Below are 55079 nucleotides of genomic sequence, written 5' to 3'. Positions count from 1 at the left end.
CCGGTCTCCGCGGTCGGGCTCGCGGTTCAGAACATGGCCAACGAGAAGAAGCGGCTGTTCATCACCCACTCGACCGGCACCGCCGATTTCCACGGCAAGTTCTGCTCGCCCTATGCGATCCAGTGGGTGTTCGACACCCGCGCGCTCGCGGTCGGCACCGCGGACGCGGTGGTCAAGCGCGGCGGCGACAGCTGGTTCTTCATCACCGACGATTATGCCTTCGGTCATTCGCTGGAGCGCGACGCCTCGGCCATCGTGACCGCCAATGGCGGCAAGGTGCTGGGCTCGGTGAAGCCGCCGCTGGCAACGCCCGACCTCTCTTCGTTCGTGCTGCAGGCGCAGGCCTCCAAGGCCAAGATCATCGGCATCGCGGCGGGTCCGCCGAACAACATGAACGAGATCAAGACCGGCTCCGAGTTCGGCGTGTTCAAGGGCGGCCAGCAGATGGCGGCACTGCTGGCGCTGATCACCGACATCCACGGCCTCGGCCTGCAGGCGGCCCAGGGGCTGTTGCTGACGACGTCGTTCTATTGGGACCTGGACGACAAGACCCGCGAATGGTCGAAGCGCTACTTCGCCAAGATGAACAAGATGCCGTCGATGTGGCAGGCCGGCGTCTATTCGAGCGTGATGCACTATCTCAACGCCATCAAGGACGCCGGCACCGACGATCCGCTCAAGGTCGCAGCCAAGATGCGGGAAAAGCCGATCGAGGATTTCTTCGCCCGCAACGGCAAACTGCGCGAAGACAATCTGATGGTGCACGACCTCTGGCTGGTGCAGGTGAAGACGCCGCAGGAAAGCAAATATCCGTGGGACTATTACAAGATCCTCACGACCATCTCCGGCGACAAGGCGTTCGGTCCGCCGGACCCGGCCTGTGCGATGGTGAAGAAGTGACCGCGTAGCGGTCATCCCGGGATGGTCCGAAGGACCAGACCCGGGATCTCGAGATTCCGGGCTCGATGCTCTGCATCGCCCCGGAATGACGGTCCCTTGTTGCGACCGTCACTTCACCACCCCGATCTCGCGAAAATACTTCATCACGCCTGGATGGATCAGCTCCGGCTTCGGCGCGGCGGCGACGGTGTTTGCGGCCGTGGTCTCGCAGGCTTGCGCGAGCTGCTTGCAGAATGTCGGCTCGACGACGTGAAGCGTCTTCGCAAGACGATAGGCGACATCGTCGGGCAGATCTTCGCGCGTCAGCACAAAACTCCAGGACCCGAGCGAGGCGATCGGTTCGGACTGGTTCGGGTAGCTGCCGGCCGGCACGGTGAGCGGCTTCAGGAACGCGTGCTTGGCGCGGATGCGCGTGATCTCCTCGCCGCTGGGCGCGATGAAGCGCGCGCCTGAGGCGCTCGAGGCGACCGCCGCGAAGCCGGGCCAGCCGATGCCGGCGCCCCAGAGGGCGGCGACACGGCCGTCCTCGACCATCGCGGGGCCGTCGCCGGCGCGGTCGAGATAGATCGCCTTGAAATCCTCGTCCTGCTTCAACCCGAGACCATCGAGCACGTAGCGCGCCAGGATCGGCAGGCCCGAGCCCTTGGCGCCGAATGCGACGGGCTGGCCGACGAGATCGCGGATGGTCTTGTACGGACTGTCCGCGCGCACCACGAACATGCCGGGGTTGGAATAGATCGCCGTGAGAATTTTCAGCCGTACCGGCGCGCGGCCGATGCCGGCGAAGGCTTCATAGGCCGGCTCGCCCGCCACCAGAGCGAGATCGAGCTCGCCCTTCTCCAAGAGCGGAATGTTCTCGTTGCTGCCCTTGGTGTTGCGCGGGGCGATGATCACTTGCGGATCGGCCGCGTTCATCGCTTGCGCAAAGGCGTTGCCATAGAGAGGAAAGCCGCCGCCGGGCGTCGCGGTGCCCAAGCTGATCGTCAGGCCGGGTGTCGTGGTCGGAATGGCGTTGCCTCCGGTTTGAGCGGCGGCGGGGCTGACCAGCAGCGCCGCGCCGAGAAGAAGGGTGGTCGCGAATCTCATGGTCGGTCCCGGCGGGGGCGCGTCAACATCGACTTGCGGCGATGTAGGCAGCGCCCCGATTTTGTGAAAGCATGCGGCCCAACGACAATAGAACAATGGGAGGCGTCATGTTGCGAATTTTGCGTAACAGTGTTTTCGGGCTGGTTTTCCTTTCAACGCTTTTGGGCGCCGCACCTCCCGCCTCCGCCGCTTATCCCGACCGTCCCGTGCACTGGCTGATCGGCTTTTCCGCCGGCGGCCCGGTCGACATCGTGGCGCGGATCATGGCGCAGTGGCTGACCGACCGCCTCGGCCAGCAGTTCATCGTCGAGAACCGCACCGGCTCCGGCGGCAACATCGCGGCCGCGGCCGCGATCACCTCACCGCCGGACGGCTACACGCTGCTGTTCGTCGCGCCCAACAACGCGATCTCCACCTCGCTCTACAAGAAGCTGCCGTTCGACTTCCTGCGCGACACCGTGCCGGTCGCCAGCATCATGCAGCTCACCAACATGCTGGTCGTCTCCAACGCGTTCCCGGCGAAGACGGTTCAGGAGTTCATCGACTACTGCAAGGCCAATCCCGGAAAGATCTCCTTTGCCTCGTCCGGCAACGGCACCTCGGTGCACATGTCGGCGGAGCTGTTCAAGGTGATGACCAAGTGCGACATGGTGCACGTGCCCTATCGGGGATCTGCGATCGCCTTCCCCGACATCATCTCCAACAAGGTGCAGCTGATCTTCGACAACCTCCCCTCCGCGATGGAGCAGGCCAAGGGCGGCAACGTCCGCGCGCTCGGCGTCACCTCGCCGCAGCGCTGGCCGAGCGTGCCTGACGTGCCGGCGATCGCCGAGACCTTGCCGGGCTTCGAATCGGTCGGCTTCTACGGCATCTCCGCGCCGAAGGGCACGCCGCAGGACGTGATCGAGATCCTCAACAAGGCCGTCAACGAGGCGCTGAAGGACCCGAAGCTGGTCGCGCGCCTCACCGAGACCGGCGGCATCCCCAAGCCGATGACGCCGGCCGAGTTCGGCAAGCTGGTCACCGACGAGACCGAGAAGTGGCGCAAGGTGGTGGAGTTCGCCGGCGTGTCGGTGGACTAGGCCTGTGGAACTGCCCCGCGCCCGCAGCGCGCCGACGCGACATCGGAGGGGACCGGAAGACCCCTCCCAACAAATGTGCGAAAACAACCCCATGCACAGTAGAAACATTGAGGGATTACAAGAGGTTACGGAATCGAAAAAACGAGCCCCTGGCGCGATTGCCAGGGGCGGCGGGCGAAAGCTCGGCGAGGTGGGCTTGCGCCGTCGGGCAAAACAGGACTATAAGGGCATCATCGCCGATTTCGGTTATTCAAAAATCTTAGACCTCGCCGCCCCGACGTTTCCAACCGCCGGAGCCAGCATTGCACCCCCGCCTCCGTCCCTGTAAACGAACCGCGCACCGTTGCCGGCCGCGCCTCTCGCGGCCCGTCTCGCGGCGGGGCCTGTAGCTCAATGGTTAGAGCCGGCCGCTCATAACGGTCTGGTTGCAGGTTCGAGTCCTGCCGGGCCCACCAGCCTTCGCTCGCTATGCGGACACTTTGAAAACGACTCGATTTGCGCTTTAAGAACGACTCGATTTCGTTTTGAAAACGACTCGATCTCCCAACATCCTGACACGCCTATCGAATTCCGCCTCGATTTTTTCGCCCACTTTTGAGCGCCGAAAAAGTCAGGGGGGTCTGATCAGCTTCGCTGCGTTCTCCGACGCCTCCAAACCCCGCCCAATCACCTAGTGAGCAAAGCATGAAGCAGCCATCAACGAAGTTCGTGTTCCATGAGCAGGAAGTCTCGGGCGTCACGTTTCGGGCCATGGTGGAGACCGGACGCGTCGTGCTGCACATGCAGAACTCGAGCGGTCGCGAGTCCAGCGTGGACCTCATCGGAGAGGCATTCGCGCTGCCCTGCCTTTGCTATGCCGAAGATGGCTGGCAGCGCCGCGGAATGGTTTCAGGACCATCGGGCTGGGCTGTCTGCCACGACTCCGCGCGCGAGCCCCGAATGTTTCTCGGGCATCTGCACCGGGATGACGTGCGGCTTCTGACGCACGAATTCGGCCTCCATAAAAGGGGTAGCGTCCATCGCCAGGTCGAATTCAAGGACTCGATAGCTGGCCAGGCGCTGAAGCAGGTCATGCTTCACGATCCCGCCCGCGCTGCCCTTTTCCGTGAGGCCGATGCATCACTGGATCACTGGGCCGAACAGGTTGTCTCCGAGGAGCCGGCGCGGCCCGGGATGTCTGATTTGATGTTTGGACTTTGAGCCTGAGACAAAGGCCGGCCATAAAGCGAGGTTCAGTTGCGACGGGTTCTGTTCACCGGCGATGAGCGCGAGGTCGGCGGTTGCATTCACTGCGGCGGTCCGGCAGATACGCTTGACCACGTGCCATCCAAGCTGTTCTTGGATGAGCCATTGCCGGCAAATGTTGATGGCTGTGCCGCCTGCCGCTCCTGCAACAACTCGCTCGGGCAGGACGAGGAATACGTAACGTGCATAGTGGAATGCGCAGCAACCGGACATGCGGACCCGGAACACGTAGAGCGGCGCAAGGTGGCGAATATTCTCAAGAATAGCCCGGCACTAGTGCAGCGATTGAAGCGAGCCAAGGCTGGGACCGAAGCTGGCATTGTCTGGTCGGTCGAAGAAGATAGAGTGAAGCGCGTGCTCGTAAAGCTGGCGCGCGGGCACGCGACGTTCGAACTCAACACGCCTAGGTTTGAGGAGCCGGATGTTTATTGGGCGCGTCCGCTTGTGACCCTATCTGCTGACGACCGCGCATACTTTGAGGGGACGGCAAGCGGTCTAGTGGGGCTCTGGCCCGAAGTTGGTTCACGGATGCTCACGAGGCTCGTCGAGCCCGAGCCAGGAGTGTTTCAGGATGGCTGGATAATTGTTCAGGAGAACCGATATCGTTTCCGTCCCTGCTGGGATGATGGGGTTCGCATCTTCATAGAGCTGAGGGGGTATCTCGCCTGTGAGGTAGGCTGGACCGACGACATGCTGGAGTAGACCTGTGGCCACACCCTACGGCAAAATAGACTTCGAAACCGAAGCTCTAAAGATCTACGAAACCGACGAGCGCGAGCGCCTTTTCGCGGGGGCTTACGAGCGGTTTCCCGGCTATCAAGGCGCTCAGATGATCGACGCCCTCGATTATATCATGGACGGCTTCGAGCAGAGCTTTGCCTCCAAATACACTGAAGGGGATTGGCTGGCTATTTCGGAGCAACTCGCCGATCACGTGCACAACGGCTTAACGTGAGAAAGCGCAGCCGACCGCAGCCATCAAGCGAGATGCCAAGCCGAAAGATTCCTTGGAAGGAGGATCCTGCTCATCGCTCATGGACGATGGCCCAAGTTAAGTCCAAGAACACCACTCCCGAAGTGCTGGTCAGGCGAGCGGCGCACGCCATGGGTCTTCGTTTCCGACTGCACCGTAAGGACTTACCTGGCAAGCCAGATCTTGTCTTCCCGAAATGGAGGGTCGCGGTCTTCGTCAACGGCTGCTTCTGGCACTGCCATGTTGGATGCGGCCGCGCTCGCGTGCCGCGATCGAACAAAGCTTACTGGGTCCGCAAGCTAGACAGGAACGTTCAGCGCGACCGCCAAACCACCCGCTCGTTGCGCAAAGCCGGCTGGCGCGTCATCGTTATCTGGGAATGCGAAACGAAAAGGGCCGCTCTCCTGACATCGAAGCTGCGCCGAGTAGCCTTGGCAAGGGCTCATGGCTGAGCCCCGGGAGCGGCACGGCGCATCAATGCGTTGTCTTCGGGACGAGTTGCAGCGAACCTGAGTGCGTTCAGCGGCCGACGCTCCAAGTCGAACGTGTCGACGAAGCACAACGGATTGCCGCTCGGTTCGATTCCGAGCTCCCGGACAGACGTTTGATCGAGCCTCCACAGGGGGTGGACGACCGCGTAGCGCCTTTCCACGCGGCCGTCGACGATCCGCTCTTCGACGCAGGGCAGACGGCCGCCAGAGCCGACACGTTCATACCGCAGCGTCCTGGGCCGCATGGACACTACCGCCTGTGCCAGCGAATGAGCCTTCTCGAGCCAGCCTCGGAGTTCCGGATAAGCTTCGAAGTTTCCATCGAGACCGCATGCGTAATGCGGGTCGATCATTGCTCGCAGGTAGGAAATCGCCAGCCGCCAGTCGAGCAGCGGATGGTATCGCCGGTTCTGATACTGCTGCACGCATCCGTAGCAGGAGGTCGTGCAGCGCGAGGCGTGCTTTTCCTCAAGGAAGTCCCTCAACGGCCACCGCCCGCGGTCGTTTACGACCTCATCGAGCAGCCGCGCGATCTCGGGGCGACCGTCGCTCCCGGCTTCTCCAAGACGCCGGCAGAGGCCGGATCCGTTGATCAGGGTGTCGGCGATCTGAAGCATCGGGCTATCGCCTCGCAGCCGAGGCTCCAACGCCTCGAACTCGTCCGGAGCCACGTCGAGCACGAGCGCGGCCTTCTGCACAAGGAGGTGCGTCGCACTGATCGCCGCGGACCTGGCGCCGATCCTGGACCGCACACCCCGGCGCGCTACGAGATCCAAATTCAGGCGCCGATTGAAGGCAGTAGTCTCGAGGAACAGCGCGTCCGTCTCCTTACGTGCAAGCAGCCCGAACCTCATCGCGACAGGCGCCGTCAACGTCCATCTTCCGTTGCCCGCGATCCTTTCGATGCCCGGGTCGACAGCCTGCTCGGGCAATGTCACGTTCTTCCAGCCTAAGACATCATTGTCGGTGACGACGTCGGCCCCGAAGAACCGGGCTTGGCCGTTCTCGTCCTCGACGCCGCTGTTGAGGTTCATGATCGTCGTGCCGGCTCCGGCGTGCACAGTCAGGCTGCCGACGCTCTTCGGCACGCCATCATGCTGAATCGTGGCGACGGTCCTGATCGCCATCTGACCAGGAGTTTCAACGTCCTTGGACGTCGGCCGGAAGTCGGTCCGAAATGCACTGGGCGAGACATAGTAGTTGAAGGCGTCCTCGGGTACGTCCGCGCCGCAGTCTCCGCAACGAATGGGCGCGCCCGGGCGGTCAACCGTGTGACTTGCCGCGCCACATGCTCCGCACCAGGCGACATGGGTAGCCTCTCCGAACCAGTCGGACTTCGGCGGGTCCACGACGATCTCCTTACCGCGGCGCTCCGGGTCAGAGAGCGGCCCAGTGAATCCGATGACACGATGTCGCGCCTTGTCCTTGACGAGGACTGCGCCGGGCGCGAACTCATAGATCGCCATCTCCAAGTCGCGATCCATGACGCTCCAATCGTACTCCTCAGGAAAGACGCCGGGCTCGCGCCTGGCACCAAGATAGAGATTCCGGACGCGCGTCGGCATGCCATACATCGGAAGCAGCCCCTGTTCCGCCAGGAACTGGGCCAATCCACCGCGTACGCGCGGCTTCTGCGCAGCCAACGCCATGACCTCGCTCATGAGAACCGCCGGCCTGGACATGTCGAGCAGTTGCTGACGCTGCTCAGGCTTCAAGATCGCCGTAGTGATAAAACGTTGCCGGACGTCATCAGTGTCTTCCAGCGCCTTGCGGAGCCTGTCCGGCCAAGCGGATCCCGTGTCATAGAATTCGTCCGTCGGAACGTATTCTCCATGGACGTCCGGTGGCGTAAGCCCGTCCCCGGGGTAGGGAAGACCATGCGAGATGCATTCGTCGCGCACGAGTGCGAACGCGGCTCTCAGCCAAACCTTTCGCAAAAGGCGCAGCGGGATCGGATTGTGATCCACGGCCAGAAAAGGCGCCGGCGGCGGATCTCCGGTGATGGATTCTGGATGACGGAAGTAAAATGCGTCGTGGCTGCGTCCGCGACAAAAAGTGGTGACGAACGAGAACGCCTGCCCTCGGCGGCCAGCACGGCCTACGCGTTGCTGATAGTTGAAACGCTGCGGAGGCATGTTCGCCTGATAAACAGTCTGCAGCGAACCGATATCGATGCCCACCTCCATGGTCGTGGTCACGGACAGCATGTCGATTTCCTGCGCGTGCTGCCCGACCACATTGTCTTGGCCGACGAAAATGTCCTTGTACCGCCTCAGCCGATCCGAAAAGTCGTCAGTCTGACCGCTCAGTTCCTCGCACTTCAACCTGAAACGAGGGGTGTTCTGATCGTGCCCGCGGACGATGCGGCGCCCCAGAAAGTTCGAGTTCCACAGATCTTGGACCGGACCGGTCCGCTCCGCCTGCAGCGGCATATAGCAACGTGTGCATCGGCCGACGCCACGATGCATATGAACGCGTTCGCATGCTGTGCAGCGCCAATAGGGATCGTCCGGCCGGGCAATCTTCAGATAGAGCTTCCCAACCTGAATCGTGCCGCCATACTGGTTTTCGGCGGTCAGACGCTTCAGCACGTCATCGAGGCCAATCTGCCATTGCGTGCCGAAAATATTGTCGGCGAAACGGCGCACCTTATTCGACTCCTGCACCTCCTGAGCCGAATGCCATTGCTTCGTGTCAGTCGGGTCGTAATACTCCCCTTCTTGGACCCTGCCTCCGCTGGCGAAGACGCGCAACCAGGCGTCCATCTCGTCCGCCGCAGCGCCCTCAGCCGCCGAGAGCGACGGATATGCCAAGCCAGTTTCCTCGATCGCGAAGAAGCTGTTCGCAAAGATCACGTCCTCAATGAGCTCCGTCTGGCTCTTCATGATCTCTTGCGACAGTTCGCCCCGCAGAACAGGCGTCAACGCATTCGAGAACGTCACCTCTCCCGCGATCTCGCTGAACGCCTGCCACCAGGGATGCTTGTTGAATCGCTTCCTTCCAAACTCGTCGAAGGGATGGATGCCCAGCCGGACGAGCTCGGAGGTGATGCGGGAGACGTTCGTGCTGTTGACCGAGAATTGCAGCAGATGATCGAGACGAACTTTCCGGGTAGGCACGCTGACCGCGCCGCCGCCGGAGTTCCTATTCCAGGCTTCTATCATAGCGGCGACGCCGCCCGCGTCGGTCTTCGCCCTCTCCTGAATCATCGCGATCTTCTGATCTTCGGTCAGGTACGTGGCTTCCGCCTCTCTCAAGACAGCTCTAGCGACGGAGACGAGGATTTCGCGCCGCAGGTCGCGAAGATGCAGTCGCTCGATCTCGAGCGACTGATTTGCGGCGTCTTGACGGCTGTCGCTAAAAACGATGCTCTTTGGATCTGCGCCAATGGCGTGAAGGAGTTCGAACATCTCCGTCGCGACCATCTGGGATGCTTTTCCGACGCCGGTCCGGAAGGCCCTGATCGGGGAGCGCGACCTGCTCTCCCGTGGCCGGTTCGAGTAGTCGGTCGAGCACTTCGGACAGCAGAACGGCTGGGCAGTCTTCGGAAACGCCACTCGCTTCCTCACCGTCACCGCGGCGTCGGTCTGGAAATAGAGATGACCGCCAATGTGACCCGGAGGCACATTGGCGCCGATTGTCGCCACGCCGGTGTTGGGATCGAGAGAAGCGTGCTCCCAGGAATCGAACTTTTTCTCGGAGCCCTTCCAATCGTTCCGCCGCGGCCAGAAGACCGCGAACTGATCGAATAGCATCCTGTCGTAGTATTCGGACACGCCCTTCTCGGGAATGTTCTCGAGATCCGCCGCGGACGGCAACATTTCGACGACGGCGCGGGAGTCCTTGTCGCCGCGCTGTCCTCCAATGAGAAGCTCCCCGCAAGCTTCGCAATACAGGAGCTCAAACAGTCGACGGCCTCTCGCCTCGTCCCCGACCTTGTCGCCATGCGAGACGCCTCGCTCCATCGTCAAGTCGTCGACCTCGATTCCGCCCTCGACCGGTCGGATCGATCCGAAAAGCCCTTCCACATTTCTGATGAAGCCGTGAAACCTAAAGGAAGGCACACCCTCCGGCAGTCTCGTCCGGAATTCGTCGCTCTTGCTCTCTGGCAGAGCCCGAACCAACATCAGCCCACGGACGGCGTCCGTTTTCGTCTCGTCTCCAAACAGACGCGCCGCCACATCAGCAATGGAAGTCGCGCGCACCCCTCCATCACTCGCGCAGACGGCGGTCAAGTGTCAATCGGCTTGCAACTTTGACCCCTCATCGGCGTCCAATTTTGACCCCTTTGTGCGGCGTTGTTTGCTGGTAGCGCTCGTCTCGTCGGAGCTGGCCGGGATAGCGGAGGCGAGACGAGCGCGGGTGGCGTGATCGTCGTCTCGGCTTTTGAACCGCCAGCTGTCGTTGCCGGTCTCGACGATGTCACAGTGATGGGTCAACCGGTCGAGCAGCGCGGTGGTCATCTTGGCGTCGCCGAACACACTCGGCCATTCGCCGAAGGCGAGATTTGTCGTCACGATGACGGAGGCGCGCTCATAGAGCCGGCTGACGAGGTGGAACAGAAGCTGGCCACCCGACTGGGCGAAGGGCAAATAGCCGAGTTCGTCCAGCACGATGAAGTCCATCCGGGTCAGATGCTCGGCGAGCCGTCCTTGCCGTCCGTTGCGGGTCTCGGTCTCGAGGCGATTGACGAGGTCGACTACGTTGAAGAAGCGGCCGCGAGCACCGGATCGGATGCAGCTTCTGGCGATGGCAATGGCCAGGTGGGTTTTGCCTGTGCCGGTGCCGCCAACCAGTACGACGTTGCGTTGCTGGGCGATGAAGCCGCCGCCGGCTAGGTCATTGACGAGAGTCTGATTGATTGGCGTGCCATCGAACTGGAAGTCCGCGATGTCCTTGGCAAGTGGCAGCTTGGCAATGGTGAGCTGGTATTTGATCGACCTGGCTTGCTTCTCATTGATCTCGGCGTTGAGCAGGTCGCCGACAATGCGCTGAGGTTCGTGCTGGCGTTTGACAGCGGTCGCCATGATCTCGTCGAAGGCCGCCTTCATGCCATAGAGCTTGAGTTCGCCCATGAGGTCGAAGATTTGGGTTCGTTCCATCAGATGGTCCTCCGGAGGTTGTCGTAGCGGGCACAATCGGCGATCGGTGCATGACGGAGCGTCAGTGCGGCCGGCGTCATGATGTTGGCCGGTGGGGCGAGTTCACGTTGACGGGCCAGGATATTGAGAACGACATCTGCGGAATGGACGCTGTGACTGAGCGCTTCGGCACAGGCCGCTTCCACCGCGGGGAGACCGTCAGTCAGCACCGCGTTGAGGATATCGACCATCTGCCGATTGCCATCGTCGGTGCTGGCAAGCTTGCGCCGGATCCGCTCGATCGCGGCCGGCAGCACCCAGTCCTTGAAGGGAGCACCGTTGCGCAAGGCGCCGGGTTTGCGGACGAGCACCGGCACATAATGCCAGGGGTCGTAGACGGTATCGCCGCGACTAAAGGATCGCGGGTGCTCGGCAACGATGCGTCCATCCTGACGGATCACGATGCGATCGGCATAGGCTTGAACCTCGACCGGTCGTCCGACTGCGCTGGCTGCGACCGAGTACTTGTTGTTGTCGAAGCGCACCAGGCAGGTCCTCGAGACCGACGCCGTCACGGCATGGAAGCCGTCGAAGCGGCCGGCATAGGGAACGAGCTTGGGGCGTTCGGCTTCGAACACGTCCCAGATCGTCTGATCAACCAACTCCGGATGGCGATGAGCCTTGGCGTAGGCGATGCATTTGTCGAGCAGCCAGGCGTTTAACTCGTCGAGGTTTTTGAACCGCAGCCGCGGCGTGAAGAAGCGTTCCCTGACCAGCCCAACCTGGTTCTCGACCTGCCCCTTCTCCCAGCCCGACGCTGGCGTGCAGGCGACCGGATCGACCAGATAGTGGCTGCACATCTGCAAGAAGCGGCGATTGTAGAGACGCCCTTTACCGACGAAAATCGTCTCTACCGCGGTCTTCATGTTGTCGTAGATGCCGCGAGTGCAGGTGCCTTTGAACAGGGCGAACGCCCGGTCGTGGGCATCGAACACCATCTCCTGCGTCTCCCGCGGATAGGCTCGCACGAACAGCATGCGGCTGTGACAGAGCCGGACATGGGCGGCCTTCACCATCACCGTGGTGCCGCTCAGCAAGACCACCTCGTGGCTCCAGTCGAACTGGTAGGCTTCGCCTGGGGCAAAGCTCAGCGGAACATAAGCGGCTGCGGTCGGTTGCCCGCGTTCTTTGCTCCAGCGCCTGGCGTAACGCCGCACCGCATCGTAACCGCCGTCATAGCCGCGGCCGCGCAACTCTTCGAAGATCCGGATCAGCGTCAACTGTTCACGAGCGGATTTAGTCACGTTCGACGCAAGCAGCCCGTCAAGTTCGACTGCCCATTGTCCGAGCTTTGGCCGCGGCTGCACCTGCCGTTCGTACTCGAAGGAGGTCTCTCCCGACCTCAGCACCTTCCGAACCGTGTTCCGCGACACCTTCAGGTCACGGGCGATCTCCTTGATCGTCTTGCCCTTGATGAAGTGCTCGCGCCGGATCCGGGCAATCGTCTCCACGATCAGCATCCCCCACCACCTGCTTTGTTACGAAGCAGGCAGCGCAACAGACCAACCTGTAGGGGGTCAATTTTGGACGCCGATCCCCCGGCTTAGGGGGTCAATATTGCAGGCCGAATGACAGTCATGCCGCTGCTGCTGCAGCTGAAGGACGCCGCCAGCGAGAGCGTCGCGGCCGGCCTGCTCGGGCTCCCGCCGACCGTGCTGCCGAGCCTCGCCGAGCGCGGCCTGATCCGTCGACTGGACGGACCGGTCTGCGGCCTGGTCGCCGGCTTCGTCGCCTACAGCAAGTCGTCGATCGACGATCTCATGGAGAAGGTTTGGTCCGCCGCGCGCCCCGCCGGCGACAATTGCCGCTCGATCGCCGTCGCGGCCCGCGCCATCGGCACTGGCGAAACGCCCTGGGCGGCGATCGTCTCGGCCATCGTCGCCGGCGACGCCGGAGTTTTCGACAAAGGCACCAAGCGTCGCAACATCCGCGTCAGTCTCGCGGTGGAGGACATCAATGCCTTCGTGGCAGGCGTCGCCTGCCATCTGCACGAAGATCCCTCCGCCTCCACGCCTCCCGAGTGGATCGCGCAGTCGACCGCCGCAGAGATCCTACACGTCAATGTCGCCTTCCTGTCCCGGCTCGCCGGCTCCAGGCCGGATCTGCTGGCGCAGCGCGGCCCCGGCTACACGCCGTACGCCAGCATCGAGGTCCACGCACTCGCCGGCGTCTACATGTTCGTGGCCGAGATCGCGCGCCGCAGCGGGATGCACGCCCGCCGAGTGCCGACCTGGCTGCGCTCGAACGGCGTCCATCCGGAGATCGCGCTGCAGGCGAACCGCGACTTCGGATACCTGCGCCTTGCCGTCGAGCCGCTGCTCGACAAGCTCCTCGACGATACCGCCGCGAAGAACGCATCGCTCGCCGAAACGCCCGAGACCGTCCGCACCAGGTTCCTCGCAGCCGTCGCGGCCGGTGCCGGCCCCAAGGCCACCGCCGAGGCGATGCGACTGCCCTACCGGAAGGCCAAGCTCTGGGTGGAGGTCTGGCGCAAGACTGGAGCGGTCGCCGAGCGGAAGCACGGCTACCGCTCCAAGCTCGACGCGCAGGAAGACTTCCTCCGGGAGCTCTTCGCCAGGCGCCCGACCATCAAGCTGGCCGAGGTGCACGAAGCGCTCACCAGTCGCGGCGCGAAGACCAGCAAGACGTCGGTCTGGAATGCGCTCGAACGCTTCGGGATCGCGCTCGCCGAGCGCGACGGCCGGCAGGCTGCGTCCAGATGTCATCTCAATCAAAAAGGCAAAGCTGGAGCCACGACATGAACAAGTTCATCAGCATCCGCCAGGCCACGCGGAGAAACCAGGCCTGGGCCATCGATATCGCAATGCTCGACCTGGACGGCCGTCCGATTGTCACGCTGGTGATCGACGTCCACACACGCCGCCCGCTGAGCGCGACCGTTTCATCCGAGCTCTCCGGAGCGGTCACCGACGGATTGGATCAGCTCGTCAGGTCGTTCGACCGTCCCGAGGCTATCTGGCTCGACTATATCCACGACCACGCCTTCTTCCCCTTCCTGACCTGGGCCGACCGCCATGGCATCCCGCTCGTCTACGGCTCGCCGCCCGCTACGAGCGCTCTCGCGAATGCGGTCCTACGCGATCTCGGCGCTCACCTCCAGAACAAGCCGCTCACGACGCTCATGGACCTTGGCCACCAGATCGAGCGCTGGCGCGAGTCCTACTCGCTCGCTGCCCGCACCTTCCCTGACATCGACCAGTAAGAGGAGTACACGATGATCGTCACGATGACCGAAGAGTGCATGAGGGGCATGGCAAAGCGACTGCGTAAGGTGCTGAGCGGGCTCGGCGTCGAGCTCAAGCACACGGTCTGCCTGGAGCTCGCGGCCAAACTGTGCGGGTTCGAGAACTGGCGCCACTTTTGCCTGCGCAATCCCGACGAGCCGCTCATCCTCCTCGACGACGAGGTCTCCGATGACGAGTTCGCCACGCGCGACGCGTTCCAGATGGCGGCGCTGCAGGCGGCGGACCTGGACGCGGTCGCCCGCGAGCTGCTGGACCGCGCGAACCCGACGGGCTCCTGGGCCAGGCAGTCCGAGGAGGCCGTCACCGAGTACGTCGGCGGCAACGACCCAAGCTGAGACCTTCCCGCAGCAGCCGAAAGCTAGTCCTTCAGGGACGTCCGCCAGGTGGCGGACGCCTCCCCTTCGGCCCCCTCACTTCGGTTCCCGGTGTCTTGTCGTCCAGAGGCGCGTTTCCGCCGACGACAGCAGGCTTCTTCCCCACCGCAACAACTTGCCGAACCAGCAAAGGCGCTACCAGTCTCGTCGGTCGGCACCCTGATCCTCGTCATCCGCCTGATCCTTGTAGCTATCGGCGATCCTATTAAGCAGCGCGCGCGTTCTCACGTTGGCGGCGCCCGCCGACTTTGCGTCAGCCCGGTACATCGCCACCAAATCGCGCTCCTGCTCTCCGCCATCGTTCGCCCGTCGCATGGTCGCGCCGCGTCTGTTACGCAGAGCCGAGTAAAAGCCGTCTTCCAAGGCGTCGCTCCTCGAAGTCTCAAGAATCTGCCGGACGGCGGGCGGCGGCCATGGCAAACCATCCCGCCGGGGAGCCGCCGACAGGATAGCTCCGATCTTATCTTCCGTGATCGGTCCAAGGCGCTTCTGTTGGGCGATCTTGCGAACCTCGTCCACCCAGGTTTGCAAACTGCCAACATCGATGTCGCCATTGACCGTTGTGCCGGGAACGGTCGCCCAACTCGACAGCACGCGCCACGCCTGTGTTGCGACCGTCTTGTCCTGCTCAGAAATTTCCGCAGGCGCGACCTCGCCGTCCGGAACGTATGCACGCGCGATCAGGTCCATGAATAGACGCGGCTCCGTCGCCAGGGCCGCCTCGAACACCTTCGCTGGACGTTGCGAATGCTCCAGCAGGGAATAGTAAATCCATTCCAGTCCCGCGAGCTCCTGAGGCGTAGCAGCAGGATCAGCGTCAAGTCGTTCGAACAGTTGCACGACGTAATACTGGAACATCCCGTCACCATCTTGACTCCCCCCAGCGATGGTCGATGGATGGCGCAGGACTGCAACAACGAGAGCAGCAGGCACAGTGAGCGTTTCATGCCCGCCGATCCACGCCAGCGCTGTGCCGCCGCGGTCAACAGCCAGAAGCTTGTCGATCACGAACAACGGATCAGCGCTCTCGGGAATGGAGTGGTCTTCGATCTGCTGCCAGTACGCCCGGGCAACCGCAGGTCCGGCGGCATCGACGGTTTCCCAGGTTTGCTGTCCATCCGAGAGCGAAAGCGCCAGTCGCGCCAGGACGTCCGGCCCCTCCGATCTGCTCACACCTTCCATGAAGCGACCGAGCAGCCACTTCTCTCCTCTGAGCCGAACGAGGCCAAACAAAAAGCCTCGGACGAACTCCCGCAGTTTCGACACCGGCAGCGCGGCTTCCAGCAGGCTGTCCTTGATCGGATCGGACGCAACGGCGGAAGCGAGCGCCTCCCCGAGAATCCGGGGCTGCCGAACCTGACCTGCCATCGCAATCACGGCTTCCGCCGAAGCCGTCGCCAGAATCTGTTCGGCGGCAACGGAACGCTTCGAATTGATCTCCTCTTCCACGTCACGCCAGGACCTGTCGCCGCGAAAAGTGAATGTGGCGCCACCGAACAGGTAAGCATGCCTCACGACCGGATCGGTCGGCTCCAATTGCGCGAGCAATGCCTTCAATGGACGGAGCGCGTCCGATTTGAGCGACCAAGGCGCCTGAACCGCCTGCTCGTGCCGGCCGATCATCCGCCGCAACGCTTCATGAAGCTCAATCCGCTCATCCGGACTGAACCCCACGGTTACGCCAACCAGCATAGCCTCCGCGTTGGCGCGCCATTCCTCGTCGAAGCCGTGCCAGCGATCCAGCAATTCGACCCAGCGCTCCGGCGTGTTTCCAGCCGCAGCGAGAAGGCGTTGACCGATATCGGCGTAGTTCCGAAGGACCGCGTCACGAGTCAAAGTCTGCGCCTGGTCGCCCGCCGAGAAGTCTCGCCATCGAGGAAATGCCGCACCCTGTTCCGACGCAAAGTCAGCCGGCGCGAGAGCGATAAGCAAGTCCCATCCGACCCCAGGATGTCGTGCAACTATGGCGTCCAGCACCTCGAGCCGTTCAGCCGCACTGGCGAACGTCTGCGGGCGCCACGGCAAAAGGACGCGCTTGAGAGTGGCGTCTGGACGGTTTCCCCAACTGCCGCCAGGGTCCATCTCGGCCAATCGGGAAAGCGCGAAGGCTACCCGTCCCAGATAATCGGGGCTCCACGCCAGAATCTCGAGCGCCCACATGAGATCGGCGAGATACTCCGTCCTGTCGTAGAGAAATCCTTCATCGCTCCTGAACAGGGAGGCGATCGGAGAAGGATCGGCGTCCAGCGCTCGCTCAAGACAATCGAGGAACGCTTCAGGTGAAGCCTCGGCAAGTCCGCGGAAGTCATGCGATAGAGACCACCACTTGCGCTCATCCGCGCCCTGCAGCAGCGCACGAACAGCCGCTTCGGTTCGACTCTTCGCGTCGCGAACAGCGCCCGCACGCTCGGGAAAGACCGCAAGTGCGATCATGGCTTCGGTCAGCCCGTTCCTGAGCAGCCCGGAAGCGAGCTTGGGCGGGCCCAGCTGAAGTTTCCACTTGTCGGCCGGATCGGCATCAAAATCCGGATTATCTGCCGACAGCACCTCCAAGAAGGCGTCCGACAAAAGATCAAGGTGACGAGCGGTCAGGTGTCCGGCCAAAAGAAACCAGCTATCCCGCAACGACGCCAACTTCCAGGCAGAGCCCGCTCGACGAAGCGGGCTATCCAGAACGCCCGCCCAAGGGGCGAGTTCAGCCTCCAACTCATCATAAGTTCGGCCACTCAGCCGCTCAAGCACGTCGCGGTCGACGGGATGGGCCACATCCCACGCGCCAGCGAGCATGGCGGCCAGCAACGCCGACGAGACCGGAGACGCCGCCCACGAGGGCATTCTGTCGGGGCCCGCGGGCATCAATCGGCGCAAAACTGCCAGACTGCGTCCGCATTCCTTCGCCAAGCCTTGAGCTTTGTACTGATCGACGCCCATGAGGCCCAGCTCTCGCTCGACCGTGAGGCGCCATGGCCGTGGCAGCTGCACGATCTTGTCGGACCTCAGCGCCTCCGAACCCAGCGCAACAAACACGTGATGGCCACTCCTGACGAGCGAAGCGGCCAGCCCGGAATCGCCTTCTTCAAGGACCACAACGACCTTGGCGCTGAGGTCGGCCAGAGCCCGAGCCGCTTCCGTCGATCCCGCGACGAGAAATCGACCTTCCCAGAACATCCGGTAGGCCGTCGGAAGCGGCTCGACGACAGCTCCCAAGAACGCGACCGCTTCGTCGACCGACTCGGCTTGAACGCTCTCTACGGAAGGCGAGCCGACCAGCCAGCGGCGCAGCCGGGTGGCCTCTTCATCGCGATCGGCGAGCAGAAGGCCCGCGCTCATCGGCGGGTCCGTGGCAAGGGACCATTCTTCGAAGGCCTGCCTGAGATCTCGAGTACCCGGCCTCCGCTTCCCGATCCGGCTCGCGAGCCACTGCGAAACTCCCGGGCAGAGATCGAGCCAATGCACCAGGTCGTCGCCGTCGATGGCGCTGACCTTGCGCCAGACCGGAGGAAGAACGGCTTCCTTTTCTTGAACCCAAGCGAGCTTCGCGGGCCAGCGATGAGGCGTCACGAAAACGAAGGTGCTGTCGGCGCGCTGGATGGTCGTGGGTCCAGTTGAGCGCTTTTCGTAGTCCTCATCGGCCTTGCCTTTGATGTCGGTCCGCTGCGCTCCGATTTCCCACACCGACACTCCGTTTGGAACGTTGTCCTTCCCGATCTCCACATTGCAGACACCGTCCCATCCCGGGAAAACGATGCTGTCGCCGGCGGGGAATCGAAACTGCGCGCTAGGTCCCACCGTCGCCAAGATCAGTCGGCTGATGAGCTCCGGAAGTCCCTCTTGCCCGTCGCGCGTTCCAGCCCATACGGCCAGGTCTTGTGCTTCGATCCATCGGAAGGGCGATCCGACCGACAGAGCCGGAGCGGACGGAGCCGCTACCGAGATGGTGCCATCAGCCTGGAAGCTAACTCCGAATTTGGCCATTGCCTCACCGACGGCCTCGGCGTGTTCTCCGAGAGAGTTCCGCTGTCCCCGCTCGAAGTCGGAGATCACCCACGGGCTAACCTGGGCGGCGAGCGCGACGTCCCTGATCGACTGCGCCGACAAAGCGCGCGCCGCCCGCAGATTCCTTGGGGTGATTGCAGAGGCCTTCGTCATCTTCGCTCGCTGATTGAAAACCGGGTCTCTACCCCATGAGGACAACCGAGGCTACGGGCGCGAGTGCATTCTCGCCGCGCACGCGGTGGAACACGTGGAAAGCTATGCCCTGCCGATCAGAAATCCAGGTCTCGTGCTGCGCACGGAACGAACGAAGGGGACGAAGGGATTCGGTTCGGGCGCCCTCGATGCTAATGTTGACGGAAAAGCCAACGATCCGAGCACATACTTTCACTCGGGCGAGCAAGCGTTCGATATCGCTCGCGTGGCTCGACCGAGATCGCTGCCCGCGCCATCGCGGAAGTGTTGGACGGGATCGGCGACACCTGCCCCGAGTGCTGAACGCCCAGTAGGATCTCGCCGAGCGTCAGTCCTCTTGAACCTAAGTTCTATCTCCGCCGCGCGAATAACGATCGGCGCGTCCGTTGGCTTGATTGTTGTAGTCCCCACAAAGCGCCTCGAATACAGCTTCTATCTCGATGTTGCTCCAGTTCCACTTCTCAGATTCCCACCGCTCGTCATAGAAGCCGTCGAACCGATATGCTCCTTGATCGTAATGGACCGCAATAAGGCCCGGCGTGTCCAGCCCAAGAGCCTCATCGATCAAAACGCCAGCCCTTCGAAGCCTTCCGTCGATCGTGCCGGCACCTTCGAAATCGGGAGACCTGTGAATCGGCGCTCCCAGCTCTCCGAAGGCAAAATGCCATAACGCGCCGCTCACACATGCTCCACCCATCCAGGGATCGTAGAAAAACGGGGCGAGCGCCCCCACCTTCTGCCCCGGCAACGGGAGGCGTAGCAGGTTGGCCAAAGCGAAGGTCGGGCCCCGCATGAATTGCGTGTTCTTGAAATTACCTGCAGCCTTTTGGATAAGATTTTCGATAGCCAATCTGACGGACTTGGGATCGTAACCCCCATCTCCTCCGTATCGACGGTGAGGTGAGATTTCCCCCTCGACCACAGCAATCTGACGGCCTTCAGCGACTTGACGATCAAGTTCGATCTGCGCGTCCATGCCCGCATCCAGCATCTCCGGAAGACGCTGTGGCGCATCGACGATATCTAGGGACTTCACCTCGATGAAGAACGACAGCGTCTTTGGCTCGCCATTTATTTCGGTATCCAATTCGCACTCGAAATCAGGACCTGCCCGGGACGTCTCCGGGATCTTGCTGATCCTCAGCCTTCCGCTACCGCGCTCGCGCAGGAGCCTACAAAGAAGGGCTTCCGAATAAATGTCGAAGACCGAACGATACACCTCGTGGCGCGGCGACTTAGATTGGGCGATCAGCTTCGTTAGCATTTCCTGCGCAAAAATGCTCATCGACGTATCGGCGACGGCGGCGTCCTCGATTGCGCGCAGTTGCCCACGGTCGAAGCATCTAAGCGTATAATCCTGTGTGATGCCGGATTGCCGGTGAAACTCGTCGAGGAGAGCCCTGCTCACCGGATACGCAAGCCGAAGCGCCTTCTCATACGTCTCCTCGAACTGCTTCTTGAAATCACCATGGGTCTTCGGATCAGCAAGAAGGAGAAGCATGCGATCGGTGAGTTCGAGCAGCGCGGGATCGCGATCACGCCGAGCACGATCCCACAGAACGTTTAGCCATTCACTGTCAACTACGCCAAGGAAGTAAGCACGGTCCTGCCGCGACAACGGAAGATGTCGTTCGAATGCATCGGCCAGTTCGGTGGACCCTGGCCCCGTCCAGATCGGAGTGTGAGCAAGCATAAGTGAAGGTTGCCGCATTTTCGCGCGAGAGGAAAGTCCTTCGATCGTTGACAGTGAAATGCGGCAATTGGAACGCCTACTTAGGCCGACTTCCGCCGCGCCTCCGCCGCCGGCTTCTTCGCGGCCATCTCCTTGGCGGGCTTCTTACCGGCAATCGGCATCAGCATCTCCTTCTGGCCTGCAGCAGCCTTCCGCGGCTTCTTGGCGGGCTTAGCGGCTTTCGCCGGGGCGCCCTCCTGACCTACGCTCCGACGCAGCGCCTCCATCAGATTGACCACGTTGGTCGCGACAGGCTTCTCCTTCGACGTGATCGCCTTACCGGCGCGCTTCTGGTTGATGAGGTCGATCAGCGCGGACTCGTAGTGGTCCTCGAACTTCTCCGGCTCGAAGCTGCCCGCTTTCTGGTTCACGATGTGCCTGGCGAGATCGAGCATGTCCTTCGTGACCTTCACATCCTGGATCTCGTCGAAATACTCCTGCTCGCTGCGCACCTCGTAGGGATAGCGCAGCAGCGTCCCGACGAGCCCCTTGTCCATCGGCTCGAGCGCGATGATGTGCTCGCGATTGGTCAGCACCACCCGCCCGATCGCGACCTTGTCCATCTCGCGGATGGTCTCCCGGATCACGGCGAAGGCGTCGTGCCCGACTTTGCCGTCGGGGCGGATGTAGTAGGGACGGATCAGGTAGCGCGGATCGATGTCGGCCTTGTCGACGAACTCGTCGATCTCGATGGTGCGCGTGGACTCCAGCGCGATCTCCTCGAGCTCCTCCTTGGTGACCTCGATGAACTGGTCCTTCTCGAGCTGGTAGCCCTTGACGATGTCCTCGTTCGGCACCTCGTCGCCGGTATCGGCGTCGACCTTCAGGTATTTGATCCGGTGCCCCGTCTGCCGATTGAGCTGGTTGAAGCTGATCTTCTCGCTCTCGGACGTGGCCGGATAGAGCGCCACTGGGCAGGTGACGAGGGACAGACGCAGGAAGCCTTTCCAGTTCGCTCGCGGGGCCATGGTTACGCAACGCTCCAGGTACGGGACTTGGACTCAAGACGAACGAGGCGGGGCGGTTCCGACACTGCGCGACGTCCGGATCATTTCTCCACTTTCGACTTTGGACGGACTCGACTCTGCTGTTCTTGATATGTTCTAATCGATCATGGCCGACCGACCCGCGAGCTGGCGCATGCCGACACCGAAGCAGATGCAAAAGATGGCCGCTGCCGTCGGCGGAAAGGCCCCATCCGTACGCGGATTGGCTCCGAATGAAGCTCTGCCGCCGGAATACTGGCAGGCGCTCCTTCAGGACCCTCGCGCCGAAGCGGTCAGCCCCGGCCCCGACACCGCCGGACGCCTGCTGCCGCTGCGGCAGATTTCCCAGCACCTTCTCAGGGTCGGCTGCCGGCGCTGCGGCAGGTTGATCGAGATTCAGAAGGCGGACGCCACCCGGCTCTACGGTCCGGAGGCGATCTGGAGGGATGTCGGTCAGCGGCTGCTCGACAACACCTGCACCAACCGAACCGGCCGCCATGAGGAAGATGGCTGCTGGCCGACCTTCGACGTGTCCTAGGCGCCAGTCGATGGCGCCGAAGTATCATCCGACGCCCCTCTCCGGAGGCGACCGCAAGGCTCTCAACAAGGAGCTTGGGAAGTCGCGCGCGATGGCCAACATCCTGGCTGCGCAGTCTGTCGAGATACGGGCGAAGGCGGAGGCCATGCTGCAGCAGGCCGACAAGTTGCTTTGCGAAAGCTGGAACGAGCGGATGTGGGCGGACGGCGGCCCGATCGACCCGTCCCCGACCATCGACCAGGCCCTGAACGGGGGCTACGCATGGATCGAGATCGAGTGCTCGCGCTGCAGGACCAAACGGGACGTCGACATGGCCGCGCTGCGCCATCCACCGACCACGTTCGTGCACGACCTGGCGAGCCGCCTCCGCTGCAGCAAGTGTGCTAAGGCCGGACGCCGGCAGGCTGCCACGCTGTTGCAGCTGGCCCAGCGGGGCCGGCATCCGGATCCGGAGACCTGAAATCTTGTGCAATCTCTACTCGATCACCACCAACCAGGCCGCCATCAGCGCGCTGTTCCGCGTGGTCAACCAGTACGTCGGCAATCTCGCGCCGATGCCAGGCGTGTTTCCGGACTACTCGGCGCCGATAGTCAGGACCGGCGCCGAAGGCCGCGAGCTTGCCACCGCACGCTGGGGCATGCCGTCGTCATCAAAGGCTCTCATGGACGCCACCAAGAAGCGCGCCGAGAAGCTGCAAGCCAAGGGCAAGACCGTGGATTTCAAGGAATTGCTCCGGATGGAGCCGGACTCCGGCACGACCAACATCCGAAACGTGAAGTCAAAGCACTGGGCGCGCTGGCTCGGCGTCGAGAACCGCTGCATCGTGCCGTTCAACAGCTTCAGCGAGTTCAACAGGGCAGAGGGCGGAGACATCTGGTTCGCGCTCGACGAGACCCGACCGCTCGCCTGTTTCGCTGGCATCTGGGCAAACTGGACGTCGGTCAGGAAGGTCAAGGAAGGCGAGACCACGAACGACCTCTACGCGTTCCTGACGACCGAGCCGAACGCCGAGGTCGGCGCCATCCATCCGAAGGCGATGCCGGTGATCCTGACGACGCCCGACGAGGTCGAGACCTGGATGACCGGGCCCGCGGAGGAAGCCCTTCTGCTGCAGCGGCCGCTTCCGGATGGGGCGCTGCGGATCGTCGCCCGCGGCCTGAAGGAAGACCCCGCGCCGGCAACCTAGCGTGCGCTCGCCGCCCGGAATGCGCTGGATGCAAGTAAGCTTGAAGGAACGGCACGACGCTTCCGCCGTTCGCAGACTGGCATCAGATTTAAGGATACGCGGAGCCGCCGGTGCGAATACTCGTCGTCGAGGACGACCCCCTCATCCGGGAATTCGTGGTGGAGGCTCTTCGTGAGGCGGGCTACGAAGTCATCCATGCGTCCAATGGGGAAGACGCGCTGGCATGGTTCGGAAGGCGCGTCGCGGATGTGCTCGTAACCGATATCAGACTGCCGGGCGCCATCGACGGGTGGCAGATTGCCGAACGTTGCCGCGAGCAGGATCCCGAGCTGCCGGTAATCTACGCCACCGGCTTCTCGCCCGTCGCACCCCGCCCGGTGGCGGGCAGCGTATTCCTGCGGAAGCCTTTTCCGCCGGAGGAGGTCGTCCGAGCGGTAAACGCGGTCGGCAGGGAGAGACACTCCTCCCCGTGACGAGACCAACCCGGACCCGCGCCAAGCCCCTCACCGGATATGCGGAGCGACCTTCCAAAGTCGCTGCGGAGTCGGTTACGTTTTGGGGTCGGCCGGCGGCCTCAGCGGACTGTCGGCCCATTTGAGGGCCGCAGGGTCGTGCAGCGGATCGTCGACGCAGTGCGGGCAAACGTAGCGGTCCCGGCCGCCCCCCTGCGAGACGAGCTTCATCGGCCTCCCGCATGAGGGGCACGCCTTCCGGATCGGATGAAGCACCGACATGTCGGTTTCCCTGCCGCTACCAGCTTAGTTCCGCTCACAGCGCGAACACAAGCGCTTGTCGGAAATTGTCCGGCGCCGCTCACGTTGGTGCAGGCCGATATCTTGACTCTCCAGCCTCGGACGTACTCAATTCCTGCGGTCGGTGATGTTGCGGGGGTGCGTCATGGAGCTGGAATTCTATCAGGGTCTCGCCCATCGGGTCCGGACCCTCGCCGAGAAGGCAGACCCGTTCACCAGGCGACGCCTGCTGGATCTCGCCATGCGATACGACGCCAAGGGCGGTCCGACCTCGCGATCGGGAGCGACCGAAAGGCCGCTGCCGGCACCACGCACCACGCCGCCGTCTTCGATCTTCTCCGGGCCTGGCGAGGCCTGACGAACCTCGGTCGTACGCCGCCTTAGCGGACTACTTGGCCGGCAGGTGTAGCGGGCTGCCCGCCGTCTCTCCAAGGACGGGTCAGCCAACTCATCGAGGACATTCGGCGGCGTCGAGCGAGAAAGTGCCGGCTTTGACGTCAGGCCCGAGTCTTATCGGCCTTTCGATCCTATAGAACGCTCGGTATCGCTAAGGCCAATTCGTCGGCCGAGATCTCAATCGCATGGTGCGATGATGCGCCGAGCCTCTCGAAGCGTTTCCTGACGCAATGGTCGATCAGCTTCTCGACGATCTTGCGCTCCTTGGGCGGGATCGAGAATCCGAACATGCGGTTCGTGTCGTGGATAGGCTGCCCGAAAATGATCCTCTTCCCGTTCAGATCGCCGATCTTCTTGACGCGGTATACGCCGCCGATTTCCGCCGGCTTCGTTGTGTCGGCGTAGAGCCAGAAGCTGACGACGAACGTTCCCAGGGACAACGTCCAAGATTTGCCTTGGTCGATGTAAAACGGATAGTCGTCGCCATAGTGCTGAAGCTCGGCTGCGGAATAGATGGGAGGGCGCAGAGCCTTTATCGCCGTCCACGTCTCCTCGTACTGCTCGTTACAGCGCTTGAGAGACGGCTCGATGAGCGCAACGAAATGGATTTTGAAATGGGCGAGCAGCGCTGGCGCCATGGTTAGCAGGGTCAGAAACGTCAGAGAAGACTGAGGCGGCGGAGCCGACTTGAGGATTTCCTCGTCCACATCCAAGGATTCTTCCTCGTTCCAGAGGACATCGAACCACTTGCGGGCGGCGGCGACCGACGTTGCATCGGAAATGGCGGCTTCGAGGTCAGACAGTTTCTTTAATCCTCGGTTGGAAGCATTGGCCGAGCCAACGACGACAGTATGGGGACCGAGGTAAACCTTGGAATGCAATCCGTTTCGGGTCTTGATCCTCGTATTGTTGCGACGGAGGAGACGTTTGAGCTCGTCCGGATCGCAGAAACCGCTGTTCAGATCACACAGGATGCGGACGGGTGCGGCGGTATCGAGGAGCTTCAGTTCATCTGCCATGCCGCGACCCCAATATGCCACCGCGAGGTCGATGGACGCGGACTTGGCGTGGGTGACGGAGGAGTTGATCGCATCGAGGATCTTGGGGCCGAAAAGGAATTCAGACATCGTCGTCTCCGCGAATCTCCGGGTGACGACATGAAAGATGCGCCCCAGCGTCGGAGATAAGGTCGCGATTGGCTCACGTCGTCAAGGGACGCGCCAGCGCGACCTGCTCTGCGGCTCGATCAGCCCGCCGCCTCTTCCGCAATCGACAGGTCGTCTTCGGTCAGCTTTGTCTCGAGCCGCAGGCTGTTCAGCCTGGCGCTGCGATGCCGAAAGCTGGTACCGCGCATCAGGACGAACCTGAACCGCCCGGCGATTAACATCTGCAAGATCGGCGTCAGCGCGTCCCAAGGGATTCCGATGTTGCCTGAGATGCCGTCGGGACGGGCGGCCAGCGACCCGAGGGCGACCGGCTCGAGCTCCTTGCGGCGGTCCGTGATGAGCTCCGGGGACGGTAACAGCGAGATCTCGACCCTGTCGGACTGCAGCCCGGTCGGCTGCAGCAGCCTGCCCCGGACCTGGAGGTGGCGGAATTCCTGATACGGGTCGATGGGGCGCCGCTCCGCGTTGAGCGAGAACGAGTAGCCCCAGTCCCAATCCTCGATCGCCACGATGTAGTTGACGATTTCCTCGCGCGGCTTGCGCCTCCGCCTGGTCTTCCTGACCGCTTTCGGCTTCGGCTCAGCCATCGCAAGCCCCGCATCACCAAGGACCCAACGAAGCTAACCGAGTCGCTCCCGTCCAGAAACCGGATCAGGCCGCGCCCGCCTCCGCCACGATCTTGCGCAGGATCGCGAGCCGCCCCTCCGGTCCGGCGAGATCACGGGCGGCCTGTTCGAACTCCATCCGCTCCATCTTGGCGAAGCCTTCCCACCAGTCGGGAGCCCAGCGCTCCTCGATGACGTTGCCGAGAACGAGGATGAAGTTCGCCTGCACGAACTCGTTCTCACTCAGTCGGTCGCGCAGCACGGGGACGGCGCCTGCCGCCTCGCCTACGGCGCCGATCCTCGAGGTCTCATCCTGCTGCGCCTCCCCGATCTTCTCCTCGATGAAGTCCAGGAGGTCGAGAACGGCGGCTGCGAATTCGGTTCGTCTGGATGTCATGGCAGCTGCTCCGTTCACGATAGGCTCGGGGACGGAATAGGCGCCGAAAGTTTCTCATGGGTCTCATTCCCATCGACACTGGCAAAATTTGGCGACAGAATTCGTCTCGTAGAAAGCTTATGATGTCTCGTCATTGATGCCGGACATTTCTCGCAGCTCCCGTCTTGACATGGGAGGCTTCTTTCCCGACGAGCAATTCGAGATAGCGACCTCATTTCCTCGGGAATTTAGAGATTGCGATGACCACAATGAGGCTCAACAAGACCTGAAAAACTAGCCACAAAACGAGTGTGTTCACAGCCACTTACGCGATCGAGTCGTTTTCAAAGCGAAAAACGGGGTGATCGAGTCGTTCTTAAAGTCAAAACCGAGTCGTTTTCAAAACGCGGGGTCGTGGAATATCAATACGATAGCCGAGTCGTTTTCAAAGTGGCCCCACACTCGCTTCGCGAGCTTCGGCTCGGCAAGCCACCCGAGTTCTATCGTAGCGAAGTGAGCAAGGGCTGCCTCGCCGAAGCCCGAAGGGCGGAGGCGGGCTGCAAGACATGCTCATTGATGCGCCGCCAGCCGTCGTGAGTTGAGTGTCACGATAATCCCCGAACCGCTTATACGAACCCCGTATTCACGACCTTCCACGGCGGACCGGCTCTTCGACCAAAGTCTGAACCGTTGTCATTCTGCTTGTGCACTCCCGTAAGTTGCGAAATGATCCAGGACGGGAGCAGAAGTGCAAAAATTTCTCATTGCAGTTTTGACAATCTTGAGCGTCGCCTTGAGCGCGAGTCTTGGGGTCGTACTTCACGAACCCCAAGTCTCTACAATTGAAATAGACCGAGATCGGGCCGCTCTCTACTCACAGATATCGACCACGCAAGAGGAGAGTGAAAAGTACGGACCGGGAATTCTGAAAGGATTAATCGAGCTTCGGCTGGCGATCTCGCGAAATACGCTGGCCATGCTCGATCAAAAACGCACCTCCTTCGTCAGACGTATCGCTCTGGATTATCGGCTGGACGGCCGACCGGTTCATGACGCATCGGACCAAGAACTAGGCATGATCCTTGAAGAACTTTCGCAGGCAGAGAAGAAGGCTGCCGCCTCCAAACTAGAGGCAGCGAGATATTCAGGCGGACTAATTCACGTCATGTCTCTTCTAAAGGCAGAGACTGATGAACTGAGCGTATCTCAGCTTAGGTTGAAGTTTTACTCCGCGAAGCACGGGATACCGATGCCGCTCCCAGACCTCACCGATAATGCGACTAAGCCAACTCAACCACCGGGTAAGGTTGTAAAGGATCGCGACGCGCTATGAAGTATACTTGGAGGCCGCTTTTCGCTCTGGCATTGGCAGTATCGTGCCCCGTCTCGCCTACGCAGGCACAGTCGCCTACAGCCGATGCTCCGATCGGCCTAGTCTGGGGAAGCTCTCAGACGGAAGTCCAAGCCAAAGGTATAGAGCTTAAAGAGATCGAAGGAACGGACTTTGGAAAGAGCTATCTCGCCTCGAAAATGGACAAGGCGCTAGCTGACCAAAGCGCCGCTCTATTGTCGTTCGGATTCAACGACAAGCTTTGGCGCGTCCTCATAACCAGCCGCCCCTTTAGTGACGATCCGGCAGGAAGCGCTATTTCTGCCCGCTACACCGAGTTGGCGAGTCTTCTGTCAGAAAAATATGGCAAGGGGACTCAAGTTCACAGGCTTGGGGAGTCGATTTATGGCCAATCCGGCTACTTTGTAGCAGGCATACGAGGCGGTCAGTCAAAGTGGTTTACGAACTTCGACACTCCCAATCTCTTCATTCAACTCGGCCTCACGGCCAGTGATAGCTCCACAGCGACGTGGCGTCTGATTTACGAGAACAAATTCTTTCGACGAGACTTTGAGGCATCGAAACGCTCGCGCGAGAAAGGCACACTATAACTTACGACCAACTTGGACCTCCTCGGCCCAGAGTTGAGCCTCGTCTATTTCAGACATCGAACACTCCCATCTGCCCGACGCGCACCCTCTTTGCCCCTGACCGTTTTCATCGACCGTGCATCTAACAGCTCTGCCAGCACTTAACCTGGCCGAGATCATGAGGCCAGAGAGCTTTCAGTGAGATTCAACAATGTCGATTTTTTCACCGCAGGAGCAAACTTTCCTCGCGCGCCACGGCTTCTCCGAGGAAGATGTTTATGATGGACGCGGCCAGGGAAAGCGCTGGCGAGAATACAAAGCGAAAGAGGCTGGAAAGATACTGATACTTACCAGCTCGCCGTGTCGGGCCGAGGGGCATTTCATACGGACACGCGCCGGGCACTGCGCTCAGTGTAAGCCGGCGAACATTGGTTTCACGGCGAGAGAGTCTGCATCTGGTTACGTGTACATAGCAGGATCGCTACTGGGTCGAGTAATCAAGATTGGCGTTGCTGGAGATATGGGCCAACGCGCACGTCAGCTGAATTCCGAGCGATACGGCGGCCACGGTGATTGGTCGGTTCTGATACATGTATGGGTAGACGACTGTGGCAAAATCGAACGCACCATATCGGATAGAATAAAAGGTGAGCGCGTCTACGCGACGTATTGGAAAGATGGACTAGAGCAAACCGCGAAGGAAATGATTCAGTGCTCGTTCAGCACCGCATTCAAAGCCTACACCGAAATTGTTGGCAGCATCGTCAATGAGCAACGCTATTTGGCTCAGTGGCACGAGTATGAGTTTTCATCGTAGCAGAAGTGATATAGTGGACTGCCAACATGAACTTTCTGTCAACGTGGATTGAAAGCGCGAAACAGTGGCAAACTCTGATCGCGTCCTCCATTGCGATAGTCGCTGCGGGAGTTGCGTGGTACAATACGTCTCGAACATTGAAGGCGAACGCCGAACTCGAAACTAAACGTCGCTCGCAAAAGCACGCCGCGTTAAGGGCAATTCTTCCACTATCCCTTAGTGTTATCAGCTCCTATTGCTCGCTCACGATGCGTGGACTAGAGGAGCTTTGGGGTGAATGCGTGGATGGTGCACTACCGCACAATCTCAATGTCGAGCCAACCTTCCCCGAACTGCCAACCGAGACGGTGAAGGCATTTGCTGACTTCATCGAATACTCCGACGCGTTGGATACTTCATTATTTCGGCGGATGTTGGCGCGCATTCAGGTAAGTCGCGCCCGGATAGCTGAAGTTGTAAGAGTTATTGAACAAGGCGACGAGGAGGCGATGATCTTAGAGATCAACATTGAGGAATACATACTAGATGCTGCCTCCATCTATGCTGCTGCTGCCGCTGCTTTCGATTATGGTCGCGAGAAAACAGATACACTTCCTAAAGAACTTACTTGGGATCAAGTGCGATCCTCCCTAAGAAATATGAAAGTATGGGAACACGACGCCCAACGATTGTACGCAACCATCGAACGGCGAGAGGCAGACGGGGCTTCTCCCTAGATCACCACCGACTCTATCGAATGCGTAAGATCCGAGAGTTAATTGCACTGCTAGCTTAATTCTGGGGAACGCGAACGTGCGCGTGCCGGGCGGCGCGAACACCCGGGCGGTGGCAGAGCCTGCGATCTATTGCGAGCCGGCTCTTGCCGCATTTTCCAGTGGACCGGCTGATTTTGTTGGTGCCAGACATGGTCAGGATCGCGACACTCCCCTCTGCGACGCGCGATGTCCGCGAGCGCATCCAGCGGCGGATGTGTGGCGCCGCTTCGGCCTCTCTCATGTCGGGACTGATGATGCGAAAGCTTCTGGCGATTTTGCTGATCTCGTGCTGGGCCGGTTTGTCTTACGCACAAAAGGCCGACCTCATTGTCACGAACGCAAAGCTCGTGACGCTCGATCCCGCATCGACGATCGCGCAGGCTCTCGCAGTCCGCGACGGCAAGCTCGTCGCAGTTGGCGGCAACGATGCCGTGGAAGGCCTGATCGGGCCCGCGACGCGCCGTGTCGACGCAGGTGGACGCACAATCATTCCGGGATTGATCGATTCCCATATTCACGCCGTGCGCGCCGGCCTCACCTACGCAACCGAGGTCAACTGGATCGGCGCAAAGACTATCCCTGAGGCCATGGAACGCTTGCGCCAGGCGGCACAAGCGCGCCCGGCGTCCTGGATCATCGTGGCCGGTGGCTGGAGCGAATTGCAATTTGCGGAGAAGCGGCGGCCGACGCTCGCCGAGGTGATGTCGGCCGTTCCTGACAACCCGGCTTACATCCAGCTGTTCTATTCGGCGGTGCTGATGACGCCGAAAGCGCAGCAAGCCCTCGGGATCTCCGCGGATCAACTGCCGGCCGGTATCACGGCCGCATCGGGCGACACCACGGGCTGGCTCAACGGCTCCATCGTCAGCATCTCCGCGCTGTTCGATCGGCTGCCTCGGCCGAATTTCGACGAGAATGTCGCCGGGACCCGGCAGTTCTTCACGGAGCTCAATCGTCTTGGCGTGACCGGGATCGTGGATCCCGGCGGCTTCAGCATTTATCCCAGCCATTACGCCGCCCTGCAAAAGCTCTGGCGTGAGAAATCGCTTTCGGTTCGGGTTGCCTTCAGCCTGTTCGCCCAGAATGTCGGCGCGGAATTCGAGGAGTACAAGGCTCTCACGCCGTTCCTGCCGATGGGATTTGGCGACGACATGCTGCGGTTCAACGGACTAGGCGAGCGGATCACCGGCGCCATGTACAACAACAATGCGCCCGACGCGGCCGCCAAGGACAAGTTCCGCGAGATCATTCGCTGGGCGGCCAAACAAGGGCTGACAGTCACCATCCACTGGCAGGACGACAAATCCGTCCATCACCTCCTGGACCTCTATGACGAGGTCAACAAGGAGACGCCGCTCGCGCCACTGCGCTGGTCGATCGCCCATCTCGACAATACCTCGCCCCAAACGCTGGCGCGCATGAAAGCCCTCGGTGTCGGCTGGACCATGCAGGACGCGATGTATCTCGGAGGCGACCGTATCGTGGCGCAGGCCGGCGAAGCTGCACGCAGCATGCCGCCCATCGCCACGGCGTTGCGCATGGGGGTCCATGTCGGCGCCGGCACGGATGCGCATCGGGTCGCATCCTACAATCCGTTCGTGGCGCTGCAATGGATGCTCGACGGCAAGACCGTCGGCGGACACTCGACGCGCGGGCCGGACGAAACACCCAGCCGCGAAGATGCCTTGCGCCTCTACACCGTGGGAAGCGCGTGGTTCTGCTTCGACGAGACGCGGCGCGGCACGCTGGAGACCGGCAAGCTCGCCGACTTCGCAATTCTCGATCGGGATTTCATGTCCGTCCCCGTCGAGCAGATCGGCGCTACGGCGTCTCTGTTGACCGTCGTGGGCGGCAAAGTCGTCTACGCAGCGGATGTTTTCTCGGGCGCAAAATAGAAGCTGGAAGCCTGCCGTGCTGCTCCGCGGCTCAGGCGATGGCTTCGGCACGCCCGGTCATGGTCCGCAGGCTGAAGGCCGCGAGCGCCAGCGCGCAGACGAGGTGCCAAATGACGCGGGGATCGACCAGGCTGCCGATGGCTGCACCGAAACCTATTGCGACGATGGCCCAGCACAGGCTGGCGACGAGCGATAACCGTGCCACGGCGGTGTCTTCGGGCCGACCGGCACGAACCAGATTGATCGCGGAGGTCAAGCCGGCGGCCAGGCTTCCCGAGAGAGCCCAAACCAGTTCGGTGCTCCCGAATGGGAAGGATGCGATCGATCCAAAAGCGTGAAGCCCGGCCCCGATCAAGAGCAGAATTGCGAAAATCCGGTCGAGCGTTGATGCCTTGACCATTGGCAGCTCATCTCCCCACGACGCTGAACCGATTTCTACATTCCGGAGCGTTGTTGCCGGCCGGCCACGACAGCTTTCGTGCCACGGTCAGATCCACCCCCCGATGCGGCGGCTAGATAGTTCAACTTTGTTCCACGTGCAATAGCCAACGGGTGGCGGCGGCCTCGAAGGCCCATCCGCACCGGGCGGTGGCAGACCTGTGATCTGTTGCGGGTCGGCTCTCGGGTCTTCGCCTGCGAACGAAATCTGGTTTTGAAGGGCGACACCTTGTGAACGCGTAGTGCGGCGCCAGCCTTTTGAGGCTATGACGGTGTGGCCGAGGCTGTCGGCGCCCGTCTGGATGATCGCCCCTGCCGAGCCCTCTCAACCGGTGCGATAGTTGACCGCTCTCTCGCGGCAGGAGACTTCCCATGACCAGTGAAAAAGGCCCGAACATCAAGAAGAAGCAGAAATGCAAGAACTGCGAGGGCAAAGGCCTGCTCAAGAAGGGCGACAAGGTGGTGAAGTGCCAGCGCTGCAAGGGCACGGGCGTGCGGTGAGGACGAGGTGACGCCGCCCGGCCGCGCTAATTCGTGCAGACCCCGCCGGCAAAGTGCTTCTCGACGATGTACTTCGAATGCACCACGATCGGCTCGACCAGCTCGAAGTCAGTAGCGCCGCCGACGTAGAATGTGCGGTCGGCGCCCTGCATGCGGGCGAGGTCGGCATAGATGCCGGTCTTGATCTGGTCCGGCGTGAAGTGCTGGAAGTAGGTGAATTCGTCGAACGTGTGCCAGCGCGGCTGGCTGGTGTCGATCGTGCCGCCGAGCAGCTTGGTCAGGCGCTTGACCTCAGCAATGACCTCGTCGCTGGTCTGCTTGTCCCTGGGGCGGGTGTAGAACTGCGTGAACATGTTGCCGCTGTCCTGAAACTGCCGCGCGACCGCCCACGGCGTGCCCTGCTCGGTGAGCGGCAGCACCGGCGCGACCGGCGCATCCATCTTCATGTCGATCCAGAATGTCGTCATGCAGTACGGATTGATGTTGATCTCGTGATTCACTTTCTGCTCCGCGGCATTGGGAGCAAGGCCGAGCTGCGCGAACACGTCCGTCGTCAGCGGACAGGCGAGCACCAGATAGTCATAGAGCTTGCTGTCCTTGACGATCTTGAGGTCGTTCAGATCCTGCTCGGGATATTCCATGTCGATCCGGACGCCGGCCGCCGAACGCTCGATTTTGGTGATGTTGACGTTGAGCCGGACGTTGAGGCGCCAGGACACCCGCTCCCACAGCCGCTGGAATCCGTCGGTGAAACGCCGCGGCCAGCTCCCGATGATCCAGTTGACCGGGCCGTGCCCGAACACCATCGGAAAGAACGTCCGAACCGACATGTAGCGCAGCGCGTAGGGCGTCGCGATGTCGTCGAGCTGGCCGTAGCCCATGATCGTGATCGGAAACTGGAACAGCGTTGCCAGCGGCATCAGATCCTGTCTTGCGAGCCAGGACTTGAAGTCGACGCAGAGCTCGGGGCGCTCGTGGATCTTGTCGAGATAATCAGGCGCGTCGATGACGCCGCTCAGCTGCCAGCGGATATAGAGATATCGAACCGCCGCCCAGAGGAAGGTCCACAACGAGATCGTGGACTTGGTGTAGGGGTCGTAGAGCACGGCCTCCATGAGCGATCGGTACGTGAAGCTGTTGCCGTCAGGCGCGATGTCGATCGAGGTATAGGGCTCCTCGGCATAGGTGGTCGCGCCGACCTCCTCCGCGATCTCCAGCGTCTCCTGGTAGGCCCAGGTGACGTAGTTGGCACCGAGGTCATAGCTCATGCCGTCGACGGTGAGACTCTTGCAGAGCCCGCCGATCTGGCCGAGCTTCTCCAGCACCGTGACGTTGTGAAACCCGTTCTTCGACAGGAACCATGCGGTCGACAGGCCCGCCGGGCCCGCGCCGATGATTGCAATGGTCGCGTGGCAGTCGACGGCGTCGATGCGGGTCATGAGGTTTCCAGGGTGAAGCGCGGATGTGTCGGGCCGACGCCGGGACGGTGATGCCGTGACGCGGCAGCGTCGTTCAACTTCAGATCGACCTTTCGCCAGCATGCATACTGCTGGTTTTCCGGGCGTGGCGCAAGCTATGGTTGTGATCAATTTGGCAATCCCGCAAGCGGGGCCATCTCGGGGACGCGCTCGCTCGCGACGGACGTGCACCGCATCCGACCTCCTCGATTGGCACTTCCTGCGGCAAGGCGCGTTGCGGTCTTTTCGAGGGAGGTGCAGATGACCAAGACCGACACGCACGGCGTAAAGACCGGGACATCGCCGACGGGTTCGGCGGCGCTCAACCCCGGGGATGAAGCCCCGCGGGGCGCGCGGCGATTGAGCCAGCTGTGACTCGTGATCGCGGCTTCATTGTTCCAGCAACGAACAGCCTGCCTCCGTGTTTTCCGGATGCGAGACACAATGAGGCGCGCCATGGCCAGGGTTCCCGGACTGAAGCCCGACGACTTTCCCATCGAAGCCGACAAGGACAAGCTCAGGACCCACAAGGGCGAGCCGGTGGCCTCGGCCGAGTCTGAGAAGATCGCGGATCAGATCGCCGAACGGCTCAACGAGCATGCCCACCAGGAAGAGCAGGATCGTTGGTCGGCCTAGGCCCCTCGCCTTGCCGACACCATTCCGGAAATAGCAACGGCCGATAGGAACGGCTTTGTAGGAACGACCTGGGGCCGTCGCGTATTGGGCCGCGCCGGGTTCTTGCGATTCCGGCAATGGCGGCCCCGGTCCGAAGCCCCGCCCCCGGGCCACAGGCCGGGGCCGCCTGATGGAGGACTGCGCGAGACACCATGGAGGCGCCCACACCAGGGATGCAAAACCCGCTTCGACAGGCGCGGCTTTACGGCTACCTGATCGAACGCGAGGGCGCGCTGTTTCATCCCGGCGGCAGCCACCCGCTGTGCAGCGCCGGCATGACGCGACGCATGATCGAGGCGGGCTGGCTGGTGAAAGCCGGCGACCGCTACGAGCTAACGCCGCAAGCGCAGGAACGGATCGCCCCGGGCGCGATGAGTTCGGGATGACTCATCGTCGCTGTTGCCGGATTTGCGCTGCCCCGCAGGAACAGGTGCGTCCCCAGATCTTTGCCTCGGCACGGCATGTGACGACGTCAAGCAAAGGAGCGGACATGAAAAAGCTGGTTCTCGCAGGGCTCGTTGCGGCTCTCGCATTCCCCCCTTCCGCATTTGCGCAAGGCGGCGCGGGTGCGTCCAGGACCGGGTCGAGCATCGGCTCCTCCGGCACCGGCGGCACGACGGGAGCAGGAGCCTCCGGCCTCAACACGTCATCGGACAACAATGGCGGCGGCGCGAACGCACCGGCCAAGTCCTCCACGGCGCGGCCAGGCGACAACGACACCAGGCACACCCAGGGCGGCCAGCAGGCCATGCCAGGTTCCGGCTCCACCGGAGCGAACCGCAAATAGGCGCGCCGCGAACGATGTCACCCCGCCAGTGAATTCCTCGTCGCGCGAAGGATATCGTCCGACAGCTTGGGATCGTCCACGGCGCGGGCGAGCACGAGGGCGCCGACCATTGAGGCGGCGGCTGCGAGCGCCTTGTCCTCGCGCTGGCGTGGCTTCAGCGTGGAAGCCATCCGGCTGCTCAGCAGCGCGATCGTGCCGCGCACGCCGGCGGTGAAGCGCTGCCTCAGGCCGCTGCCTTGACGCGAAACCTCACAGGCGAGCGCAGCGAAGGGGCAGCCGGCGGCGGGATCGTCGCGATGCCCCGGCGAGAGATACTGCGAAAGATAGTCCTCGAGCGCGAACGCCTCGGGCAATTCCTGGCCTTTGGCCTTGATCGCATGGGCCACGGCTTCCTCGACCAGCCGCTCCTTGGAGCCGAACTGACTGTACAGGCTGCCGTGCGTCATCCCGGCCGCCTCGGCGAGCGCGTCGACACCGACGCCGGCGATGCCGCGCTCCCGCAGCAGGCGGGAGGCGGTCTCGAGAATATGCTCGCGATTTTTGGCGGCCTGTTCCTTCGAGACGCGCATGGGGACAATCCTCGGATACGGGGCTTGACTTTTATAATTACGATCGTCATGTATATCAATAGTTACGATCGTAATCAAACGATTTCACGCCCTTTAGTGGCGCCGGAGAGGCATTATGAACAGGATTACACCGAAGATCGCGCTGGTGACCGGCGCCTCCTCAGGCATCGGCCAGGCCACGGCGGAGCGGCTCGCCAACGCCGGCTACAAGGTGTTCGGCACCAGCAGGCGGGGCGCGCAGGGGCGCAAGCAGGCGTTCGAGATGCTGGCTCTCGACGTCACCAGCGATGCATCGGTGGAAGCCGCCGTCGGCGAGGTGATCCGGCGCGAGGGCCGCATCGATCTGCTGGTGAACAATGCCGGCTTCGGCGTTGCCCCTGCCGGCGCGGAAGAGAGCTCGATGGAGCAGGCGCGCGCGATTTTCGAGACGAACTTCTTCGGACTGATCCGGATGACGCGCGCCGTGGTGCCGCACATGCGGCGCAATGGAAGCGGCCGCATCATCAATATCGGCTCGGTGCTCGGGTTTCTGCCGATGCCTTACGGCGCGCTCTATGCCGCGACCAAGCACGCGGTGGCGGGCTATTCGGAATCGCTCGACCATGAACTGCGCACGCGGGGCATCCGGGTCTCCGTGGTCGAGCCCGCCTACACCAAGACCCCGTTCGACGCGAACTTCATGGAGCCCGACGCCACGTTCGACGAATATCGCGAGGCGCGCGCCGGCGTGACCAAGCGGGTGAACGAGGTGATGGCGACGGCCGAACAGCCCGGCGTGGTGGCCGACACCGTGCTGAAGGCCGCGAGCGCGGCGCGTCCGCAACTCAAATACGCGGCCGGCAGCCTTGCAAAGCGCCTGCGGTTTCTGCGTCGGTTTGCGCCCGCAGCCCTGGTGGATGCCGGGATCCGAAAGGATTTGCGGCTCGACGCGACGGCGGCGCCGCAGCCCGCCCGCACCGCGCGGGCTTTCTGACGGCCGCAAGCTTGCTGTTGCGAAGAACCTTCGGACCGAGAGGAAAAATGAAAGCCCTCATTTTCAAGCGTTACGGCAAGCCGGACCAGATCGCGTTCGCCGAGGTCCCGCTGCCGACGCCCAAACCGAACGAAATTCTGGTCCAGGTTCACGCCGCGGGCTTGAACCCGATCGACAACATGATTCCGAAAGGAACGTTCAAGCCGATCCTCAAGTTTCAGCTGCCGGCCACGCTGGGTAGCGATCTCGCGGGCATTGTCGTCGAGGTCGGAAGCCGCGTGACCCGCTTCAAGCCGGGCGACGCCGTCTTCGCCAGCATCTTCGACCACGGCACCGGCGCTCTCGCCGAATTCGCGACCGTGCCGGAGGATGCCGCCGCGCTCAAGCCGCCGAATCTGGACTTCGTGCACGCGGCCTCGATCCCGATGGTCGGCCTGACATCATGGCAAGCTCTTAGGGAGCACATACGTCTCAAGCCCGGCCAGAAGGTGTTCATCCCCGCGGGCGCCGGCGGCATCGGCACATTCGCGATCCAACTCGCGAAATATCTGGGCGCCAAAGTCGGGACGACGACCAGCACTGGAAACATCGATCTGGTGCGCAGCCTCGGGGCTGACGAGGTGATCGACTACAAAACCCAGCAATTCGAGGCGGTGCTGCGGGATTACGACGCGGTGCTGGGTACGCTCAGGGGCGACGCGCTCGAGACATCGCTTCGTATCCTGAAGCGGGGGAGCAGGATTGCTTCGCTGGTCGGGCCGCCGGACGCCGCGTTCGCGCGCGCCCGGGGAATGAATGTCTTCATGGTGCTGCTGTTCGGATTGCTGAGCCGCAAGATCATTCGCCACGCCGGCAAAATGGGCGCGGACTATTCGTTCGTGTTCGTGCACCCGGACGGCAGGCAACTCGCCGAGATCGGCGAACTCCTCAAGGCGGAGCGCATCCGGCCGGTGATCGACAAGGTCTTTCCGTTCGAACAGGCGAAAGAGGCGCTGGCCTATCTCGAAAAGGGACGAGCCAAGGGGAAAATCGTCGTCCAGATGAGATGAGGGCGCGGATGCGCCCCGCGCGCATCGCCTCAGTCCCAAACCCGCCATAGCTCCGGCACGCTCTTGAGCCCACACCCTCATTCATCGTCATTTCGAAAACGTAGACGCGTTTTCGGATACGCACGATCGCGCGTGTCGGCCCTGATGCAATTCCCCGCACGGTACCACATCATCGTTGCAGCGCTCTCATCATTCAGGTGATCGCATCGACCGGCCCGCGCCGGAGCGACATCATCGGCATCGGTCATGACCGCTGTTTCGAGACCAGTCGCGTTGCAGGCCCAAGCATGGGAAGATGGAATCCAGATGTCACAACCTGACGAGTCCGCGCCGATGGCGGACATTCCGTACAGTGAGCGGACCAAGATCACCATCGAGCGCAAAGGCCACATCGTGCTGATCGGCATCAACAGGCCCGGCATCGACAATCGGCTGGATCCGGAGGCGACGGAAAACCTGGCGAGAGCCTACTACCAGTACGATCGGGATCCCTCGCTGCGTGCGGCGGTTCTGTTCGGCTACGGCGAACGCTTCTCCAGAGGTGTCGATGTCGACGCCTACAAGGCATTCGCCCAATCGGGACGGACGATGATGGAAGGACCCGGCTTCATCGACCCGCTCGGGCGAACCAAGCCGGCGCTCACCAAGCCGCTGATTGTCGCGGTGCATGGCGACACCTGGAATATGGCCCACGAGATCTTCCTCGTTGCGGACGTCCGCATCGCATCGGAAGACACGGATTTCGGCCAGGACGAGAACACACACGGCCGCTTTCCCGGAGGCGGTTCAACCGTCCGCTTCCCCCGAGAAGCCGGCTGGGGAAATGCCATGCGGTTCATTCTCACGGGCGATCATTGGGATGCGAACGAAGCGCTCCGGATCGGAACGGTTCAGGAGGTGGCAGCAAACCGCGACTCCGCCCTCGCGAAGGCTGTCGAGATCGCCGAGAAGATCGCCGCATGCGCTCCCCTCGGCATCAAGACCTCCATGGCGTCCTCGCGCCTTGCGCTCGAAGACCCCGAGACCGCGCTTGCCAAGCTTGGCGACCAATATCGCGCGCTGCTCACGACGAGGGATTTCCAGGAAGGGCGGGATGCCGAGGCGCAGAAGCGTCCACCCGTTTACGAAGGACGGTGAGAGCTTCACCCACTCTCACCCCTCCACTCTATAGAGCCTCCATTTTTCCGGGACGCCCTTGAGCTGATGCAGGCCGTGATCCCTGAAGCGGATCTCGGACTGCGTCGTCATCAGCTCCTTCACCGCGCCGGAGACCAAGACTTCACCGGCGCGCGCCTTTGCGGCGACGCGGGTGCCGATGTGGAAGGCGAGGCCGACCGCCTCGGTGCCGCTCACGGTGTATTCGCCGGCATGCAGGCCGACCCTGATCTCGAGACCGAGCGTACGCACGGCCTTCTGAATCGCGGTCGCGCAATTGATTCCGGCAGCCGGCGTCTTGAACGTCGCCAGCACGCCGTCGCCCGTGGTCGTGACTTCCTTGCCGCGCGAGCTTTTCAGCTCCTTGCGGACCGCCGCGTAATAATGACCCATGATCTTGGTCCAGCGGGCATCGCCGAGCTTTGCGGCTTTTGCGGTGGAGCCGACGATATCGACGATCAGGATCGTGGCGAGCGCTCGCTTGAGCTCGGTGCTGCTCGCGGCCCCGTCGGCGCCGGAGCACGATCGCGCCGACGAGCGGTTCATAGCGATGGTTGCGGCGCCGCGCGATCGCGGCCTTGGCGTAATCCTGGGCCCGCTGCGCGCTGCCGCAGCGAATTGTCTTCTGCTGCGGCAGACGGGTCCAGTAGACCTTTCGTCCGTCACCGGCACCCTGGACCTCCACGGCGCCCCATTTCAGGAGGATCGCCGTGCCGACGCGCCGGACGCACCACGCCTTCGACGTGTAACCCGATACGTTCGACTGATGGAGTCCGATGCGGAGGAATTTTGGCATGAACGTGCGGCCGATCGATGACACGCTTGGATGAAACGCTTGGGCGGCTTCGCCCGAGCGTAGTCACACAATCCTGCGTTGGCAACAGGACTCGAAGCTCGCCCGCTGCGTAGCCCCGGGGGCGTCCGTCATCTTCAAAACGCAAAGAGCTCGATCGGATCACTGAAGCCGCGCACTTCATATTTTCCGACATGCTCCAGCTCGAACTCTCGCTCGACCAGCTCGGCAAAGTCGCGTGACAGCAACACTTTCTTTCCCAATTGCTTGGTCAGAGCTTCGAGCCGCGAGGCCATGTTCACGGCGGGACCGATCACGGTGAAGTCGAGCCGGGTGGACGATCCGATATTGCCGTACATGACGTCGCCGACATGGACGCCGATGCCGTAGTTCAGCGGCGCGCGGCCGGTGCCGTTGTTGCGCGCGTTCAACGCGGTCATGGCCTGACGGGCTTCGGTCACGGCATGCAGCAGGTTTGGGCAGGCCTCGGGCTCGCTCAGCGGGAAGATCGCGAGCAGGCCGTCACCGATGAATTTCAGGATCTCGCCGCCATGCCGCGCGATCGGCTCCGACATCGCGTCGAAATAATCGTTGAGCAGATCGATGACGTCGTCGCGCGGCCAATTGTCGGAAATCCTGGTGAAGTCGCGCAGATCGCAGATCATGATCGCGGCGCGCACCGTCGTGCCGGTGCCGCGCCGTGTGGCGCCGGCGAGGATGAGCTCGCCGGCATGGGAGCCGACATAGGTCTCGAGCAGCGTCCGCGCCAGTCGATTCTTGACACGGATCTCGCTGACCAGCGCCAGCACCGGCAATAGGTTCTTGAGGGCGGCGACGTGAGCGTCGTCGAACCCGCCGGGCCGGTTGGTCGCGAAGGTGACGAGATGGCGCTTGCCGAGCGTGTGATAGAGCGGCCAGGCCACATAGTCGGTGAGGCCCTGCGCGCGCATCTCGCGGTAGAGCGTGTGCTTGCGGCCGAGCGCGGGGTCCCGCTCGAGATTTTCGCGCAACTCGGTCGCGCCGTCGAACATTTCGCTGGCGGGACTGCCGATGAATTCGGACCGCTCGCGGACGTCATGGTCGACCCGTGCAATCTCCGCCTCGCGCATGCCGTCGGACCACATGAAACGGGCGCCCAGCCATTGCGGGTGCTGGATCAGCACGTGAAGCGTCGACCGCGCCAGCGGAATGCCGGCCTGCTGAAGCCGGATGCACATCTCCGCAAAGATATTGTCGATGAAGCGCTCGTCGCGCGTTCCGTTGATCAGCCAATCGACGACTCCGTCGGACAGCGTGGCGGATTTCTTGTCTGGCGCGGTCATATCTGCCCGTTCATATCGTGGCCACCCACATCGTGCTTTGGGCGGCGGTCTGCATCAGGGCAGATATCGTGCTCCGGCGCGACGGCGTCAACCTAGCCAGTTGCACGGATTGTACGCAGTGCTCTGATGGGCGGGAACGCTGTTCAGCCGACGACCTGGATAGAGCCCAGCACGGCCAGTCCCGAGACGAGCGCAAGCGTCGACACCCCGGTCAGTTCGACTTTCGAGGTGTTTTCGTGCGAAATCGAAAAATCCGTGCCGTCGAGACGGATGCCGCAGTCGCCGCGCGCCGCATAGATGAGATGCGTGCCGGCGGACAATCGCCGCTCACCGGGCTCCCTGAGCGCTTCGAGCTCAAGCGCGACCGCACCGCGCCGGCCCATCAAATTCACAACTTCGACTGGCCCTTCCTCGAGCCTGGTCACGATCTCGAGCTCGCCGGTGAAGCGCACCGTGGTGAACGGCTCGCGCTCGTCGAACTCCTGGGTGGGCGACTTCAGCACCAGTCCGCGCCCGCCGACCACCATCTGCAAACGGTCGATGCCGGGCATATGGGAAAACGGCCCGGGCGCCACGATCGGCGTAGCCGCGAAGCGCCACAGCAGGCTGTCCCAATCCTTCGCTGAGGAACCAGCGCGATGGGCGTCCGCAATATCGGTGAAGATGCCGCCGCCGTTCTTCCAGGGCGAGCGGGCGTAGTCTTCGGATTTCAGCAGTGTGATTTTCATGTCTCGAGGTAGTCCGGGAGCGCAAGAGGGCGGGTGCCAGTTGCGTATCATGCAGACGGGATCGTCGCCAGCTCTCGTCCGTCAGCACGCCAATCTTTCGCAACTACTTCGTCGTCAGTGCCGCGACCGGGCGCCACGCAACATCAGGCGCGCTCTCAACCAACTGCCCGCAGCGATCGCGCATCAGTTCAGCCGGACGATCCGGGCCGCGCATGTTCAGCACGGCTTCAAAATCAGCAAGTGCAGCCGCAAACCGGCGCGCGCGATAGTTCGCGAGGCCCTGTTCATAGCGGACGATCCAATCGAGCGTCTCGTCGCCGCCGCCCTCCCCGACGAGTCCGACCAACTCGTAGACCGCAAACCCCTCCTCGCGTCCATACACGGCGATGCTGTCGATCTCGCGCGTGATGATGGCGCTACGTGCGAGACGTTCGGTCGCTTCGCCAATGAGGATTTGCGTGCCGTAGGATTTGTTGGCGCCCTCGAGGCGGCTCGCGACGTTCACGGCATCGCCGATCACGGTATAATTCAGGCGCAATTCCGAGCCGATGTTACCGACCAGCATGCGACCGGAATTGATGCCGATGCGGATCTGGAGCGGCTGGCCGAGATCGTCGGCAAGGCCCGACGCCGCGATGGCCCTGCAACAGCCGAGCGCCGCGCGGCAGCAGCGCAGCGCGTGGTCGGCCTGCGGCTGCGGCGCGCCCCAGAACGCCATGACGGCGTCGCCGATGAACTTGTCGATGGTGCCGCCATTGGCGACGACGGCCTCGGAGGCGAGGTCAAGATAGCGCGACAACAGCGGCACGACACGGTCGCCCAGCCGCTCGGACAGCCCGGTGAAGCCGGCGATGTCGACGAACATCACGCTGAGCTCCTGCATGCTGCCACCTGGCCTTGCCTCGACGCCCTGGCGCAACAGCGAGCGGACCAGATCGGCCGGGATGAATTTGCGAAACGCCGACAGGCCGGCCGCCATCTCGGCGATCGCGCCCGACAGGCTCGCGATCTCCTTGAGCCGCGACGGATGGCGGCGGACCTGCTCCAGCGCGAAGGCTTCGACATGACGCAGCTCGCCGACGACGCGCGACAGCGGCGCGGCGATGACGGAACGCGCCAGCATCGCCGAGGCCAGCGCCGCGAGTACGGCGCCGATGGCAAGGCCGAGGATCAGGCGGCGCAACGTCGTCTCGACCGGACCGAGGAACTCGGCCTCGGGGATCACGGTCGCGAGCGACCAGCCGGGAAACGGCAGCGGCGTCAGCGCCACCTCGTAAGCCGCACCAGCTGACGTCAGCCGGTTTCGCCAGGCTTCCTTGCGGCCATCCTCGCCCGCCTTCACGAGTGCCATCCGCGCCAGCGGTAGCAGCGTCGTATCGCCCTTCGCGGCGTGCAGCTCGTCGGCATCCTTGTCGGGCGCCGCGATCAGCTCGCCACTGCCGTCGATGATGAAGGCCGTTCCGGTGCGCCCGACCTCGAGCTGCGACAGGAAGCGCGCGAGCCTGGTGTACTCGATGACGATGGCGAGGACGCCCTGCCGCTCCTGGTAGACGTCGATCGGACCGGCAAAGGCAATCGACGGCCGCTCGCCGGTCGGATGGTCCATGACCTTGAACCACTCCGGCTCCCCGGCCGCCAGCCCGGTCTTGAACCAGGCGCGATCCGCGACGCGAAAATCGGTCGGCTCGAAACGGCGATTGGCGAATTCGATGTCGCCGGGAACCACATCGTACTCGTCGATGCGGCGCTGGCCGGCATGATCGGTCAGCGATATCTCCATCATCTCCAGGCGGCGGTCGCCGAGCTTGTGCGCGGCGAAGAAGGACCCGTCAGGCCAGCCGAAGGCGACCCAGGAGATCGTCGCCTGCGATTGCAGTTGCGACAGGAACACGAATTCGCGCTTGTCGGCGTCGCGGGTGTCGAGCACGTTCTGCAGGAACAGGGTGCGGATCGCGGTGTGGGCGGCACGCGCCTCGTCCACGATCGCGGCAACCTCCTTGCGGACGGCGGCCACGATCTGCTCGTTGATGGTCGATGCGAGCTGCCGGCTCGCCGCCTCCGCCGTGCGCCACCACAGGAGGCTGGAGAGAGCCGCGGTCAAAAGGATCGCGGTCAGGACCAGCGCCGAGACGGCGAGCCGAATGCTGACCGTCAGCTTCGCGATCTCGCGCAGGTGCCGTCCGGGATTAACATTCATCGCTGTTTCCGTTCTCCGGCAAAGCGGCGACTGGCCACCTCCTGTTACCGCTCTACGCGGAACGCGTGCATTCGTTACCTCTGGCAGGCACCGCGTGCCGCCGCCAATGCTCTCCGGCTAAGGTCTCGATAGAGACTAGGCATTGGATTGACCGACCCGTCACCCGCCAATCTGATCCAAGCGCACAGCCGTGCGCCGATCTGACGGCCTCACGAACTCGTGACCTGCTCGATCAGTAACGCGAGCCGAGTGCGAGACGAACCGGACAATGCGCTCTTCGCTTGCCAAGCGATGCCATCTCGAAAGGAGAATTCGATGTCTGCCAAACTTGCCGTGACCACGCTTGTTCTCGCCGGCGCCATGTCGACCGCACTCGCGACCCTGGCCACTGCTGCTCCGCTGACCAAGGCCGAGGGCGATGCGGCCGTCGCGGCCAAGAAGGAAAAATGCTTCGGCGTCGCACTGAAGGGCCAGAACGATTGCGCGGCCGGACCGGGCACGACCTGCCAGGGCACCTCGACCGCCGACTTCCAGGGCAATGCCTGGAAATTCGTCCAGGGCGGCACCTGCACCAGCATCGAGCTGCCGGGCGGCAAGAAGGGCTCGCTCAAGCCGGTCTGACGCGCGGCCTCGCGACCGCGACAACAGGGAAGAGCGGAGAGAAACCATGACGACGGCCATCGCGCCTGACATGTCTGCGGTGCCCCTCCGCTATTCCGCCCCCATCAGCGGCGTCGCCGGGACCAGCTTCAAGCCGGAACACCTTCAGGCGATCCTGGGCGCGAAACGGCAACGCGGCTTCTTCGAGGTCCACGCCGAGAACTACATGGGCGCAGGCGGACCGCCGCATCGCGCGCTGGAAGCGATCCGCCGCGACCATCCGCTGTCGCTGCACGGCGTGTGCATGTCGATCGGCGGACCGCAGCCGCTCGACAAGGCGCATCTGGCCCGCTTTCGTGGACTGGTGGCGCGTTACCAGCCCGCGCTGGTATCCGAGCATCTCGCCTGGTCGACGCATGAGACCAGCTTCTTCAACGATCTGTTGCCGCTGCCTTACACCGCAGCCACGCTCCGAAACGTCTGCGATCACATCGACCAGGTGCAGGACGCGATCCGCCGCCCGCTGCTGCTGGAAAACCCGTCGACCTATGTCGCCTTCCGCGAATCGTCGATGAGTGAGACGGATTTCATCCGCGCCGTTGCCGAACGGACCGGTTGCGGGCTGCTGCTCGATATCAACAATGTATTCGTATCCGCGACCAATCACGGATTCTCAGCACTCGACTACCTCGCGGACTTTCCGCTGGCGCGCGTCGGGGAGATCCATCTCGCCGGCCATGCCGAGCAGGCCGACGACGAAGGCGATCTGCTGCTGATCGACAGCCATGACGGCCCGGTCGCGGACGCCGTGTGGAAGCTGTACGAGATCGTGGTCCAGCGCCGCGGCGGCGTGCCGACGCTGATCGAGTGGGACAGCAAGATCCCGGATTGGCCGGTCCTGCGGGCGGAAGCGGCCGCTGCGCAGGCGATCCTCGATCGTTGCCGCCCGGCCGGGTTGACGGGAGATCGTCATGCCGCCTGAGCCTGACCTTGGCTTTGCCGCAGCCTTTGCACCGGCGCTGCTGGACCCGGTGCGTCCCGCGCCTGAGATCGTGACCGGCCCGAACGGCAAGGCACCCGGCAAGCGCTACGACGTCTACCGCAATAACGTCACGGTCAGCCTGATCGACGCGCTCGCCGCGATCTATCCGGCGGTGCAGCACATCACCGGCATCGACTTCTTCCGCGCCATGGCGCGCTTCCATGTTCGCCAGACGCCACCGATCTCACCGCTGCTGTTCGAGTATGGCCGCGACTTCCCGGCCTTCATCGCGCAATATGAACATGCGCAGATGATGCCATGGCTCGCAGATGTCGCACGCATCGAGCGGGCCTGGCTCGATGCCTATCACGCCGCGGACGCGGCACCGCTGTCGCCGGCGCAGCTTGCAGCGGTTGCGCCGGAGCGGCTGGGCGATCTCGTTCTCGTGCCGCACCCGGCAGCGGGAATCGTGCGGTCGCAATTCGCGGCGGTGACGATATTCGCAGCCAATCGCGACACGTCGCCGGTCGGGCGCATCGACGCTGCGACACCGGAGGACGCGTTGGTCACGCGCGCCGAATTCGATGTCGTGGTCCGGCATCTGCCGCCCGGCGGAGCCGCATTCGCGAGCAGCCTGATGTCGGGTCGGCCGCTCGGCGAGGCCGCTGCACGCGCGCTGGACGCGGCGGCCGACTTCGACATCGCTTCGAACATCACCGGCCTGATCGAGGCGGGCGCCTTCACCTCAATCGCTTTTGGAGACGTCTGATGATCACGGACCAACGCATGCAGGCGGGCGGCGGCCTCCCCTTGCTCGGGCTCCTTGTCGACAAGGCCAATCATCTGGTGCAGACCATCGCCTCGCCGTCGGTCGTTCAGCTCGTGCTCCGCGTCGCGCTGGCGGTGCCGTTCTGGCGTTCCGGCATGCTCAAATGGGCAGGCTTCCTCAGGCTCAACGACACCGCGGTGACGTTGTTCAGCGACGAGTTCATGCTGCATCTGCCGGGCGGGCCCTATCACTATCCGGCGCCGACCGTGATGGCGTTCCTCTCCGGATGCGGAGAGATCATGTTTCCGATCCTTCTCCTGCTCGGCTTCGGCACGCGGTTTGCGGCGCTCGGACTGCTGTTCATGACCGCCATCGTCGAGCTGACCGTGCCTGACGGCTGGCCGATCCACATCACCTGGGCGGCGATGGCGCTCGCCATCATGGCCTACGGGCCGGGACGCGTCTCGCTGGACCACCTGATCTGCCAAGCGCGCGCCCCCCGGCCATAGGCGCGAGGCGCCCTCTCACATCCCGCTCAGCCCGCTATCGACCGCGAGCGTCTGCGCGGTGACGTAGACGCTCTCGTCCGAGAGGAAGAACAGCACGGCATAGGCGATCTCCCAGGCGGTGGCCTGGCGACCGAACGGGATTTGGCCCTTGCCGCGTGAGGCGCGGCCGGCGCCAGCCTCGCGGCCGTTCGGCGTGTCGACGAGGCCGGGATAGACCAGATTGGCGCGGATGCCGCGGCGCGATCCGAGATGGGCGATGTTGCGCATGAGGCCGCCGAGCGCGGCTTTCGAGGAATCATACACCGCCATCTGCGAGCCGGCCTTCAGCGCGGCGATGGAGGAGATGAAGACGATGGCGCCGCCGTTGTCGAATTTCGGCAGGCCTGCGCGGCAGCACAGCATCGGGCCGCGAACGTTGACGTCGTAGATCGCATTCCACTCCTCGGGGCTGACGGCATCGAGCCCGACTTTGCCGAAGGTGCCGATGTTGAGGACCATGCCGTCGAGCCCGCCCATGGCGCGATGTGCTTCCTCGATCATGCGCTGGACGTCGGATTCAGAGGTGACATCGGCCGTGATGGCAAAGCCCTCGCCGCCTTCGTCGGTGATGTGCTTGACGGTCTGCTGCGCGGAGGTGTGGTTGAGATCGGCGACCGCAACCTTGGCGCCCTCGCGGGCGCAGAGAATGCTCATGGCGCGGCCGTTGCCGATCGGATCGGTGGCGGCGTCGAACACGCGCTGGCCACCGCCGACGATCAGGATCCGGCGGCCCTGGAGGCGTCCCCTGCCCGGCGCTTCGCCCAGCGATTCCGCACTCGGGGGGCGGACATAGCGGTCCGGCCTGGTCTCGGGATTTTCGGACATGCGCGCCCCCTATTTCTTGCCGCCGTCATAGACCTTCATGCCGGCTGCCGGGTCGAGATCGGTCTCGGTTGCTTCGGTGACACGCGCCATCATCATGTAGAAGCCGAGCGCGACGATGGATTCGACGATCTCCTGGTCGCTGAGATGCTCGCGCATGGCGGCGAAGATCGCCTCGGGAACGCGAACGTTCTCGACCACTTCGCGGCCGAATTTCAGCAGCGCGCGCTCGGCCTCGCTCAGGCCGGCGGCATCGTAGTCGGCGCGCTCGACCGCATCGATCTGTGCTTGCGTGCAGCCTACGCCGAGCGCGATCGGCACGTGCTGGCGCCACTCATAAGCGCCGCCTTCGAGCTGGGCGGCCTGGAGGATCAGGAGCTCGCGATTGACCGCACTGAGCTTCTGCTTGTGCAGAATCGAATTGCCGAGCCGCATCGCCGGAATCATGTTGGCCTCGGCATGCGCCATCATGCGGAAAATATTCAGCTTGACCGGCATGCGGTCGAACGAGGCGCGGATGTCGCCGCTGGTCGTCTCCGGATCAATCAGGGGCAGCCTTGCCACGATTCTCTCCCTTGGCTTTTCGTTTCTTGTTGTCCTGCGTCCCGCCATCCGCTGCGATCAGCGACAGGAAGAAGGCGAGATAGCGGTCGATCGCCTCGATCACCTTCGGCCGCGGCGACGGTGCCGCGCCCATCACGTAATGCTCGAGACGGATGTAGATCAGCCCGGCCGCGAACAGCCGCGCGGTCTCGCGCGGATCCGGCGTCGAGACCAGGCCGGCGAGCGCAAAACCGCGGAAATAATCCGTCATCATGCTCTGCTCGCGCGCATAGAAATGATCGGCGAATTTGGCGCGAATGCCGGGCACGCGGTTGCGCTCGGCGGTGATGACTTTCTGGAACTGGTGCTCACGCGGATCTGACCATTGCTCGACGAGATCCAATGCAAACTGCCGGCAGAACGCGGCAGGCTGGCGCGCGAGCTGCCTGTAGCGCGGCTCTTCCAGCCGGCTCGCCGAGCTGGCCGGTCCGTGCTCGCTGACGATCGCCTCGAGGATCGCGGCCTTGCCGGCGAAGTGATTGTAGAGGCTGCTCTCGCGGATGCCGACGCGACGCGCGAGCTCGCGCATCGAGGCGCCGCCATAGCCGCTCTGCGCGAACAGATCGAGCGCCTCGGCGAGGATGCGCTCGCGGGTCGTGGGCGCAGCCGCTTCCGCCCCGCTGGTGGTGTGGACAGCCATGCGGCTTGACTAACGAACGATCGTTCGCTAGTCAACCGTCGGCACGATCGCTCGTTCGGTCTTGCGCTTCAACTCCGCTCTCAAAAGAAGCGGAGAGCAATCTGGGGAGACTGGGTCATGGCGCGCTTCGTCCATTTTCGTCTGCTGCGCGCCGCAACATTGTCATTGGTCGTAACGTCCTCCGCAATGCTGCCCGCGCGCGCCGAGGATCCGGCCGCCTATCCCACCCACAAGATCAGGATGCTGCTGCCTTATGCGGCCGGTGGCGGCGGCGACGTGATCGGACGACTGCTCGGCGACAGGATGGGCAAGACGCTCGGACAGAGCGTCTATATCGAGAACCACACCGGGGCTGCCGGCACGCTCGGCACGCAGATGGTCGCGGCGTCGGCGAACGACGGCTACACCATCACCGTTGGCGGCATGACCACGCATGTGCTGGCGCCGGCGATCTATCCGAAACTGCCCTACGATTCGATCAAGGACTTCACCACGATCGGGCGCATCGGCACGTCCTCGATCATGCTGGTGGCGACCAAGGATTTTGCGGCCAACGACATCAAGGGCCTGATCGCGCTGGCCAAAAAGGGCGAGCCGATCCAGTACGGAAGCTGGGGCGTGGGCTCGACCGGACAATTCTGCGCGGAAATCCTGATGCAGCAGACCGGAATCAAGATGGACCACGTGCCGTTCAACGGCATCGCCAAACTGGCCGGCGATCTGCTCGGCGGCCACATCTCGCTGGCGACGCTCGACATGGCGACCGCGACGCCGCTGGTGAAGGACGGCTCGATCAAGGCGCTGGCCGCCTGCGGCGAGCGCTCGCCGAGCCTGCCGGATGTCGCCAGCTACAAGGAACAGGGCGTGCCGTTCGACCGCAGCCTGTCCTGGGCGATGTATGCGCCTGCGGGCCTTGCCGAACCGATCGCAAGAAAGCTGTCGGCGGCACTGAAGGACGCGCTCGCCGATGCCGAGGTGAAGCAGAAGCTGCTGGGGCTCGGCATCACGCCGCAATTCGTGGCGGGCGACGAGCAGCGTGACATCAACGCCCGCGACATCGCGGCCTGGAAGCAGGTTGCCAAGGACGCGGGCATCGAAGTGAAGTAAATCGGGGTCGGGTGGACAAGGTAACAAGGAGAGCGCGGGCATGAGCCGCATCTTCGGCGCGGTGCGTCAGAACGGATATGTGGTGCGGGACATCCACGCCGCGATGAAGCACTGGATCGAGGTGATGGGCGTCGGCCCCTGGTACTACATGGATCGCATCCAGACCGACTGGTTTCGCCATCGCGGCGAAAACTCTGCCGTCGAGATGAGCATCGCGCTGGCCAATTCCGGCGACCTCCAGATCGAGCTGATCCAGCAGCGCAACGACGCGCCCTCGCTGTACAGGGAATTCCTCGAGTCCGGCCATGAAGGCCTCCAGCACATGTCCTACTGGAGCCACGACTACCAGGCCCTCTACGACAGGGCGCTCGGGCTCGGCTACAGGATCGGCCATGAGGGCCAGATCGGCGGGGACAGAGGGCGCTTTGCCTATTTCGACACCCAGGCCCATCCAGGCACCGTGATCGAGATCTCCGACATCAGCGGTACCAAGGGGCCGTTCTTCGAGAAGGTTCGGCAGGCGGCTTTGAGCTGGGATGGCACGCGGCCGATCCGCGAGGTCGGCGTGAGCCGATGACGCCGGAGGTCGGCAAGGGGATGCAGGACCGACCAGGTTCACCGGGCTGCTGGCGCGGTAGAAATCCGTGGTAACGTGAGCCTCGTGTCCGAACCTTCAGCGAGGCAAGCATGTCCAACACTGACAAGGTTTTCGCCGGCTCGATCCCGAAACTCTACGACGAATATCTGGTCCCGCTGATCTTCGCCGTTTACGCCGACGACATCGCAAGACGTGTCGCGGCCCGCTCTCCCTCCGTGCTGCTCGAGATCGCGGCAGGCACCGGCGCGGTGACGCGCGCGGTGGCGGCGGCGCTGCCGCCCGGCGTCCGCTATGTCGCGACCGACCTCAACGAGCCGATGCTCGCCGTCGCGGCGCAGCGTCAGGCAGACGACGATCGCATCTCGTGGCGCCAGGCCGACGGATCAGCCCTGCCCTTCGACGATACCGAATTCGACGTGGTCTGCTGCCAGTTCGGCGCCATGTTCTTTCCGGACCGCGTCAAGGCTTACGGCGAAGTGAAGCGGGTCCTGAAGGATGGCGGCACGTTCGTGTTCAACGTCTGGGACCGCATCGAGGACAATGTGCTGACGCATGAAGCCACGATCGCGCTTGAAGAGCTGTTTCCCGACGACCCGCCCCGTTTCATGGCCCGAACGCCGCACGGCTATCACGACAAGGCCGTCATCAGAACCGACCTCGAACGCGCAGGCTTCCGTGACATATCGATCGAAACGCGAGCTGAAATAAGCCGCGCGCCATCGCCCGAGCACGTCGCGATCGCGCTCTGCCAGGGCACGCCGCTGCGCAGCGAGATCGAGGCCCGCGATGCCAGCAAGCTTCAGGCTGCGACCGACATCGTTGCCGAGGCGATCCGGACGCGCCATGGGTCCGGACCGATCGAGGGCAAGATCCAGGCTATCGTGATCGAGGCGCGGCGGTCCTGACGGGCTTCGATCTGCCCGCCTCCTACCAGAAGCCCCGCTGCATCGGCTGTGCCGGCTGATAATATTGATACTGGCCGCGCCGGCGCGGATTGACGGGCTGCGGGTTCGGATCGCGCTGGAAGAAGAAGCCGAAGCCGTTGCCGCCATTGTCCCAGCCGTCGTCGCTCGCCATCGCCATCGGAGGCGCGGTCGGCTTGCGCGTGATGAAACCGCCCTGGGGCTGGTTGCTCAGCACCGCGACGAACTCGGTGCGGTAGTTGGTCTCGCTGCTCAGTGGCTCGTCCGAGATGATGATCGAGGACCGCGGCAACGCAGTCGGCGCGATGCGATCGAGCACCTCCTGCGGGATGGTGATCCGGTCGAGCGCGTTCTTGGCGTTGTCGCCGTCTTCGATCGTGACCACGCTCCAGCGCAAGCCGGCGTCGTTCTTCGCCATCGCCGTGAAGATATGCGTGCCGAGCGGCAGGTCCGGACTGCGGATGGTGACGGGGACCTCGATGCTGGTGTCGAACACCTCGCCGCCGCCGTCCGGTGCCGGCTTGTGCGTGTTCCGCCGCACATAGAGCTTCTGCGTCGCGCGGCTGATGTAGACCGAGACCGGCTCGAGCGCGAGCTTTGCGTCGGTCGCGGCCTTCACGGCGTCGGCCTTCCTGGCCGCTGCCGCCTTGGCCGCCTCTTTCGTGGCCGCGACCGCATCGCGCTTCGGTTGTGCGGCAATCTTGGCAGCATCGAGCTGCGTCGTCGCGTCGGCGGCCCTGGTGGCGGCCTTCTGCTTCAGCTCCTCGGCCTTGGCGCGGGCCTGATCGGTCTTGGCGGCCGCGAGCTGCTTGTCGGCGAAGGCGAGCTCGGCATCAGCGCGGGTCTTCTGCTGTTCCAGCTTGCGCAGCGAGGCCGGCAGCGATGCCGCCTCTTTCGCGGCCAAAGTCGCGGCCTTCTTCGCCTCGTCGGCCGCCCTTGTGGCCTCCTCGGCCTCGCCGGAGAGCCTGCCGATTTGGCCCGGCGCTGCGGCAATGGCGTCCCGCTTCGGCATGAACAGTGCGGGATGAACGATGTCCATCGGAGCCGCGTCGTTCGGCGAGATGATCACCCGCATCCCGATGTTGGTCTTCTCGAACAGGCCCTCCGCGAAGCCGAACGGCATTCGCACGCAGCCATGCGAAGCGGCATAGCCCGGCAGCGGCCCGCCATGCAGCGCGATGCCGTTCCAGGTGATGCGCTGCATGTTCGGCATCCAGGCGTCGTCATACATGGTCGAGTGGTGGTCCTTGTCCTTCTCGACGATGGCGAAGACCCCGGCGGGCGTCTCGCGCCCCGTCGTGCCGGTGGACACCGGCGCGCGAAAAATCCAGCCCTCGGCGTCGTAGAAGGTGACCTGCTGGCTCTTGATCGAGACGATCGCCATGATCGGTTCGCCGGCCTCGCGCGGCGCCACCGCCTCGGTTGGCTGACGCGCCTGCTTGGCGGCATTGGCCGGGCCCACAGCCGCAAAGGCGAGCATCGCCGCCAAGGTCACAATTCCGGGAGGCCCCCAACGCCGCATCGCCACGGTAGATTGCGCCGTTGTCATCAGGTTTCTCATGCCATCCTCGGTCGAAATGCCAGTCCGCCGGTCATTGATCAGATTGCGATCTTTGAATTAAGAAATTGCAGCCGCCTTACGTTCCGTCTGTGGCGACATTCGGCACGTTCCGGCGATAAATCTCATATACGACGGTTGACGCAGGCGGAAGGGCGGCGCGCGGCCGAAGCTGGCGGTCTATCGCTGCGACAGAATGACCGGGGGTCGGTGACACGGCTCCCAGCGCCCGGCGTCGGACGGCGAAGCCACGTTGAACGGACGATGAACGCCCATCGCCTTGCGATCGCGCGGATTCACGCCATTCGGCGGCCGCGCGGGGGCGGCGTAAGCTGAGCCACTGGAGTCAAGACACTGCCTTTTCAAACAAGCTTGGCTGCCTTGCCAAACAAGGCCGCCTCGCCAAAGGAGACGAGCCGCTGCCGCTCCTCGTCCCATAAGGTCAGCCGCACGGTCCGCAAACTCTGGAGCAGCGTAATCCGCCCGACACCAGCGAACTGCGGATGGTCGCGCAACACGTCCTGCAAGCGATAGCAGGGAATTCGACTGGACAAATGATGGATGTGGTGAACGCCGATATTTGCCGTGAACCATCGCAAGACAGCCGGCAGTTGGTAGTGAGAGCTGCCGTGCAGCGCGGCGTCGTGAAAATTCCAGGTCTCGTCGTGGGCCCAGTGCGTGTGCTCGAACTGGTGCTGGACGTAGAACAGCCAGACACCGATCGATGCCGCCAGAACAACGATCGGCAGATGCACGAGCAGGAACGGCCCATAGCCGACCAGCTGGATCATCGTGACGGCGAGAACCGCGAGGCCGATGTTCGTGCCCATCGTGCTCAGCCAGGGTTTCCAGCCGCGACGCATCATCCCGACCGGCAATCGGTGCTTCAAGATGAACAAATATGTGGGACCGACGCCAAACATCACGAGGGGATGTCGATACAAGCGATACAGCGTCCGACGCCATCGCGACCGCCCGAGAAATTCGCGCGTGGTCAGCGTATCGATGTCGCCCAGGCCCCTGCGATCGAGATTGCCGGAGTTCGCATGATGGCCTGCGTGATTATGCCGCCAATAGCCGTATGGCGTCAGTGTCATCACACCGATGGCTCGGCCGACCCAATCGTTCGCAACGCGGCCGCGGAAGAACGAGCCGTGTCCGCAATCATGTTGGATCATGAAGAGGCGGACCAGCAAACCCGCCGCGGGCACCTCCAGCAGGAGGGCAAACCAATAGCCCTGGTCAAGAGCGGCCCAAATCAGAGCCCAGAGGACGACGAACGGTATCGCTGTAATCGCAAGTTCGAGGATACCCCGTGTGTTGTCGGGCTCGCGATAACGGGCGAGCAACTGCGCCGATGCGCGGATTTCCGGTATTCCTTGGCTCATATCTGCTCTGCTCCCGACATGCCGCC

At 62.9% G+C, this 55079-nt stretch carries 53 protein-coding genes, 1 tRNA gene and 2 pseudogenes (1 of these 56 running past the window's edge); 34 read left to right on the top strand and 22 right to left on the bottom strand.

The genetic code is table 11. The features are described from left to right. Positions 1-900, top strand: the 3' portion of a protein-coding gene (locus BRA471DRAFT_RS09230) for an ABC transporter substrate-binding protein (RefSeq protein WP_007606496.1). Its footprint begins 345 nt before the window's first position; the window shows 900 of its 1245 coding nt (coding positions 346-1245); its start codon lies beyond the left edge, outside the window; its stop codon occupies positions 898-900. A gap of 108 nt (positions 901-1008) precedes the next feature. Here BRA471DRAFT_RS09230 and BRA471DRAFT_RS09225 read toward each other — a convergent pair whose 3' ends face one another. Next, positions 1009-1986: a TAXI family TRAP transporter solute-binding subunit gene (locus BRA471DRAFT_RS09225; protein WP_007606494.1), complete on the bottom strand. Its 978-nt coding sequence runs from the start codon at positions 1984-1986 to the stop codon at positions 1009-1011. A 107-nt stretch (positions 1987-2093) separates the two neighbouring features. Here BRA471DRAFT_RS09225 and BRA471DRAFT_RS09220 point away from each other — a divergent pair, with 107 nt between their 5' ends. The 6 genes from BRA471DRAFT_RS09220 to BRA471DRAFT_RS36630 all read left to right on the top strand — a co-directional run bounded on the left by BRA471DRAFT_RS09220 (position 2094) and on the right by BRA471DRAFT_RS36630 (position 5738). Further along, the gene (locus tag BRA471DRAFT_RS09220) at positions 2094-3068 is read left to right on the top strand and encodes a tripartite tricarboxylate transporter substrate binding protein (protein WP_007606492.1); all 975 of its coding nucleotides are present in this window, start codon (positions 2094-2096) and stop codon (positions 3066-3068) included. A gap of 379 nt (positions 3069-3447) precedes the next feature. Further along, a tRNA-Ile gene (locus tag BRA471DRAFT_RS09210) sits at positions 3448-3523 on the top strand. Between the two features lie 229 nt (positions 3524-3752). Further along, positions 3753-4268, top strand: a complete 516-nt coding sequence (locus BRA471DRAFT_RS38780; protein WP_007606491.1) for a hypothetical protein — start codon at positions 3753-3755, stop codon at positions 4266-4268. Positions 4269-4304: 36 nt separating this feature from the next. Continuing rightward, complete coding sequence (locus BRA471DRAFT_RS09200) at positions 4305-5015, top strand: hypothetical protein (protein WP_007606490.1); 711 nt, start codon at positions 4305-4307, stop codon at positions 5013-5015. 4 nt (positions 5016-5019) lie between these two features. Beyond that, the gene (locus BRA471DRAFT_RS09195; protein WP_007606489.1) at positions 5020-5268 is read left to right on the top strand and encodes a hypothetical protein; all 249 of its coding nucleotides are present in this window, start codon (positions 5020-5022) and stop codon (positions 5266-5268) included. Positions 5269-5300: 32 nt separating this feature from the next. After that, entirely contained in the window at positions 5301-5738 is a 438-nt protein-coding gene (locus BRA471DRAFT_RS36630) for a very short patch repair endonuclease (RefSeq protein WP_007606488.1), read from the top strand. Here BRA471DRAFT_RS36630 and BRA471DRAFT_RS09190 read toward each other — a convergent pair. The 3 genes and pseudogenes from BRA471DRAFT_RS09190 to istA form a co-directional block, all read right to left on the bottom strand. Beyond that, the gene (locus BRA471DRAFT_RS09190; protein WP_050992585.1) at positions 5729-10012 is read right to left on the bottom strand and encodes a helicase-related protein; all 4284 of its coding nucleotides are present in this window, start codon (positions 10010-10012) and stop codon (positions 5729-5731) included. The two genes, BRA471DRAFT_RS36630 and BRA471DRAFT_RS09190, sit on opposite strands and share 10 nt — an antisense overlap. 3 nt (positions 10013-10015) lie before the next feature. Continuing rightward, positions 10016-10879, bottom strand: coding sequence for an IS21-like element helper ATPase IstB (istB, locus tag BRA471DRAFT_RS09185; protein ID WP_007604773.1), 864 nt, complete (start codon positions 10877-10879; stop codon positions 10016-10018). 8 nt (positions 10880-10887) lie between these two features. Further along, positions 10888-12378: pseudogene (gene istA / locus BRA471DRAFT_RS09180) on the bottom strand (IS21 family transposase); the annotation flags it as partial. Between the two features lie 108 nt (positions 12379-12486). On the opposite strand from istA, the gene BRA471DRAFT_RS09175 reads away from it, so the two are divergent. From BRA471DRAFT_RS09175 to BRA471DRAFT_RS09165, 3 genes are read left to right on the top strand one after another with little or no spacing between them, the layout of a single operon-like run. Next, positions 12487-13680, top strand: a complete 1194-nt coding sequence (locus BRA471DRAFT_RS09175) for a hypothetical protein (protein ID WP_007606486.1) — start codon at positions 12487-12489, stop codon at positions 13678-13680. Then, positions 13677-14141, top strand: a complete 465-nt coding sequence (locus BRA471DRAFT_RS09170) for a hypothetical protein (RefSeq protein WP_035973752.1) — start codon at positions 13677-13679, stop codon at positions 14139-14141. The genes BRA471DRAFT_RS09175 and BRA471DRAFT_RS09170 overlap by 4 nt, the downstream gene beginning before the upstream one ends. Positions 14142-14153: 12 nt before the next feature. Further along, complete coding sequence (locus BRA471DRAFT_RS09165; protein ID WP_007606484.1) at positions 14154-14519, top strand: glyoxalase superfamily protein; 366 nt, start codon at positions 14154-14156, stop codon at positions 14517-14519. Positions 14520-14693: 174 nt separating this feature from the next. On the opposite strand, the gene BRA471DRAFT_RS09160 is transcribed toward BRA471DRAFT_RS09165, so the two are convergent. The 3 genes from BRA471DRAFT_RS09160 to BRA471DRAFT_RS09150 all read right to left on the bottom strand — a co-directional run bounded on the left by BRA471DRAFT_RS09160 (position 14694) and on the right by BRA471DRAFT_RS09150 (position 21446). After that, positions 14694-18707 carry a hypothetical protein gene (locus BRA471DRAFT_RS09160; RefSeq protein WP_007606482.1) on the bottom strand — a complete coding sequence of 1338 codons (4014 nt, stop codon included), beginning with the start codon at positions 18705-18707 and terminating at the stop codon, positions 14694-14696. A 382-nt stretch (positions 18708-19089) separates the two neighbouring features. Beyond that, positions 19090-20364: a hypothetical protein gene (locus BRA471DRAFT_RS09155; RefSeq protein ID WP_157234037.1), complete on the bottom strand. Its 1275-nt coding sequence runs from the start codon at positions 20362-20364 to the stop codon at positions 19090-19092. A gap of 155 nt (positions 20365-20519) precedes the next feature. Beyond that, positions 20520-21446, bottom strand: coding sequence for a Ku protein (locus tag BRA471DRAFT_RS09150; protein ID WP_007606466.1), 927 nt, complete (start codon positions 21444-21446; stop codon positions 20520-20522). 172 nt (positions 21447-21618) lie between these two features. Here BRA471DRAFT_RS09150 and BRA471DRAFT_RS09145 point away from each other — a divergent pair, with 172 nt between their 5' ends. The 5 genes from BRA471DRAFT_RS09145 to BRA471DRAFT_RS09120 all read left to right on the top strand — a co-directional run bounded on the left by BRA471DRAFT_RS09145 (position 21619) and on the right by BRA471DRAFT_RS09120 (position 24299). Continuing rightward, positions 21619-22002, top strand: coding sequence for a hypothetical protein (locus BRA471DRAFT_RS09145; protein ID WP_007606462.1), 384 nt, complete (start codon positions 21619-21621; stop codon positions 22000-22002). A 10-nt stretch (positions 22003-22012) separates the two neighbouring features. Continuing rightward, complete coding sequence (locus BRA471DRAFT_RS09140) at positions 22013-22462, top strand: hypothetical protein (protein ID WP_007606461.1); 450 nt, start codon at positions 22013-22015, stop codon at positions 22460-22462. Between the two features lie 4 nt (positions 22463-22466). Further along, positions 22467-23189, top strand: coding sequence for an SOS response-associated peptidase (locus BRA471DRAFT_RS09135; protein ID WP_007606460.1), 723 nt, complete (start codon positions 22467-22469; stop codon positions 23187-23189). A gap of 110 nt (positions 23190-23299) precedes the next feature. Next, positions 23300-23662: a response regulator transcription factor gene (locus tag BRA471DRAFT_RS09130; protein ID WP_007606459.1), complete on the top strand. Its 363-nt coding sequence runs from the start codon at positions 23300-23302 to the stop codon at positions 23660-23662. Positions 23663-24086: 424 nt separating this feature from the next. Continuing rightward, on the top strand, positions 24087-24299 hold the full coding sequence (locus BRA471DRAFT_RS09120; RefSeq protein ID WP_007606456.1) for a hypothetical protein: 213 nt from the start codon (positions 24087-24089) through the stop codon (positions 24297-24299). Between the two features lie 169 nt (positions 24300-24468). On the opposite strand, the gene BRA471DRAFT_RS35720 is transcribed toward BRA471DRAFT_RS09120, so the two are convergent. The 3 genes from BRA471DRAFT_RS35720 to BRA471DRAFT_RS09105 all read right to left on the bottom strand — a co-directional run bounded on the left by BRA471DRAFT_RS35720 (position 24469) and on the right by BRA471DRAFT_RS09105 (position 26505). Continuing rightward, positions 24469-25464: a phospholipase D-like domain-containing protein gene (locus tag BRA471DRAFT_RS35720; RefSeq protein WP_007606454.1), complete on the bottom strand. Its 996-nt coding sequence runs from the start codon at positions 25462-25464 to the stop codon at positions 24469-24471. 119 nt (positions 25465-25583) lie between these two features. Further along, positions 25584-26090, bottom strand: coding sequence for a hypothetical protein (locus BRA471DRAFT_RS09110; protein WP_007606452.1), 507 nt, complete (start codon positions 26088-26090; stop codon positions 25584-25586). Positions 26091-26154: 64 nt separating this feature from the next. Next, positions 26155-26505 carry a hypothetical protein gene (locus tag BRA471DRAFT_RS09105; RefSeq protein WP_007606451.1) on the bottom strand — a complete coding sequence of 117 codons (351 nt, stop codon included), beginning with the start codon at positions 26503-26505 and terminating at the stop codon, positions 26155-26157. Positions 26506-27232: 727 nt separating this feature from the next. On the opposite strand from BRA471DRAFT_RS09105, the gene BRA471DRAFT_RS09100 reads away from it, so the two are divergent. The 5 genes from BRA471DRAFT_RS09100 (at position 27233) to BRA471DRAFT_RS09080 (ending at position 31871) form a co-directional block, all read left to right on the top strand. Further along, the gene (locus BRA471DRAFT_RS09100) at positions 27233-27817 is read left to right on the top strand and encodes a hypothetical protein (RefSeq protein WP_007606449.1); all 585 of its coding nucleotides are present in this window, start codon (positions 27233-27235) and stop codon (positions 27815-27817) included. Continuing rightward, a complete protein-coding gene (locus BRA471DRAFT_RS09095; RefSeq protein WP_007606448.1) occupies positions 27814-28425 on the top strand; it encodes a hypothetical protein in 612 nt (203 codons plus the stop codon). Before BRA471DRAFT_RS09100 ends, BRA471DRAFT_RS09095 begins: the two co-directional genes overlap by 4 nt. A gap of 190 nt (positions 28426-28615) precedes the next feature. Beyond that, a complete protein-coding gene (locus BRA471DRAFT_RS09090; protein ID WP_007606447.1) occupies positions 28616-29221 on the top strand; it encodes a GIY-YIG nuclease family protein in 606 nt (201 codons plus the stop codon). Positions 29222-29247: 26 nt separating this feature from the next. After that, the gene (locus tag BRA471DRAFT_RS09085; RefSeq protein ID WP_007606446.1) at positions 29248-29937 is read left to right on the top strand and encodes a hypothetical protein; all 690 of its coding nucleotides are present in this window, start codon (positions 29248-29250) and stop codon (positions 29935-29937) included. A 188-nt stretch (positions 29938-30125) separates the two neighbouring features. Continuing rightward, the gene (locus tag BRA471DRAFT_RS09080; protein WP_157234036.1) at positions 30126-31871 is read left to right on the top strand and encodes an amidohydrolase; all 1746 of its coding nucleotides are present in this window, start codon (positions 30126-30128) and stop codon (positions 31869-31871) included. Between the two features lie 31 nt (positions 31872-31902). Here BRA471DRAFT_RS09080 and BRA471DRAFT_RS09075 read toward each other — a convergent pair whose 3' ends face one another. After that, on the bottom strand, positions 31903-32271 hold the full coding sequence (locus BRA471DRAFT_RS09075) for a hypothetical protein (RefSeq protein ID WP_007606444.1): 369 nt from the start codon (positions 32269-32271) through the stop codon (positions 31903-31905). Between the two features lie 410 nt (positions 32272-32681). On the opposite strand from BRA471DRAFT_RS09075, the gene BRA471DRAFT_RS39965 reads away from it, so the two are divergent. After that, entirely contained in the window at positions 32682-32810 is a 129-nt protein-coding gene (locus BRA471DRAFT_RS39965; protein ID WP_007600646.1) for a hypothetical protein, read from the top strand. Between the two features lie 26 nt (positions 32811-32836). Here the strand turns inward: BRA471DRAFT_RS39965 and BRA471DRAFT_RS09070 are convergent, their stop codons facing one another. Continuing rightward, a complete protein-coding gene (locus BRA471DRAFT_RS09070; RefSeq protein WP_007606440.1) occupies positions 32837-34249 on the bottom strand; it encodes an NAD(P)/FAD-dependent oxidoreductase in 1413 nt (470 codons plus the stop codon). Between the two features lie 474 nt (positions 34250-34723). Between BRA471DRAFT_RS09070 and BRA471DRAFT_RS09065 the strand changes: the two genes are divergently transcribed. The 3 genes from BRA471DRAFT_RS09065 (at position 34724) to BRA471DRAFT_RS09055 (ending at position 35729) form a co-directional block, all read left to right on the top strand. Beyond that, a complete protein-coding gene (locus tag BRA471DRAFT_RS09065) occupies positions 34724-34903 on the top strand; it encodes a hypothetical protein (protein WP_007606438.1) in 180 nt (59 codons plus the stop codon). Between the two features lie 191 nt (positions 34904-35094). After that, positions 35095-35328: a hypothetical protein gene (locus tag BRA471DRAFT_RS09060; protein WP_007606436.1), complete on the top strand. Its 234-nt coding sequence runs from the start codon at positions 35095-35097 to the stop codon at positions 35326-35328. Between the two features lie 104 nt (positions 35329-35432). Further along, complete coding sequence (locus tag BRA471DRAFT_RS09055; RefSeq protein ID WP_007606434.1) at positions 35433-35729, top strand: hypothetical protein; 297 nt, start codon at positions 35433-35435, stop codon at positions 35727-35729. A 17-nt stretch (positions 35730-35746) separates the two neighbouring features. On the opposite strand, the gene BRA471DRAFT_RS09050 is transcribed toward BRA471DRAFT_RS09055, so the two are convergent. Further along, on the bottom strand, positions 35747-36298 hold the full coding sequence (locus BRA471DRAFT_RS09050; protein WP_007606427.1) for a TetR/AcrR family transcriptional regulator: 552 nt from the start codon (positions 36296-36298) through the stop codon (positions 35747-35749). Positions 36299-36413: 115 nt separating this feature from the next. Here BRA471DRAFT_RS09050 and BRA471DRAFT_RS09045 point away from each other — a divergent pair, with 115 nt between their 5' ends. The 3 genes from BRA471DRAFT_RS09045 (at position 36414) to BRA471DRAFT_RS09035 (ending at position 39457) form a co-directional block, all read left to right on the top strand. Beyond that, complete coding sequence (locus BRA471DRAFT_RS09045) at positions 36414-37271, top strand: oxidoreductase (RefSeq protein WP_007606425.1); 858 nt, start codon at positions 36414-36416, stop codon at positions 37269-37271. A 47-nt stretch (positions 37272-37318) separates the two neighbouring features. Continuing rightward, positions 37319-38320, top strand: a complete 1002-nt coding sequence (locus BRA471DRAFT_RS09040; protein WP_007606422.1) for an NADP-dependent oxidoreductase — start codon at positions 37319-37321, stop codon at positions 38318-38320. A 306-nt stretch (positions 38321-38626) separates the two neighbouring features. Continuing rightward, positions 38627-39457, top strand: coding sequence for an enoyl-CoA hydratase-related protein (locus tag BRA471DRAFT_RS09035; protein WP_231171065.1), 831 nt, complete (start codon positions 38627-38629; stop codon positions 39455-39457). 15 nt (positions 39458-39472) lie between these two features. Here BRA471DRAFT_RS09035 and BRA471DRAFT_RS09030 read toward each other — a convergent pair. From BRA471DRAFT_RS09030 to BRA471DRAFT_RS09015, 4 genes and pseudogenes are all read right to left on the bottom strand, one after another. Next, a pseudogene (locus BRA471DRAFT_RS09030) lies at positions 39473-40271 on the bottom strand (adenylate/guanylate cyclase domain-containing protein). 134 nt (positions 40272-40405) lie between these two features. Then, positions 40406-41590, bottom strand: coding sequence for an adenylate/guanylate cyclase domain-containing protein (locus BRA471DRAFT_RS09025; protein WP_007606418.1), 1185 nt, complete (start codon positions 41588-41590; stop codon positions 40406-40408). 143 nt (positions 41591-41733) lie between these two features. After that, positions 41734-42318 (bottom strand): HutD family protein, encoded by a 585-nt coding sequence (locus BRA471DRAFT_RS09020; RefSeq protein WP_007606415.1) that lies wholly within the window; start codon positions 42316-42318, stop codon positions 41734-41736. A 103-nt stretch (positions 42319-42421) separates the two neighbouring features. Further along, entirely contained in the window at positions 42422-44515 is a 2094-nt protein-coding gene (locus tag BRA471DRAFT_RS09015; RefSeq protein ID WP_007606413.1) for an adenylate/guanylate cyclase domain-containing protein, read from the bottom strand. A gap of 315 nt (positions 44516-44830) precedes the next feature. Between BRA471DRAFT_RS09015 and BRA471DRAFT_RS09010 the strand changes: the two genes are divergently transcribed. Genes BRA471DRAFT_RS09010 through BRA471DRAFT_RS08995 form a run of 4 tightly spaced genes read left to right on the top strand, consistent with a single transcriptional unit; the run spans position 44831 to position 47375 of the window. After that, entirely contained in the window at positions 44831-45136 is a 306-nt protein-coding gene (locus BRA471DRAFT_RS09010; protein WP_007600627.1) for a DUF2282 domain-containing protein, read from the top strand. A gap of 46 nt (positions 45137-45182) precedes the next feature. Next, a complete protein-coding gene (locus BRA471DRAFT_RS09005; protein ID WP_007606411.1) occupies positions 45183-46097 on the top strand; it encodes a DUF692 domain-containing protein in 915 nt (304 codons plus the stop codon). Continuing rightward, a complete protein-coding gene (locus BRA471DRAFT_RS09000) occupies positions 46087-46866 on the top strand; it encodes a DNA-binding domain-containing protein (protein WP_007606409.1) in 780 nt (259 codons plus the stop codon). The genes BRA471DRAFT_RS09005 and BRA471DRAFT_RS09000 overlap by 11 nt, the downstream gene beginning before the upstream one ends. Continuing rightward, complete coding sequence (locus BRA471DRAFT_RS08995) at positions 46866-47375, top strand: DoxX family protein (RefSeq protein WP_007606408.1); 510 nt, start codon at positions 46866-46868, stop codon at positions 47373-47375. Before BRA471DRAFT_RS09000 ends, BRA471DRAFT_RS08995 begins: the two co-directional genes overlap by 1 nt. Before the next feature lie 15 nt (positions 47376-47390). Here the strand turns inward: BRA471DRAFT_RS08995 and BRA471DRAFT_RS08990 are convergent, their stop codons facing one another. The 3 genes from BRA471DRAFT_RS08990 to BRA471DRAFT_RS08980 are packed head-to-tail and all read right to left on the bottom strand — an operon-like array spanning position 47391 to position 49479. Beyond that, positions 47391-48239 (bottom strand): SDR family NAD(P)-dependent oxidoreductase, encoded by an 849-nt coding sequence (locus tag BRA471DRAFT_RS08990; RefSeq protein ID WP_007606406.1) that lies wholly within the window; start codon positions 48237-48239, stop codon positions 47391-47393. 9 nt (positions 48240-48248) lie between these two features. Next, complete coding sequence (locus BRA471DRAFT_RS08985) at positions 48249-48800, bottom strand: carboxymuconolactone decarboxylase family protein (protein WP_007606405.1); 552 nt, start codon at positions 48798-48800, stop codon at positions 48249-48251. Further along, complete coding sequence (locus BRA471DRAFT_RS08980; protein ID WP_007606403.1) at positions 48778-49479, bottom strand: TetR/AcrR family transcriptional regulator; 702 nt, start codon at positions 49477-49479, stop codon at positions 48778-48780. Before BRA471DRAFT_RS08980 ends, BRA471DRAFT_RS08985 begins: the two co-directional genes overlap by 23 nt. A 117-nt stretch (positions 49480-49596) precedes the next feature. Between BRA471DRAFT_RS08980 and BRA471DRAFT_RS08975 the strand changes: the two genes are divergently transcribed. From BRA471DRAFT_RS08975 to BRA471DRAFT_RS08965, 3 genes are all read left to right on the top strand, one after another. Next, positions 49597-50586: a tripartite tricarboxylate transporter substrate binding protein gene (locus BRA471DRAFT_RS08975; protein ID WP_007606402.1), complete on the top strand. Its 990-nt coding sequence runs from the start codon at positions 49597-49599 to the stop codon at positions 50584-50586. 40 nt (positions 50587-50626) lie between these two features. Then, complete coding sequence (locus BRA471DRAFT_RS08970) at positions 50627-51163, top strand: VOC family protein (protein ID WP_007606400.1); 537 nt, start codon at positions 50627-50629, stop codon at positions 51161-51163. 110 nt (positions 51164-51273) lie between these two features. Then, positions 51274-52089 carry a class I SAM-dependent methyltransferase gene (locus BRA471DRAFT_RS08965; RefSeq protein WP_007606398.1) on the top strand — a complete coding sequence of 272 codons (816 nt, stop codon included), beginning with the start codon at positions 51274-51276 and terminating at the stop codon, positions 52087-52089. 22 nt (positions 52090-52111) lie between these two features. On the opposite strand, the gene BRA471DRAFT_RS08960 is transcribed toward BRA471DRAFT_RS08965, so the two are convergent. Both BRA471DRAFT_RS08960 and BRA471DRAFT_RS08955 read right to left on the bottom strand, forming a co-directional pair. After that, on the bottom strand, positions 52112-53668 hold the full coding sequence (locus BRA471DRAFT_RS08960) for a L,D-transpeptidase (protein WP_007606395.1): 1557 nt from the start codon (positions 53666-53668) through the stop codon (positions 52112-52114). Positions 53669-54027: 359 nt separating this feature from the next. Then, a complete protein-coding gene (locus BRA471DRAFT_RS08955; RefSeq protein ID WP_007606390.1) occupies positions 54028-55053 on the bottom strand; it encodes a fatty acid desaturase in 1026 nt (341 codons plus the stop codon). Positions 55054-55079: the final 26 nt, after the last annotated feature.

The sequence above is a fragment of the Bradyrhizobium sp. WSM471 genome (assembly GCF_000244915.1).
Lineage (GTDB): Bacteria > Pseudomonadota > Alphaproteobacteria > Rhizobiales > Xanthobacteraceae > Bradyrhizobium.
Note: the sequence above shows the minus strand (reverse complement) of the source record. Positions and strands in the feature narration are given on the sequence as shown.

Excerpts from the sequence above, each read along its gene's own strand:
- BRA471DRAFT_RS09225 (WP_007606494.1), bottom strand. The coding sequence starts at position 1,986 with ATGAGATTCGCGACCACCCTTCTTCTCGGCGCGGCGCTGCTGGTCAGC.
- BRA471DRAFT_RS09220 (WP_007606492.1), top strand. The coding sequence starts at position 2,094 with ATGTTGCGAATTTTGCGTAACAGTGTTTTCGGGCTGGTTTTCCTTTCA.
- BRA471DRAFT_RS38780 (WP_007606491.1), top strand. The coding sequence starts at position 3,753 with ATGAAGCAGCCATCAACGAAGTTCGTGTTCCATGAGCAGGAAGTCTCG.
- BRA471DRAFT_RS36630 (WP_007606488.1), top strand. The coding sequence starts at position 5,301 with ATGCCAAGCCGAAAGATTCCTTGGAAGGAGGATCCTGCTCATCGCTCA.
- istB (WP_007604773.1), bottom strand. The coding sequence starts at position 10,879 with ATGGAACGAACCCAAATCTTCGACCTCATGGGCGAACTCAAGCTCTAT.
- BRA471DRAFT_RS09175 (WP_007606486.1), top strand. The coding sequence starts at position 12,487 with ATGACAGTCATGCCGCTGCTGCTGCAGCTGAAGGACGCCGCCAGCGAG.
- BRA471DRAFT_RS09170 (WP_035973752.1), top strand. The coding sequence starts at position 13,677 with ATGAACAAGTTCATCAGCATCCGCCAGGCCACGCGGAGAAACCAGGCC.
- BRA471DRAFT_RS09165 (WP_007606484.1), top strand. The coding sequence starts at position 14,154 with ATGATCGTCACGATGACCGAAGAGTGCATGAGGGGCATGGCAAAGCGA.
- BRA471DRAFT_RS09160 (WP_007606482.1), bottom strand. The coding sequence starts at position 18,707 with ATGACGAAGGCCTCTGCAATCACCCCAAGGAATCTGCGGGCGGCGCGC.
- BRA471DRAFT_RS09150 (WP_007606466.1), bottom strand. The coding sequence starts at position 21,446 with ATGGCCCCGCGAGCGAACTGGAAAGGCTTCCTGCGTCTGTCCCTCGTC.
- BRA471DRAFT_RS09145 (WP_007606462.1), top strand. The coding sequence starts at position 21,619 with ATGCCGACACCGAAGCAGATGCAAAAGATGGCCGCTGCCGTCGGCGGA.
- BRA471DRAFT_RS09140 (WP_007606461.1), top strand. The coding sequence starts at position 22,013 with ATGGCGCCGAAGTATCATCCGACGCCCCTCTCCGGAGGCGACCGCAAG.
- BRA471DRAFT_RS09120 (WP_007606456.1), top strand. The coding sequence starts at position 24,087 with ATGGAGCTGGAATTCTATCAGGGTCTCGCCCATCGGGTCCGGACCCTC.
- BRA471DRAFT_RS35720 (WP_007606454.1), bottom strand. The coding sequence starts at position 25,464 with ATGTCTGAATTCCTTTTCGGCCCCAAGATCCTCGATGCGATCAACTCC.
- BRA471DRAFT_RS09110 (WP_007606452.1), bottom strand. The coding sequence starts at position 26,090 with ATGGCTGAGCCGAAGCCGAAAGCGGTCAGGAAGACCAGGCGGAGGCGC.
- BRA471DRAFT_RS09105 (WP_007606451.1), bottom strand. The coding sequence starts at position 26,505 with ATGACATCCAGACGAACCGAATTCGCAGCCGCCGTTCTCGACCTCCTG.
- BRA471DRAFT_RS09095 (WP_007606448.1), top strand. The coding sequence starts at position 27,814 with ATGAAGTATACTTGGAGGCCGCTTTTCGCTCTGGCATTGGCAGTATCG.
- BRA471DRAFT_RS09090 (WP_007606447.1), top strand. The coding sequence starts at position 28,616 with ATGTCGATTTTTTCACCGCAGGAGCAAACTTTCCTCGCGCGCCACGGC.
- BRA471DRAFT_RS09085 (WP_007606446.1), top strand. The coding sequence starts at position 29,248 with ATGAACTTTCTGTCAACGTGGATTGAAAGCGCGAAACAGTGGCAAACT.
- BRA471DRAFT_RS09080 (WP_157234036.1), top strand. The coding sequence starts at position 30,126 with ATGGTCAGGATCGCGACACTCCCCTCTGCGACGCGCGATGTCCGCGAG.
- BRA471DRAFT_RS09075 (WP_007606444.1), bottom strand. The coding sequence starts at position 32,271 with ATGGTCAAGGCATCAACGCTCGACCGGATTTTCGCAATTCTGCTCTTG.
- BRA471DRAFT_RS39965 (WP_007600646.1), top strand. The coding sequence starts at position 32,682 with ATGACCAGTGAAAAAGGCCCGAACATCAAGAAGAAGCAGAAATGCAAG.
- BRA471DRAFT_RS09070 (WP_007606440.1), bottom strand. The coding sequence starts at position 34,249 with ATGACCCGCATCGACGCCGTCGACTGCCACGCGACCATTGCAATCATC.
- BRA471DRAFT_RS09065 (WP_007606438.1), top strand. The coding sequence starts at position 34,724 with ATGGCCAGGGTTCCCGGACTGAAGCCCGACGACTTTCCCATCGAAGCC.
- BRA471DRAFT_RS09060 (WP_007606436.1), top strand. The coding sequence starts at position 35,095 with ATGGAGGCGCCCACACCAGGGATGCAAAACCCGCTTCGACAGGCGCGG.
- BRA471DRAFT_RS09055 (WP_007606434.1), top strand. The coding sequence starts at position 35,433 with ATGAAAAAGCTGGTTCTCGCAGGGCTCGTTGCGGCTCTCGCATTCCCC.
- BRA471DRAFT_RS09050 (WP_007606427.1), bottom strand. The coding sequence starts at position 36,298 with ATGCGCGTCTCGAAGGAACAGGCCGCCAAAAATCGCGAGCATATTCTC.
- BRA471DRAFT_RS09045 (WP_007606425.1), top strand. The coding sequence starts at position 36,414 with ATGAACAGGATTACACCGAAGATCGCGCTGGTGACCGGCGCCTCCTCA.
- BRA471DRAFT_RS09040 (WP_007606422.1), top strand. The coding sequence starts at position 37,319 with ATGAAAGCCCTCATTTTCAAGCGTTACGGCAAGCCGGACCAGATCGCG.
- BRA471DRAFT_RS09035 (WP_231171065.1), top strand. The coding sequence starts at position 38,627 with ATGTCACAACCTGACGAGTCCGCGCCGATGGCGGACATTCCGTACAGT.
- BRA471DRAFT_RS09025 (WP_007606418.1), bottom strand. The coding sequence starts at position 41,590 with ATGACCGCGCCAGACAAGAAATCCGCCACGCTGTCCGACGGAGTCGTC.
- BRA471DRAFT_RS09020 (WP_007606415.1), bottom strand. The coding sequence starts at position 42,318 with ATGAAAATCACACTGCTGAAATCCGAAGACTACGCCCGCTCGCCCTGG.
- BRA471DRAFT_RS09015 (WP_007606413.1), bottom strand. The coding sequence starts at position 44,515 with ATGAATGTTAATCCCGGACGGCACCTGCGCGAGATCGCGAAGCTGACG.
- BRA471DRAFT_RS09010 (WP_007600627.1), top strand. The coding sequence starts at position 44,831 with ATGTCTGCCAAACTTGCCGTGACCACGCTTGTTCTCGCCGGCGCCATG.
- BRA471DRAFT_RS09005 (WP_007606411.1), top strand. The coding sequence starts at position 45,183 with ATGACGACGGCCATCGCGCCTGACATGTCTGCGGTGCCCCTCCGCTAT.
- BRA471DRAFT_RS09000 (WP_007606409.1), top strand. The coding sequence starts at position 46,087 with ATGCCGCCTGAGCCTGACCTTGGCTTTGCCGCAGCCTTTGCACCGGCG.
- BRA471DRAFT_RS08995 (WP_007606408.1), top strand. The coding sequence starts at position 46,866 with ATGATCACGGACCAACGCATGCAGGCGGGCGGCGGCCTCCCCTTGCTC.
- BRA471DRAFT_RS08990 (WP_007606406.1), bottom strand. The coding sequence starts at position 48,239 with ATGTCCGAAAATCCCGAGACCAGGCCGGACCGCTATGTCCGCCCCCCG.
- BRA471DRAFT_RS08980 (WP_007606403.1), bottom strand. The coding sequence starts at position 49,479 with ATGGCTGTCCACACCACCAGCGGGGCGGAAGCGGCTGCGCCCACGACC.
- BRA471DRAFT_RS08975 (WP_007606402.1), top strand. The coding sequence starts at position 49,597 with ATGGCGCGCTTCGTCCATTTTCGTCTGCTGCGCGCCGCAACATTGTCA.
- BRA471DRAFT_RS08970 (WP_007606400.1), top strand. The coding sequence starts at position 50,627 with ATGAGCCGCATCTTCGGCGCGGTGCGTCAGAACGGATATGTGGTGCGG.
- BRA471DRAFT_RS08965 (WP_007606398.1), top strand. The coding sequence starts at position 51,274 with ATGTCCAACACTGACAAGGTTTTCGCCGGCTCGATCCCGAAACTCTAC.
- BRA471DRAFT_RS08960 (WP_007606395.1), bottom strand. The coding sequence starts at position 53,668 with ATGAGAAACCTGATGACAACGGCGCAATCTACCGTGGCGATGCGGCGT.
- BRA471DRAFT_RS08955 (WP_007606390.1), bottom strand. The coding sequence starts at position 55,053 with ATGAGCCAAGGAATACCGGAAATCCGCGCATCGGCGCAGTTGCTCGCC.